A 43,980-nucleotide genomic window follows, 5' to 3' on the forward strand; every position below is an offset into this window, starting at 1 on the left:
CGGGTCCGCCAACCGGCTTCCCCGTCCCGTCTGGCGTCCCCGCCGTTCGGTGAAGCGGTATCTAGGGCCAGCGAACGGAGAGAGCAAGAAGAAAAATCGCGGCAGCGACATGAAATATGCAACCGACTGAAATAGCGACGCTTTCCGCCCCTCCTCAGTCCGCACACCGACGACACTGCGCCGGGGGACAGCCTTCCGCCTGCGAATCTGGCACGGATTCGCGACGTTCGGATGACGGAATCACCTCATCGGCGACTCGGAAACGACAAAGGGCGCGGCTGATGCCGCGCCCTTTGCCTGGTCCATCGTGAGAAGAATCAGCGCTTCGAGAACTGGAACGAGCGGCGGGCCTTGGCCTTGCCGTATTTCTTCCGCTCCACCACGCGCGAATCGCGGGTCAGGAATCCCGCCGCCTTCAGCGCGCCGCGCAGGGCGGGCTCGTGCAGCTGCAGCGCCTTCGAGATTCCGTGCTTCACGGCGCCTGCCTGGCCCGACAGCCCGCCCCCGGCGACGGTGGCGTTCACGTCATACTCACCGGCCACGCCGGCCACGTCGAAAGGCTGACGCAGAATCATCTGCAGCACCGGACGCGCGAAATACTCCGTCAGATCCTTGCCGTTCACGACGATCTTGCCTGAGCCGGGCTTCACCCAGACGCGGGCGACGGCGTCCTTGCGCTTGCCGGTCGCATAGGCGCGGCCGAACTCGTCGCGCTGCGGCTCGCGCGGGGCGGCGGCAGGCTGGAGGCCGAGCGATTCGCCCGCGGCCGTGCCCTGAACGGCCCCGGCGTTGGCGGTGACGGCATCCCGCAGCTGGTCGAGGGATTTGATGTCTTCGGCCATGATCAGGCGCTCCGCGTATTCTTGGGGTTCATCGCTTTGACGTCCAGCACCTGGGGCTGTTGCGCCTCGTGCGGGTGCTGCTCGCCGGCATAGACGCGCAGGTTGGACATCTGCTGCTTGCCCAGCTTGTTGCGGGAAATCATCCGCTCGACGGCCTTGATGACGACACGCTCCGGGTGGGCGCCTTCCAGCACCTGGCGGGCGGTGCGGTGCTTGATCCCGCCCGGATGGCCGGTGTGCCAGTAGTATTTCTTGTCGTCGCGCTTGTCGCCGGTCATCTGCACCTTGTCGGCGTTGATGATGATGACATTGTCGCCCATGTCCATGTGCGGGGTGAAGGTCGCCTTGTGCTTGCCGCGCAGGCGAGAGGCGACGATCGTTGCAAGACGGCCCAGCACGACGCCCTCGGCGTCGATCAGGATCCACTTCTTGTCGATATCCGCCGGTTTCGCGGTATAGGTCTTCATGGTTCGCCCTTTCGGGGGATGTGGAATTCGGATCGGGCGTATATCGGGGATCGCGGCGCTCAGGTCAAGCGCGGCAGGCGACGTAAACATCCGCAAATACAACGGGTTGCGAAACGGGTATTACAATACCCTACCGTAAACCGCCGTTTTCCGCCCGCTCCGGCGGAATCGAGTAGGTCATCGACGCCCGCGCAACCACGTCCGCGCCCCCGTCCGAGCGGATCATCACGTCGCCCACCGCCAGCACCCGGCCCAGCTTCAGCAGCCGCGCCTCGGCCAGCAGGTCGCGCGCGGCCTCGGGCTTGCGCATGAAGTCGATGCCGGCATTCGTCGTCACCGCCAGCGCCACCTTGCCGATCCGCGACAGGATCGCCGCATACATGCTGAAATCGGCCAGTTCGAACATCGTCGGACCCGAGATGGTGCCGCCGGGGCGCAGATGCCGATCTTCCACCTGCAGGCGGACGCGGACGGACTCGGCGCCGATTTCCTCGACCACATAGCCCTTCGCCTGCGGAAAGACCTCTGCCAGATAGTCGTTCAGATCGCCCACGCCGAAGTCCGCCATGCTTTCCCCCTGCTCCATGCGCCGCTAAGCTGTCGCAAACAGGGGAAGGGATGCAAGATGAGCGATCTGCTGCGGCGCGAGGATGACGGCCACATCGCCCGGCTGGTGATGACCAGCTCCGGCAACTACAACGCGCTGTCGCGGCAGATGATCGCGGCGCTTGCGGACGCCTTCACCGGGATCGCCGCCGACGACGACATCCGCGTCGTGATCCTCGCGGCCGAGGGCAAGGCGTTCTGCGCCGGCCACGACATCCGTCAGATGCAGGGCGCGCGCGGCGACAATGACGGCGGCCGGGCCGAGTTCGAGGCGCTGTTCACCGCCTGCTCGCAGATGATGCAGTTGATCCCCGCCCTGCCCCAGCCGGTCATCGCCGAGGTGCAGGGGATCGCCACCGCGGCGGGGTGCCAACTCGTCGCCTCGTGCGACATGGCCGTGGCGGCCGAGGGCACCCGCTTCGGCGTCAACGGGGTCAATATCGGGCTGTTCTGCTCGACCCCGATGGTCGCGCTGACCCGCGCCATCCCGCCCCGCGCGGCGTTCGAATATCTGGTCACGGGCGAGTTCATGGACGCTGGCCGCGCGCGGGAACTCGGCCTCGTCAACCGCGTCGTGCCTGCCGGGAAGCTGACCGAGGAAACGACGGCGCTGGCCCGCACGGTCGCCTCGCGCCTGCCGGCGGCGGTGCGGCTGGGCAAGCGCGCGTTCCACGAACAGGCGGCGATGGGCCGGGCCGAGGCCTACGACCGGATGGGCGCCGCGATCTGCGAGAACATGATGCTGCCGGACACCGACGAGGGGCTGAACGCGTTCCTCGAAAAACGGGCGCCGCGTTGGGCCGACGCCTGAGCGTCAGCCGATCCGCCCCAGCGCCGGGACGTTCTCGAGCAGCCAGTAGCTGATGATCGACAGCCAGCCGGTCAGCATCATCACCCCCACGACGATCAGCAGGATGCCCGACACCCGTTCGATCGTCGCCATGTGCCGCTTGATGCGGTTCATCAGCGACATGGACCGTTCGATGAAGATCGCCGACAGCAGGAACGGCACGCCCAGCCCCAGCGCATAGATCCCCAGCAGGCCCGTTCCGCGGGCGGGGTCCGTCACTGCCATCGTCAGGATCATGGAAAGCTGCGGCCCGATGCAGGGCGTCCAGCCGAAGGCGAAGGCCAGCCCCAGCAGATAGGCGCCGAGCGTCGAGCCGCCCTGATCGCCCGTCTCCATCCGCGCCTCGCGGTCCAGGACCGGGATGCGGATCACCCGCAGGAAATGCAGGCCGAGGAAGATGATGAAGACGCCCGAGACCTTCATCAGCAGCGGCTGCCACGCGAGGAACGCCCGGCCGAAGGTGGACGCGGCGTAACCCATGATGAGGAACACCGTGCTGAGCCCCAGCACGAAGAACAGCGCCGGCAGGACGGCGCTGCGCTCGCGCGTCTGAAGGGCGCTGACCTTCACGCCGGTCATGTAGGCAAGATAGGGCGGCACGATGGGCAGCACGCAGGGCGACAGGAACGACAGGATTCCCGCGACCATCGCCACCAGCGCGGCGGCGACGAAGGATGCGTCGACAAGCTCGATTCCAAACATGGCCGCACCTTGGCCTAAAGAAATGGGCCGGGGAAGCCCCGGCCCATGCGCCATGCTGTCACGGCTGCGTCAGATCACGCCCCGAAGGACCACCAGCCGCGCCGACGCGGCCGCTCCGGCTCGTCGGATTGCTGTTCGGTCGCGGATGCCGGGGCTTCGGTCCGCTGAGGCTCGGGCTCCGGCGCGGCTTCGGCTTCGGCTTCGGCTTCGGCTTCGGCTTCGGTTTCGGTTTCGGTTTCGGTTTCGGTTTCGGTTTCGGTTTCGGTTTCGGTTGAAGCATCCGTGGCCGCTGCTTCTGGAGCAAGCGCCTCGGCCGCGGCCTCGTCGGCGGCTGCGCCGCGGGCGGTCTCCGGCGCGGTTTCCTCGGCAGCCTCCGCCGGCGCCTCGGTCCGCGAATCGTCACCGACCACCGGCGCTTCCGCAGGCTCCGTTTCGGCTACGGCGTCTTCGACCGGTTCCGAAGGCGCGGCCGTTTCGTCCCCTGCGGTCGTCACGCCCTCTGCCGTTTCAGCCGCAGCCTCCTGCGCCTGCGACCCCTCGGCATCGCCATTCCGGCGCGAGCGGCTGCGCGAGCGCGAGCGGCTGCGCGAACGCGAGCGCCGCCCGTTTTCCTCACCGGCTGCCTCGCCGGAAGCCTCGGCTTCGGCAGGTTCCGCCCCGGCTTCGTCACCGACCTCGTCCGAGCCTTCGTCACCCGCATCCGAGTCGTGCGCGCCATTCTCGCCGTTTTCGCCGCGACCGCCGCGCCGACGGCGACGCCGACGCCGCTTCGAGCGGCCGCCCTCGTCGCCGTCCTCGCTCTCGGTCCGCGCCTCGCCCGACTCGTGAGCCGCGTCCTGCGTCTCGACCCGGTCGGTCTCGACCTCGCCCGTGTCGTCCTCGTCCTCGTCGCCCAGATCCTCGTCGTCGATCTGCGCCATCAGGCTCGCCGTGGCCGAGACCACGTTCGACACCGGCTCCGGCACGTTCCGGGTCGCGGTCTTGAACTTGTCCATCGCGAAATCGGGCGAGATCAGCGTCGGGTCAGCCTCGACCCGCACGGCCATGCCGTAGCGCGTCTCGATCATGCCGATATGCTCGCGCTTCTGGTTCATCAGGAAGTTGGCGACGGCCACGGGCGCGCGAACCAGCACCTCGCGCGAGCGTTTCCGCGTCCCCTCTTCCTCGATCGCGCGCAGGATCGTCAGCGCCATCGAATCGTCCGACCGGATCAGCCCGGTGCCGTGGCAGTGCGCGCAGGGCTGGGTGGTCGATTCCAGCATCCCCGGACGCAGCCGCTGGCGGCTCATCTCCAGCAGGCCGAAGCCCGAGATGCGGCCGACCTGAATCCGGGCGCGGTCGGTCTTCAGCCGGTCCTTGAAGCGTTTCTCGACGGCGGCGTTGTTCTTGCGCTCGTCCATGTCGATGAAGTCGATCACGATCAGCCCGGCCAGGTCGCGCAGCCGCAACTGCCGCGCGATCTCGTCCGCCGCCTCGAGGTTGGTCTTGGTCGCCGTGTCCTCGATCGAGCCTTCCTTCGTCGCCCGGCCGGAGTTCACGTCGATGGCGACCAGCGCCTCGGTCACGCCGATGACGATGTAGCCGCCCGACTTCAGCTGCACGACCGGGTTGAACATCCCGCCCAGATAGCCCTCGACCTGATAGCGCGCGAACAGCGGCACCGGATCGGTGTAGAGCTTCACGTTCCTGGCGTGGGACGGCATGATCATCGTCATGAAATCCTTGGCGGTGCGATAGCCGCGCTCGCCCTCGACCAGAACCTCGTCGATGTCCTTGCTGTAAAGATCCCGGATCTGACGCTTGATGAGGTCGCCTTCCTCATAGATCGGCGCGGGCGCGACCGACTTGAAGGTCAGCTCGCGGATCTGCTCCCACAGCCGCATCAGATATTCGTAGTCGCGCCGGATTTCCGTCTTGGTGCGCTGGCTGCCGGCGGTGCGGATGATGAGGCCCGCGCCCTTCGGCACCTCGAGTTCCGAGGCGATTTCCTTCAGCTTCTTGCGGTCGGCGGCGTTGGTGATCTTGCGCGAGATGCCGCCGCCACGCGCGGTGTTGGGCATCAGCACGCAGTAGCGCCCGGCAAGGCTCAGATAGGTCGTCAGCGCCGCGCCCTTGTTGCCGCGCTCTTCCTTGACGACCTGGACCAGCATGATCTGCCGGACCTTGATGACTTCCTGGATCTTGTAGCGGCGGGCGCGCGGCTTCTTGGCCGGGCGGATTTCCTCGGTCACGTACTCTTCGGCGACGGACTCGATGGTGTCGTCGCGCTCCGATGCGGCCCCGATCTGCCGGTCGGCGTGATCGTGCTCGTCGTCGTCGCCGTTGTCCTCGGCGTCCGAATCCGCAGGATCGCTTGTCTCCTGGGCGGCAGTCTCCGCGTGCGGCTCGTCGGCGGAGCCTCCCGTCGCCGCATCATCGGACTGCTCGGCCGTCTCATCGGAAACGGCGACCGCATCCTCGTTCGACGCCCCTTCCGCCTGCGCCCGGCGCGCGCGCGAGCGGCGGTGCCGCGCCTCTTCCTCGGCCTCGGCCGCTTCGGCGGCGGCCCGGTCTTCCTCGATCAGCGCCTGCCGGTCGGCGGCGGGAATCTGGTAGTAGTCGGGGTGGATTTCCGCGAAGGCGAGAAAGCCGTGCCGGTTCCCGCCATAATCGACGAAGGCGGCCTGCAGCGAGGGTTCGACCCGCGTCACCTTGGCCAGATAGATATTCCCCGCAAGCTGGCGCTTGTTCAGGGTCTCAAAGTCAAATTCTTCGACCTTGGTTCCGTCCACGACGACAACGCGCGTTTCCTCCGCGTGCGTCGCGTCGATCAGCATCTTGTTTGCCATTTGAAATACTTTCGCGCAGCCGGTCCAGCCCGCGCGTCGGCGGGGAAAGGGACAGGGTGCGACTTGATGCGGACGCGGCGGGCGCAGGCCGGCAGCTCGGGGCGGGAGCGAAAGCGGAATCGGTGCGGGCGGCCCAAGGGATCATGCCCCGCCGCCTCCCTGCCTGTCCGCTCGCGTTCCTGCCCTGGTCACTTCCGGCGGCGCGCTCCATCGCGTCTGTTAACTCATGCCCTGCGGTCCCGGAACGGGGACAGGGCGGCGATCATTCTGGCCGGCATCCGTCCCCAGGGACATCGCCGACCGGCTTTTCCGGCATGGTCCGCGCCCTGCCCAACCGGACAGGTCCGCACGCCCATGCTGCGAAACTGGTTTGTGTGGTGCCGCGCACTGGGGTGTCGGCAACCGCAACTGATTGAACATAGGGGCACGGGGCGCGGAATTACAATGCGAAACTGTCGGGCCGCATATCCGTGCCCGCCCGATTTCCCGCCGCCGCGGCCTCTGCCGGGTGATAGCTGGCCTCGTGCGCCACCGGAAAATTCACCGACCGGGCGATGAAGCAATAGCCGCCGACCTCATGGTGAAGGGCGTCGGCCCGCGCTGCGTCGGCCATCCGGGCGAGCCCAATCCGCGGCCGCAGCACCGCCCGGACGAACTGCCCCGAGCCGTCCGGCGCCGAGCGGCCGATCCCCAGCGGGGTATCCGCGTAGCTGTGCACCACGATTCCGGTGCTGCTCGCCAGATGCAGGAACCACAGCATGTGGCAGGCGGAAAGCGCCGACAGCAGCAGATCCTCGGGGTTCATGCGGGCGGGATCGCCCCCCAGCAGCGGGTCGTTCGAGCAATGGACGACCACCTTGCCAGGCACCGCGATGTCCCAGGTCCGGTCATAGCCGCGATAGCTGGCCGTGCCCTGCCCACGATTGCCGGTCCATTCGATCCGGCTTTTGCAGCCGTGCTCGCCCTGCTCCATCGCGCCCCTCCCGGTCACTGGCCGCTGAGGTAATCCCCCCGGCTGAGGCCGTATTTCGCCATCTTCTCGTTCAACGTCCGGCGCGGCAGGCAAAGCTCGTCCATCACGGCGCTGATGCTTCCCTTGTGCCGGCGCATGGTATTGTCGATCAGCATCTTCTCAAAGGATTCGACATATTCCTTGAGCGGCTTGCCCTCTGTCGTAGTCGCCTCGCGGGTGTCGTCGCCGTCGGCCATCAGCAGCGAGGTGATGGACCCCGTGCCGCGCCGGTTCTGAAGCACCGCGCGTTCGGCCACGTTGATGAGCTGGCGCACGTTGCCCGGCCACGGCGCCTGCAGAAGCTGCGCCGCCTCCTGCGCCGTGACCTGCGGCGGCTCGCAGCCATATTCCTCGGCGAACTGCTCGGTCATGCGGGTGAACAGCGACAGGATGTCCTCGCCCCGCTGGCGCAGCGGCGGCAGGGTGATCTGCAGGGCCGACAGGCGGTAGAACAGGTCGGGCCGCAGGCTGTCCTCGGCCCGCCGCCCCTCGCCGCGGGCGTTCGAGATGGCGATGATCCGCGTCTCGGCGGGCGTTCCCTGCTCGGCGATGAAGGCCAGCAGCCGCGCCTGCAGCGGTTCCGACAGCGCCTCGATATCCTCGAGGCAGAGCGTGCCGCCCCGCGCCTCTTCGACCGCCGGCAGGCCGTCCTCGAACGGGCCGAACAGCCGCGCGGCCAGCGCCTCGTCGTTATAGGCGGCGCAGCTCACCGGCACGAACTTCTTGGTGGCGCGCGGCCCCACGGCGTGCAGCGCGTGGGCGACCAGCGTCTTGCCGGTGCCCGTCTCGCCGTCGATCAGCACATGCCCGTCGGCCTGCCCGAGATCGAGGATATCCTCGCGCAGCCGCTCCATCGCCGGGCTGGCGCCGACCAGCTTCGACATCACCTGCTGGCCTTCGCTCAGATCCCGGCGCAGGGCGCGGTTGTCCAGCGTCATCCGCCGGGCCTGCGAGGCCTTCTTGACCAGTTCGGTCATCCGGTCCGGGTTGAAGGGCTTCTCCATGAAGTCCATCGCGCCCAGCCGCATCGCCTCGACCGCCATCGGCACGTCGCCGTGGCCGGTGATGAGGATCACCGGCAAGCCGCTGTCGAGCCCCATCAGCCGCTTGAGGAACGCCATCCCGTCCATTCCCGGCATGCGGATGTCGGACACCACCACCCCCGGCCAGTCGGGGCCGATGGCCTTCAGCGCCTCCTCGGCGCTGGCGAACACCTCGGTGCGATAGCCCGACAGCCCCAGCCACTGGCTGATGGAGTCCCGCATGTCCGGCTCGTCATCGACGATCGCCACGGTCAGAACCTGGGTCATCGCTTCATCCTTTCCTTTCATCACTCCGCCGCCGTGCGCCGGCTGTCCAGCCGGGGCTCATACAGCGGCAGGACAAGATCGAACACCGCCCCGCCCCCTTCGGCGTTGTGGGCCGTCAGCCGCCCGCCGAAGTCCGACACGATCCCGGAGGATATCGCCATTCCCAGCCCGGTGCCTTCGCCCGGCGCCTTCGTGGTCCAGAACGGTTCGAACAGTTTTTCCAGATCGGCAACCCCCGGCCCGTTGTCGCTCACGGACAGATGAGCGTGCGAGCCGCTTTCCATCGTGATCGCGATCGAGGGGTCGCGCTGGTCACGGGTCGCGTCCATGGCGTTGCGGATCAGGTTGATGATGACCTGCTCCAGCCGTATGCGGTCGCAATAGACCATCACCGGATCGCGCGGCTGGCGACGCTGCAACCGCACCCGGCGGTTGCGAAGCTGCGATTCCATCATCGTCAGCGCCCCCGACAGCGCCATTCGCAGGTCCACCGGCTCGAACGCCTCGCCGCCCTTGCGGGCATAGGATTTCAGCTGCCGGGTGATCGCCCCCATCCGGTCGAGCAGGTCATCGACCCGCTGGAAGCTGGACAGCGCCTCGTCGGGCCGCCCCCGCTCCAGCAGCAGCCGCGAGCCGGCCAGATAGGTCTTCATCGCCGCAAGCGGCTGGTTCAGCTCGTGGCTGATGCCGGCGGACATCTCGCCAAGCGCGGCCAGCTTGCTCGATTGCTGCACCGTCTGCTCGGCCACCCGCAACTCGCGCTGCACCCGCTCGCGCTCGGCGATCTCTCGCGTGAGGCGGGCGTTCAGCGCCCGCAGGTCGGCCGATTCGCGCATGTAGCGATGGGTCATCGACCGGGCGCGGCGGGACAGGATGTAGAAACCGATGGCCAGCGCCATGGCGAGGCCCATGATCTCCAGCGCCAGATAGGCGTTCACCCGGTCCCGCGTGGAATCGTAGGTGGTGAAGGAAATCATCCGCCAGCCGCGGAACGGGATCTTGGCCTCGGTCCGCATCACCGCCTTGCCGCGCAGATAGGCGTCGGCGGGCCGGCTCCAGTCCGCCGTCACCTGGAACGCGCGCTCGATCGCGCTGGGGGCCGAGCGGACGGCCAGCGCCTCTTCCAGCGGCAGCCCCCGCCAGCGCGGCTCGGTCGTCAGGATGATCTGCCCGCCGCTGTCGGTCACGGCCACGGCGTCCGAGATGCCCGCCCAGCTTCTTTCCAGCCGCCCCAGATCCGCGCCGACGACGATCACCCCCAGCGACCGCCCTTCGGAGACGATGGCGCGCGAAAAGTTGAACTCGTGCCCGCCCGATGGCGAGGGCGTCACGGTGAACACCGTGTCGTTCGTCCGCAGCGCCTCGACATAGAACGGCGCCAGCACATAGCTCGTCCCCAGAAGCTGCCGGTCGGTGGCGCCCATGGTGCGGCCCGATCCGTCCAGCAGCCGGATCGACGCCGCGCCGATATCCTTCTGCGCGCTGATGAGCCGGGCCGAGATGGTCGAGAAATCCTGCCCCGACAGCGACGAGATCAGCGCCGGATCGCGCGCCAGCAGCAGCGGCACGACCGAGGTGCGCTGCAATTCCGACATCAGGTTGCCGGTATAGAGCGCCGAGCGCAGTTCCGCCCGAACCCGCGTGTTTTCCGAGAACCGTTCGGTCAGCCAGTGGTTGGTGTAGAAGATCGCGCCCACGGCGGCGGCCAGCAGCACGGCGATGACGACGCGCGGCATCCACCGCGCGCGCAAGGTCGCGCGGCGATCGGACTCGCCGTCGAAGATCTCCCGCTCAGCCATCAGCCCTGTCCGCAGATGCGCGTCGCACCGTGATAGACGCTGCGCGCTTCCCGCTCAATATGACCGAATGGGCATGATGTGGGTCGCGGGGTCAGGGTCAGGCCGTTTCCCGGACCAGACTGCCGACCAGCCCGCTGAACATCCGCGCCCCGTCGGTGCCGCCGTGGACCGGATCGGCCGCGCGCTCGGGATGCGGCATCATCCCCAGAACCCTGCGGTTTTCGGACAGGACGCCCGCGATATCCGCGATGGAGCCGTTGATCGCCGGGGCATAGCGCAGGGCGATCCGCCCCTCGGCTTCCAGCCGGGCAAGGCCGTCCGCGTCGATCTGATAGTTGCCGTCGTGATGGGCGACCGGCAGGCTGATCCGCTCGCCCGCCGCGTATTGCGACAGGAAATCGCTGCCGTTGTCCTCGACCGTCAGTTCGGCGTCGCGGCACAGGAAGCTGAGCCCCGCGTTCCGCATCAGGGCGCCCGGCAGCAGGCCCAGTTCCGTCAGCACCTGAAAGCCGTTGCAGACGCCCAGAACATAACCGCCGCGTTCGGCATGGCGCGTGATCGCCGCGGCGACCGGCGACTGCGCGGCAATCGCGCCGCAGCGCAGGTAGTCGCCAAAGGAGAAGCCGCCCGGCACGGCGACGAGGTCGGTGCCCGCGGGAAGCTCGGCGTCCTTGTGCCAGACGCGGGCGACATCGGCGCCGGCGCGTTCCAGCGCGACGGCGAGGTCGCGGTCGCAGTTCGATCCGGGGAAAGTGACGACGGCAGCTTTCATGGCGGGAATCCTCGGCAGCGGTGACGCCCAGATAATCGCTACGGACCGCCGATTAAAGGGGGAACCCTGCCGCCCTTCGCCCGGTTCCCCCGTCAATCACAGGAGGAAGACGAGATGACCCCCAGCAGACGCCAGACCCTGATCCTCGGCGCGGCGGCGATGGCCGCCCCGCTCATCCTGCCGCGCCGCGTCTGCGCGCAGGCCGCCAGCCCCGCCGCGCCTGATGCCGCGCCGTCCTTCGTGACGCCGATCGAACACGCCTCGCTGATGCTGACGCTGGGCGGACAGGCGATCCTGATCGATCCGGTGGGCGGGGCCGAGCCCTATGCGAACCTGCCCCGCGCCGCCGCGATCCTGGTCACGCACGAGCATGGCGACCATTTCGACCTGCCCACGATCGAGGCGCTGCTGGACGAGAACGCCGCGCTGATCGTGAACCCCGCCGTGGCCGAGATGCTGCCCGAGGCGCTGAAATCCCGCGCCACCGCGATGGCCAACGGCGATGCCGGCGAGGTCGCGGGAATGGCGATCGAGGCGGTGCCCGCCTACAACATCACCCCTGACCGGCTGCAATATCACCCGCAGGGGCGCGACAACGGCTATGTGCTGACCTCGCCCGAACACGGCCGCATCTATATCGCGGGCGACACTGAGGCGACATCCGAGTTCCGGGCGCAGACCGACATCGCGCTCGCCTTCGTGCCGATGAACCTGCCCAATACCATGTCGGTCGATCAGGCCGTCGAAGGCGTGGCGGAAATGGCCCCGCGCATGGTGATCCCCTATCATCACCGCGGTCAGGACCCGGCGGAGTTCGCGGAAAAGCTGACCGCGACCGGCGCCGCGACGGAGACCGTCATCCTCGACTGGTATCCCGGCACCGACGACCCCAAGGGGCCCGCGGACTGAAATGCAAACGGCCGGGCAATCGCCCGGCCGCTTCCTTTCGGCGCTTCGGCGGTCAGCCCGCCAGGGCCTTGTTCAGATACTCGTCCACCTTTTCCAGATAGCCCATCGTGGTCAGCCATTTCTGTTCCGGCCCGACCAGCAGGGCGAGGTCCTTGGTCATGAACCCGTCCTCGACCGTCTGGACCGTCACCCGCTCCAGCGTCTCGGCGAAGCGCTGCAGCTGCTCGTTGCCGTCCAGTTTCGCGCGGTGCTTCAGCCCGCCCGTCCAGGCATAGATCGAGGCGATGGAGTTGGTGGAGGTCTCCTTGCCCTTCTGGTGCTCGCGGTAGTGACGCGTGACGGTGCCGTGCGCCGCCTCGGCCTCGACCGTCTTCCCGTCGGGCGTCATCAGCACCGAGGTCATCAGCCCGAGGCTGCCGAAGCCCTGCGCCACGATGTCGGACTGCACGTCGCCATCGTAGTTCTTGCAGGCCCAGACATAGCCGCCCGACCATTTCAGCGCGGATGCCACCATGTCGTCGATCAGCCGGTGCTCGTAGGTGATGCCCTTGGCCTTGAACTGGTCGGCGAACTCGGCGTCGAAGACTTCCTGGAAGATGTCCTTGAAGCGGCCGTCATAGGCTTTCAGGATCGTGTTCTTGGTGGACAGATAGACCGGATAGCCGCGCTGCAACCCGTAGTTCATCGACGCGCGGGCGAAGTCGCGGATCGAATCGTCGAGGTTGTACATCGCCATCGCCACGCCCGAGGACGGGGCCTGGAAGACCTCGTGTTCGATCGTCTCGCCATCCTCGCCGACGAACTTGATGGTCAGCTTGCCCTTGCCGGGGAACAGGAAGTCGGTGGCCTTGTACTGGTCGCCGAAGGCGTGGCGGCCGACGATGATCGGCTGGGTCCAGTGCGGGACCAGCCGCGGCACGTTCTTGCAGATGATCGGCTCGCGGAAGATCACGCCGCCGAGGATGTTGCGGATCGTGCCGTTGGGCGACTTCCACATCTTCTTCAGGCCGAATTCCTCGACCCGGCCTTCATCCGGGGTGATCGTCGCGCATTTCACGCCGACGCCGTATTGCTTGATGGCGTGGGCCGCGTCGATGGTGATCTGGTCGTCGGTGCGGTCACGCTCCTCGATGCCGAGATCGTAGTATTTCAGGTCGATGTCGAGATAGGGCAGGATCAGCTTCTGCTTGATGAAATCCCAGATGATCCGGGTCATCTCATCGCCGTCGAGCTCGACGACCGGGTTGTCTACCTTGATCTTGGTCATGGGCGCACCTTGGATTGGGAAAGGGGTCACGCGGGGCTATAGCTGCAAAACGGCCCGATGGAAAGGGGCGGTATGCGATGGTATGCCGTCGGATCAGGCTTGCCGCGCGACATGCGGCCGAAGCCCTGCCGGGCTCCGGCCCTCGATGCGGGGCTCAGTGGTGATGGGCGTGCTCGCCGGCGCGGATCGTCAGCCCCGGCGCGGGCATGGCCGGACGTTCGCCGCCCTCGACCGGGATCTCGGACCACGACTCGACGCCGCTCGCGCAGCTCTGCTCCACCGGGAAATACAGCACCGTTCCCGGCGCGAGATCGCCCGACAGCGTGCCGCGGAAGACGAACTCGTCGAAATGGGCGTCCGGCAGCTCGCCCGTCCAGACGATCCGCCGCACGCCGGAGGTCTCCGGCTCGCCATGATTGTCGTAGCTGCGGGCGTAGTCCCCGGAATCGGTTTCCAGCGTCCAGCCCGGCTTGGGCATCGGCTTCACGTCGAAGATGCCTTCCGGCAGGGTGACGGCGACGGCTTGCGTGGCCTCGCCGTCGCAGCCATGCGGGATCGTCAGCACGGCCTTGTAGCTGCGGCCGGCCTCGGCCTCGCGCGTCTCGAACGAGACATGGGCGACGGCGGGCATGGCGACCAAGGCGGCAAGGGCCGCGAGGAAGGTGGTTTTCATCGGTTTCTCCTGTGTTCATGCGGCAAGACGGCAGTCTGCCGGCACAGGAGGACCGCAGGCCCGCGGACAGGGGTGAGGCCGCGACACCCCGGCAAGCCGCCGCATCCGCGCGCGGCGGAGCGGCCTTGCGCGCGCGGCGCGGCACGCAAGCGCAGGGCCATGCGGAACCGGCGCCGGGCCGCCGAGGACGCAGGCGAGGCAGTGCTGATGACCCTGGCCGCCCGGTTCGGCGGGGCCGCCATGCCCGCAGATCTCGCCGCCGGTCAGCGCCATGACCAGCGCCAGCGGGCGGGCCGAGGCCGCCGCAAGCTCCATGCGCGCCGCCATGCCGGCGGAAAGCGCCAGCACCAGCGACAGGACAAGGCTTGCGATCATGCGCGGCACAGGGCGGTCACCTCCGACTCCGGGGAAGTGGTAGCGCGTCGCGGGGCACTACGGCAACGCGGGATTGCGCAGGTCGCGCGATGTCACCGGCAAGAGCGACGGAAGATGCCCCTGCCCCCCTTGCGCGCCCAGGAGCGTTACCCGCCGCCGCTCACCGCGTGCTTTCCGTCAGCCGCCGCCGGACATAGGTCTGCACCGTGTCGATCATCGGTTTCATGTGCAGATCGTCGTCGCGGAAGAAGTGGTCGGCCCCCTCGATCTCCTCGTGGGTGATGGTGATGCCCTTCTGCTCACGCAATTTTCCGACCAGTGCGTTGATGTCCTTGGCCGGGGCGACGCGGTCGGCGGTGCCGTTGATGATCAGCCCGGACGCCGGGCACGGCGCGAGGAAGCTGAAGTCATACATGTTGGCGGGCGGCGAGACGCTGACGAATCCGGTTATTTCCGGGCGGCGCATCAGAAGCTGCATCCCGATCCACGCGCCGAAGCTGAAGCCGGCCACCCAGCAATGCTTGCTGTTGGGGTTCAGCGCCTGCAGATAGTCGAGCGCCGCTGCGGCATCCGACAGCTCCCCCACGCCCTCGTCGAACTCGCCCTGGCTGCGGCCGACGCCGCGGAAGTTGAAGCGCATCACCGTGAAGCCCATGCGGTGGAACGCATAATGCAGGTTGTAGACGACCCGGTTGTTCATCGTGCCGCCGAATTGTGGATGCGGGTGCAGGACGATGGCGAGCGGCGCGTCGGGCTTGGGCTGCGGATGATAGCGGCCTTCCAGACGGCCATCGGGTCCGGGGAAAATCAACTCGGGCATGGGATTCCTTTGCGCACGGGGCGATTCTTGACGCGGCCCCGTCCGGGCCTTACCACCGGGACGGAACGCGTGCAGGACAATCGCATGAACGGGCGCCGGGGATCAACGGCCCCGCGGACCGGCCATGCGGCTGCCGCATGTTGGAAGGGGGGCCTCGGATGAAGCTTTCGACCAAGGGGCGCTACGCCATGGTCGCGCTGGTCGATCTGGCCACGGCGGGCGAGGGGCAGCTGACGACGCTCGCCGACATCTCCAGACGGCAGGACATCTCGCTGCCCTATCTGGAGCAGCTCTTCGTGCGGCTGCGCCGCGCGGGGCTGGTGAAGTCGGTGCGCGGCCCCGGCGGCGGTTACCGGCTGGCGCGGACGCCCGAGACGATCCGCGTCTCCGAAGTGTTGGGCGCGGTGGACGAAACCGTCAGCGCGCTGCATGTCGGCGCGGGCGTGACCGGCGGCGTTTCGGGATCGCGGGCGCAGACGCTGTCGAACCGGCTGTGGGAAAGCCTGTCGGCGCATGTCTATGTGTTCCTGCACAACGCGACACTGGCGGATGTTTCCAGGAACGCGCTGCTGCCCTGCCCCGCCGTGCCGGGAATCCTGTCGGTGGTGGACGACACGGCCGAGGGCGGGCGGGCCTAGCGCCCGTCCATCCGCACGAAGTCGCGCACGTCGCCCTGCCCCCGCTGCACATCGGCCCAGCTATCGGCGGTGAAATCCACCACCAGCGTCGCCGCCGTCGGATAGCGGCGGAAATCGGGATCGAGCGGCAGGCGCGCGGGCAGCATCTCGGCAAAGCCGGCGATGGCGGGATTGTGGCCGATCATCATCACCGTGTGCATGGTCGCGCTGCGCAGCACGTCCAGCATCCGGTCGGGATCGGCCTGATACAGTGCCGGCTCCATCCGCAGGACGGGGCGGGTCTCGAACACGGCGCTGGCGACCCGCTCCCATGTTTCCTGCGTGCGCCGCGCGGGGGAGCACAGGACCTCTTCGGGGTCATAGCCGCGGCTGGCCAGCCAGTCGCCCAGCAGCCGCGCCGATCGCCTCCCCCGGTCGTTCAGGGGGCGGTCGTGATCGTCCAGCGCCGGATCGTCCCAGGCGGACTTGGCGTGGCGGGTGAGGATCAGCCGACGGATTCCGGTCGCGGTCATTCAGAGCCCTTCCTTCACGCGGATCGCCGGGAAGCCTGCCACCGAGCCCGCCCGCCCGCAAGTGGCCCATCTTAGTCCGAAATGAGGAGGGGCGCCGACCCGCGCAGCACGTCCTGCGGCCCTTCCGGCGCGGACCGGCGCATCGCCCGCATCCTCGGGCGGCAACCGTTCCGACAGTTTTCCTTGGAATACCGGCCTCTGGCGCCGGACCGGCAGGGCCGCCTAAAGCCCGCTGCCCCCCTGCCGCAGCCCGTGCGGCTTCAGCCGCGGCTCGGACGAGCGGATCAGGCTGCCTGCGCCCTGCTCGGTAAAAAGCTCCAGCAGCGCGGCGTGCGGCACCCGGCCGTCCAGAATCACGACGGCGCGGACGCCCTCATCCAGCGCCGTGAGCGCGGTTTCGGTCTTGGGAATCATGCCGCCCGCGATGGTGCCGTCGGCGATCATCTGCCGCATCTGCTCGGGGTTCATCTGCGTGACCACCTCGCCCGAGGCGTCCTTGACCCCCGCCACGTCCGTCAGCAGCAGCAGCCGGTCGGCCTTCAGCGCCCCGGCGATCGCGCCCGCCGCCGTGTCGCCATTGACGTTGAACGTCTCGTTGTCGGCCATGCCGGTCGCCACGGGCGCGATCACCGGGATCAGCCCGGCCTGATAGAGATCGCGGATGATCTGGATGTTCATCTCGATCGGCCGCCCGACAAAGCCCAGCTCGGGGTCGTCCGCCTCGCACACCATCATGTCGTCGTCCTTGCCGGAGATCCCGACCGCGCGCCCGCCCGCGTCGTTGATCGCCTGCACGATCCGCTTGTTGACGAGGCCTGACAGGACCATCTCCACGACCTGCACGGCTTCCTTGGTCGTCACCCGCTTGCCGCGCACGAAGCGACTCTCGATGCCGAGCCGGCCCAGCAGGTCGTTGATCATCGGCCCGCCGCCGTGGACGACCACCGGATGGATGCCGACCTGCTTCATCAGCACGATGTCGCGGGCGAAATCGGCCATCGCCTCGTCGTCGCCCATCGCGTTGCCGCCGAACTTAACGACCACCACGGCCCCGGCGTAACGCTGCATGTAGGGCAGCGCCTCGGAAAGCGTGTTGGCGGTGGTGGCGAAGTCACGGTCCATGTTCTGCTGTCTCATCCGGCGGTCCCCAGGTTGCCGGGCAAGCTAGGGCGCGAGGGGGCCGAGGTCCAGCCTTACAGCAGCCCGTCGATGATCGCGCGCAGCGTGGCGATGCCCTGCCCTTTTTCGGACGAGGTCACGACCAGCTGCGGGAACGCCGCCGGGTGCTTCTGCAACTCGGCCTCGATCTGCGCCAGCGTGGCGGCCAGCGCCTGCGGGCCGACCTTGTCGGCCTTGGTCACGACCACCTGGAACGGCACGGCGGAACGGTCGAGCAGGGTCAGGATCTCGTGATCCACGGGCTTGACCCCGTGCCGCGCGTCGATCAGCGCGAAGGCGCGGCGCAGCGTCGGCCGCCCGGCGAGATAGGCCTTCAGCAGATCCTGCCATTTCTTCACCACCGGCAGCGGCGCCTTGGCAAATCCGTAGCCCGGCAGATCGACCAGATAGCCGCGCTCGCCCACGGCGAAATAGTTGATCTCCTGCGTGCGCCCCGGCGTGTTCGAGGCCCGCGCGATTCCCTTGCGCCCGGTCAGCGCGTTGATGAGGCTGGACTTGCCGACGTTCGAGCGGCCGGCGAAGCACACCTCGGGCCGGTCAGCGGGCGGCAGGCCGTTCATGGCGACGACGCCCTTCACGAAGTCCACCGGCCCCGCGAACAGCAGGCGGGCCGCCTCGGCGGCCTCGGCGTCGGGCTCGGGGGCTTGGGGGAAGGCGACCTTCACAGGACCTCGACCTCGTCTCCGGGACGGATGATGCCGCCGGCTTCGACCTCGGCATAGATGCCGAAATCCTGGTGCCAGAACTGGTCCTGCAGGGCCTTCGGCATGTCCACGTCGATCTGTCCGGTGTCGGTGTCCACGCTGGTCGCGGCGCAGCGGCCGATGCGCTGGGTCAGTTTCAGGACCACATTCTCACCGATACGGATGCGGTGAAGCTGCATGTCGCGCTCGGCGTAAGGCTCCCACCCGTCGATCCACAGGTTGGCGCGCCAGCGGTGAACCCCCAGCGGCTGGTTCAGCCGCCCTTCAAGGTCGCGCAGCGAGGACAGCGAGAGGATCGACAGCCAGGGGTGGTTCTTGTCAGTCAGGGCCTGCGGCCCCTCGACCAGCCGCACGGCGGGCGCCTTGTCCGAGGTGGACCAGAGCGGCTCCAGCCACGCGATCAGCGCGGCGCCCCCCTGCGCCGGGTCAAAGCGCAGTTCGGGGCGCTCGGGGTGGGTCAGCACCAGATCGCCGCCGTCCCAGCCGCCCCGGACCGCCTGCAATGGCGCCGCCGCGACGCCGCGCACGAAGGCGGCCTTGGGCAGCCAGCGGGCCAGCGCGCCATCCTCAAGATGCCGCAGGCCGTCCGCATGGATCACGGCGAAGCGCCGGTCGCCCGGCAGCGGCTGCGCGGGAGTCAGCGCGACCTGATCCAGCGCCTCGCCCCCGATCGACTTGACCGGATAGCGATGGATCTGCGCCAGCCGCCCTGCCTGGCTCACTTCGGCCGCCGTTTCGGCAGACTGGCGCGGATGTTGCCGAACAGCTGCGGCGGGTGCCCGTGCATCGACATGATCGTGTATTGCTGCGCGATCGTGATGAGGTTGTTGGAAATCCAGTAGAGCACCAGCCCCGAGGCGAAGCCGCCCAGCATGAACATGAAGATCCACGGCATCCAGGCGAAGATCATCTTCTGCGCCGGATCGGTCGGGGCGGGGTTCAGCTTCTGCTGCACCCACATGGTGATCCCCAGCGCGATGGCCAGCGCCGGCAGCGACAGCGAATGCAGCATCGTCCCCTGCGCCGGCGCCGCATACGGCAGCAGCCCGAACAGGTTCAGAAGGCTCGACGGGTCGGGCGCGGCGAGGTCGCGGATCCAGCCGATCCACGGGGCATGGCGCAGTTCGATGGTGACGAAGATCACCTTGTAGAGCGCGAAGAAGATCGGGATCTGCAGCAGCATCGGCAGGCAGCCGGCAGCCGGGTTCACCTTCTCCTTCTTGTAGAGCGCCATGACCTCCTGCTGGTATTTCACCCGGTCGTCGCCGGTGCGCTCCTTGATCTCCTCCATCTGCGGCTGCATCTCGCGCATCCGCGCCATCGAGATGTAGGACTTCCGCGCCAGCGGGAAGACCAGCATCTTCAGCACGAAGGTCAGCGCGATGATCGCCCAGCCCATGTTGCCGATCAGCCCGTGCAGCCAGTGCAGCAGGTGGAAGATCGGCTTGGTCAGGAAGTAGAACCAGCCCCAGTCGATGGAATCGACGAAGCGGTCGATGCCGGGGGATTCCTGGTAGGCATCGAGCAGCTCGTAGGTCTTGGCGCCCGCGAACAGGTAGGACGCGGTGCTGACCTGCGTGCCGGGCTGGACGGTCTGCATCGGCAGCCGCGCCTCGGTCTGGTAGATGTCGGCGCCGGGGGCGTATTTCACCACCGCCGTGAACGGCTGGCCGGGCGCAGGCGCGAGGGTCGTCATCCAGTATTTGTCGGTGAAACCGATCCAGCCGTTCTCGGCCACCTCGATCAGCTCCGCAGGGCCTTCGGCGGCCACCGGGCTCAGATCGGCGATGTCGCCATAATCCTGCTCCAGCAGTTCGCCATCGGTCACGCCGACAGCGCCCTCGTGCAGGACGAAGTAGTTCTGGGTATCCGGCCGCCCATGGCGGGCGATGATGCCGTAAGGCGCGGCGAGGAACGGGGCCGCGGCGGTGTTTTCAAGGTTCTGGGTGACGGTGAACAGGTAGCGGTCGTCAAGCTCGAATGTGCGGCGGAAGATCTGGCCCGCGCCGTTGTCCCAACGCAGCGTGACGGGCTGACCGGGGGCGAGCGTCTCGCCCGATTCCACCTGCCAGACCGTCGCCGGATTCGGCACCAGCGCCGGATCGGTGCCGGGGCCGGGCATCCAGCCATAGACGGCGTAATAGGGCTTTTGCAGCGTCAGGTCCGGGCCGGCCGCAGGCGCCACGGGGGTGCCTTCCTCCGTCACCCGCAGCTGCGCGGTGGGCGAGAGCAGCCGCACGAAGGGCGAGTTCGGGTCCAGCGTCTCGCGGTAGCCGGTCAGCAGCAGATCGTCGATCCGCCCCCCGGCGAGCGAGATCGAGCCCTGAAGCGACGGCGAATCGATCGCCAGACGCGGCGCATCGCGGGTCGGATCGCCGGTCCCGAGATCGGCCGGGGCGGCGGGCGCCGTGGTCGTGCCCGCCGGGGCCGTGGCCGAAGGCGCGGTGGTGATCGCGCCCGACGGCGCCGGCATGTCGGCCGGATCGACGGCAGGCGGCTCTGGCGCGAAGAAGGCATACCACCCGATCATGACCAGCGCGGACAGCACCATTGCCAGGATCAGGTTGCGGTTGTTGTCGTCCATCAGCTCGTCACCAGGCTTGCGTCACACCGCGCCGCTTGAACCGAAGCGCGCCCCAGAGGTCAAGGGGAAAGCCGGGATACGCCGCGTTCGGAGACGCCTTAACCGATTGTTAGGGTCTGCCTGCTATCGCGGCTTCCATCCGGCCACATCACAAGGAGCGCCTCATGGCTTACGCGACGATCGACTTCCATCACCCGCAGACGGGCCGCTTGAAGCAGGCGCCGGTCGGGTTCTCGTGGACGACCCTGCTGTTCGGATTCTTCCCGGCGCTGATCCGCGGCCATTACGTGGGCGCGATCATCATGGTCGTGATCGCCTTCTTCACCATGGGCCTGTCGTCGCTGGTGTTCGCGTTCATTTATAACAAGATGTATGTGAAACACCTGCTGGGCGAGGGGTTCAAGGTCTCCGGCGCAACGGCGGACGTTTCCCATCTGTCGCAACAGCTGCGGATGACCTTGCCGCTGGATTCGGCGCGGCCCTCGGCGATGGCGGCCTGAGAACGGCGGCCCCGCGCTATTGCTCGCGCAGCACCGGCACCGCCGGATCGCGCGGGGATGCGGGCGCGAGGTCCGCGAAATCGAAAAGCTGCGGGTCGAGCAGATGTGACGGGCGCACGTTCATCAGCGCCCGGAACATCACCTGCCGCCGGCCGGGACTGCGCGATTCCCATTCGTCGAGCAGTTTCTTGACCTGCATCCGCTGAAGCCCCTCCTGGCTGCCGCAGAGATCGCAGGGGATGATGGGATAATCCATCGCGCGGGCGAACCGCTCGCAATCCGCCTCGGCCACAAAGGCGAGCGGGCGCAGCACGTTCAGATCGCCATCCTCGTTCAGCAGCTTGGGCGGCATCGTCGCCAGCCGGCCGCCGTGGAACAGGTTCATGAAGAAGGTTTCCAGCATGTCGTCACGATGATGACCCAGCACGACAGCCGAGCACCCCTCCTCGCGCGCGATGCGGTAAAGATTGCCGCGCCGCAGGCGGGAGCACAGCGAACACATCGTCCCGCCGGGCGCGATCTTGTCCACGACGACGGAATAGGTGTCCCGATACTCGATCCGGTGCGCGACTTGCCGATGCGTCAGGAACTCGGGCAGGACCGTCGCCGGAAAGCCGGGCTGGCCCTGGTCCAGGTTGCAGGCCAGCAGGTCCACCGGCAGCAGCCCGCGCCATTTCAGTTCGTGCAGGACGGCGAGCAGGGTGTAGCTGTCCTTGCCGCCCGACAGGCAGACCAGCCAGCGCTCGCCCGGCTGTGCCATGGAATAGCTGTCGATGGCCGCGCGGACCTCGCGCACCAGCCGCTTGCGCAGCTTGCGGAACTCGGTCGAGGACGGGGCGCCGCGGAACAGCGGATGGATGTCGTCCCCGGCATCGAGGTCCGGGTCAACGGCAAGGTCTTGCATCGGCGCCTCTTCGGGTCTTGCGCGGTCACGCGGTCAGGCGGGTCACGAGATAGCTGGTCAGCCACAGCACCACCAGCGCCACCACGATGACGAGCGACAGCCCCAGCAACATCCGGCGCGGCGAGGCCGGCGGCCGCTCGCGGCGTTTGCGCCGTTCGGGCAGGCGGGGCTTCATGGCGCATCCTCGCGCGCCGGAACCGGGTCGTAACCGTCGCCGCCCCATGGATGGCAGCGGCCGATCCGGCGCGCGGCGAGCCAGCTGCCGCGCAGCGCGCCATGCCGCTCCAGCGCCTCCAGCGCATAGGCCGAACAGGTCGGCTGAAAGCGGCAGGCATGGCCGATCCACGGGCTCAGCAGCAGCCGGTAGGCCCGGACCGGCAGCGCGACGATTCGCGCAAGCGGGCTCATCGGCCCCGCCCCTTGCGGCCATGCTGCGCGGGGCCGGCCTGCTGGGCAGAGGAGGAATGCACCCGGTCCAGCGCCATGTTCAGATCGCCGCGCAGATCCGCGAAGTCGCGCCCGATCGTGGCTTCGGGGCGGCCGACGAGCACGTAATCCCAGCCGGGGCGCCCCTTGGCGGGTATGACCTCGGCCGCGATCGCCCGCAGCCGCCGCTTGGCGCGGTTCCGCGCCACGGCGTTGCCGATCTTCCTGGAGCAGGTGAAGCCGACGCGGATGGGGCCGTCGCCCGCATCCTCGCGCGGGCGGGCCTGCAGCAGAAAGCCCGCCGTTCCTTGACGGCGGGCGGACGCGGCCCTCAGGAAATCGGCACGCTGGCGCAGCCGCTCGATCCGGGAACGGCCAGACTGCGCGGCCTCGGTCTCGCCCGCGTCAGGCGGGCGCGACTCGACGGTGCCCGCATCACGCGGGCGGGCCGGATCGGGCGGAAGCTGAGCCACCGCCGCGCACATGATCAGGCGGACAGAACCTTGCGGCCCTTGGCGCGGCGGGCGTTCAGCACGCGGCGGCCACCCTTGGTCGCCATGCGGGCGCGGAACCCGTGACGGCGGGCGCGAACCAGGTTCGACGGCTGGAAAGTGCGTTTCATGACTGATACTCCGGCGTTCGGGTGCGCGGGGAAAGCGAACGCAAAAAAGCCCACCGGCCGCGCGCAGGTGATGCGAAGCCCGCCTCATACGGGGGCCTCGCGTCCAAGTCAACCGCGATGTCGCCGGGACTTCCCCAGCGGAACCCCCGGCCGATCACGGTTGTTTGATCGGAGCGGCTTGCCCCTACGCGCGGGGTCATGCAAGCCGGGTGCTTGGCGGCGCGGCTTCGGAAGCAGATGAACTTCAATACCTTATCAGGACGGTTCGCGGCGCTGACGATTCTGTTCGTGGTGCTGGCCGAGGCTGCGATCCTGATTCCCTCACTCAGCAACTTCCGCCACGACTATCTCGAAAGCCGGCTGGAGCGGGCGCAGATCGCCAGCCTCGCCCTGCTGGCGACGGACGACTCGCTCGCCGCCGACCTGGAATCGGAGCTGCTGGAGAATGCGGGCGTCTATAACGTCGTGCTGCGGCGCGACGATATCCGCCGGCTGGTGCTGTCCTCGCCCCTGCCCGCGCCGATCGCGGCCACCTACGACATGCGCGACCCCGGCTTCTGGACCCTGACCCGCGACGCGCTGGAACTGCTCGCGCAGCCGCAGAACCGGATCATCCGCGTGATCGGCGCGCCGGTGCGGCAGGCCGGGCAGCTGATCGAGATCACCATGGACAGCGCCCCCATGCGCGCCGACATGATCGAATCGGGCATCCGGCTGCTGGTCGTGTCGGCGGCCTTCTCGGTCCTGACGGCGCTGCTGCTGAACCTCGCGGCGCAGCGCCTGATCGTGCGGCCGATCCGGCGCGTGATCGGCCACATGATAACCTATGCGAACGACCCCGAGGACGCGCGCCGCATCATCGAGCCCGCCGCCAGCATGGCCGAGGTGCGCGCCGCCGAATCGGCGATGGCGGCGATGCAGCGCACCGTCACCTCGTCGCTGAAGCAGCGCGAGCGGCTGGCCCAGCTTGGACAGGCGGTCGCCAAGATCAGCCACGACCTGCGCAACGTCCTGTCCACCAGCCAGATCCTCGCCGACCGGCTGGAGGGCAGCGACGACCCCGGCGTGCGCCGCACCGCGCCGAAGCTGGTCGGCTCGATCTCGCGCGCGGTCAACCTGTGCGAGACGACCCTCGCCTTCGGCCGCGCCGAGGAAGCGCCGCCGCAGCTGTCGCTGTTCAACCTGTCCGCGCTGGTGGCCGAGGTGATCGAGGCCGAAACCCTCGCCGCGGAAAGCACCGGGCAGGAGACGCTGGTCGAGTTCCTTTCGGACGTGCCGCCGGGCCTGACGATCCGCGCCGACCGCGAGCAGCTTTACCGCGTGCTGACCAACCTCGCCCGCAACGCCCGCCAGGCGATCGAGGCGACGCGCCGCCCCGGCACGATCGAGATCGGCGCCGGCGAGGACGAAAGCGGCTGGTGGCTGCGGGTGGGCGACACCGGACCGGGCCTGCCCGAAAAGGCGCAGGCGAACCTGTTCCAGCCCTTCACCGGCGGCATCCGCAAGGGCGGCACGGGCCTCGGCCTCGCCATCGCCGCCGACCTGATGCGCGGCCATGGCGGCCGGCTGGAGCTGCTCAAGACCGGCAGCGAGGGAACCGAGTTCATGCTCCACCTGCCCCGCAACCCAGGCGCCGTGGCGACGGGCTGACGCGGGCGGGCGTTGGTTCGCGAAACTGCACGAGGGGCGAAAATTTCCTCTTGCATCCCCCGCCGCACCGGCCTACCTAGCGCCCCTACAAAGGACCCGTAGCTCAGCTGGATAGAGCACCAGACTACGAATCTGGGGGTCGGGCGTTCGAATCGCTCCGGGTCCGCCATTTCCTCAGAAATTCTTCTTCTGCTTGGGCTTCGGCCCGTCGCCGGCACGTTGTGGAGCGCCACATCTGGGTGCCTCGGCGGCGTTGCGGGTCGGTTCCGTTGAGCTACGGCCCGCCGGAATGGCAAACCCGTCGGAAGCGGGTTATCCCCACCCCGACCGGAACACCGTTCCTCGCCCCAACCGGAAGGAGAGCCGCCATGTCCCCGCGCCTGTTCACCCCGTTCGAGGTCGGCAAGCTCAGGCTTGCCAACCGCATCGTCATCGCGCCGATGTGCCAGTATTCGGCGCAGGATGGCTGCACGACCGACTGGCACCTGATCCATCTGGGGCATCTGGCGCTGTCGGGCGCCGCCCTGCTGACGATCGAGGCGACCGCCGTGGTGCCCGAGGGTCGGATCAGCTACGCCGATGTCGGCCTCTGGTCCGACGAGACCGAGGCGGCGCTGGCCCGCACGCTGGAAGGCGTCCGCCGCTGGTCCGACATGCCGATCGCGATCCAGCTTGCCCATGCCGGGCGCAAGGCCTCCACCGACCTGCCGTGGAAGGGCGGCGCGCAGATCGCGCCCGGCCACGAGAATGGCTGGCAGACCGTCGCGCCCAGCGCGGACCCCTTCGCGAAAGGCGAGAACCCGCCGCTCGCGCTGGACAAGGCCGGCATCGAGCGGGTCCGCACGGGCTTTGCCGATGCGGCGCGGCGGGCCGGGCGGCTCGGGATCGAGGCGGTGCAGATCCATGCGGCGCACGGCTATCTGCTGCACGAATTCCTCTCGCCGCTCTCGAACCGGCGCGATGACGACTATGGCGGCAGTCTGGAGAACCGGATGCGCCTCACGCTGGAGGTTTACGACGCCGTGCGCGAGGCGTTCCCGGCGGATCGCCCGGTGACGGTCCGCGTCTCGGGGACCGACTGGGTGGAAGGCGGCTGGGACATCGACCAGACCATCGCGCTCGCCAAGGCGCTCGAGGCGCGGGGCTGCGACGGCATCCATGTTTCCAGCGGCGGGCTGGACCCGCGCCAGCAGATCCCGGTCGGGCCGAGCTATCAGGTGCCGCTGGCCCGCGCGGTAAAGCAGGCGGTGGGCATGCCGGTGGTCGCGGTCGGGCTGATAACCGATTACGAGCAGGCCGAGGCGATCATCGGCACCGGCGACGCGGATTTCGTCGGGCTGGCCCGGACGATCCTCTATGACCCGCGCTGGCCGTGGCATGCGGCCGCGCATCTGGGCAGCAGCGTCCAGGCGCCTGACCAGTATCTGCGCTCGCAGCCGCGTCAGTACCGTTCGCTCTTCGACATCGAGGGCAGCGCGGAGAGTTGAGATCCGGCGGCGCGGGTCTGCCTGCGCCGCCGACCGATGGAGACGGCGATCCCGCCTCCATCGCCCGAGCACCGGAACCGGGCGCTCACGAATGGCTCCCCCTCGCGGGCAGCCATTTCGCCCGCACTGGCGCCAGTTCGCCACCCGGAAAGCCCCGCCCGGCGCTCACATTCCCAACACGAAACAGGCAACCGAACGCGGCACCGCTGCGTTCCGGCTGAAGCCCGTCTCCCGACCATGGCGCCGCGGACGCATGGTCGGGCGACGCGCCCTCACGCCGGCCCGCCTTTCGATCACGAACGCATTGGAGCCCTTACCCGACACCGACCGAGCCCTGGGCCACGCATCCGGTCATCCCTTTGCAGGAGAACCCGCATGACCGACCTTCCCGGACACCCGAGCCGCCGCGGCTTCCTGAAGGGCACGGCCGCCGGCATGGCGTTCGCCTCGCTTCCGCTGCACGCCGGCGCGCAGCAGGCGGCGGAGCCGGTGCCGCTCGACCAGTATCAGCCGACCTTCTTCACCCCCGAGGAATGGGCCTTCGTCATGGCGGCGGCGGCGCGGCTGATCCCCTCGGCGGGCGACGGGCCCGGCGCGATCGAGACGCGGGTGCCGGTCTTCATCGACCTGCAGCTTGCGGGCGAATACGGGCAGGCGGGCGACTGGTATATGGTCGGCCCGCACATGCCGGACGCCGACCCCTTCCTCGGCTGGCAGTCGCCGCTGACCCCGGCGCAGGTCTATCGGCAGGCGATCCCCGCTTTCGACGCATGGTGCGTGGACCGCTATGGCGGGAGCTTCACCGCCCTGACCGAGGAACAGCAGGACGAGGCGCTGGCCCTGCTTCAGGAGGGCGAGGTCGAGCTTGCCCCCGAGATCCGCGATTTCTTCACCATCCTGCTTCAGAACACCAAGGAAGGTTACTTCTCGGACCCGAAATACGGCGGCAATCACGGGATGCAGTCCTGGGTCTATATCGGCTTTCCGGGGGCGCGGGCGGCCTATCTCGACTGGGCGGAGCGGCACAACGTCCGCTACCCGCTCGGCCCGGTTTCCATCAGCGGCGAGAGGGCCTGAACCATGGCGCGGCAGGAAGCGAAGAAGGACGTCGTCATCGTCGGGCTGGGCTGGACCGGCGCGGTCATGGGCATGGAGCTCGCACAGGAGGGGCTGGAGGTCGTGGCGCTGGAACGCGGCCACGATCAGGACACCGTGCCGGACTGGAAATATCCCGACATGATCGACGAGCTGAAATACGGCGTCCGGCTGGAGCTGATCCAGCGCCCGGCGTTGCAGACGCTCACCATCCGCCGCAACGCCGCCGACACCGCCCTGCCCTTCCGCAGCTTCGGATCGTTCCTGCCCGGCAACGGCGTCGGCGGCGCGGGCACCCACTGGAACGCCCTGAACTGGCGCCCCCAGCCCGAGGAGATGCGCCTGCGCTCCCATGTGCTGGAGAACTGGGGCGAGGACATCATCCCCGACGACATGCTGCTGGGCGACTACCCCGTCACCTATGACGAGATGGAGCCCTATTTCGACAAGTTCGAATATGTGGCGGGAATCTCGGGACAGGCGGGGAACATCCGGGGCCAGATCATCGAAGGGGGCAACCCGTTCGAGGGCTGGCGCTCGCGCGATTACCCGATGCCGCCGATGCCGATCACCTGGGACGCGAAGAAATTCGCCGATGCCGCCAGTGCGATGGGCTATCACCCGTTCAAGTCGCCGGGCGGGATCGCCTCGACCTCCTACATCAATCCCTACGGGATGCAGATGGGGCCCTGCACGCTCTGCGGCTTCTGCGAGCGTTACGGCTGCTTCCAGTATTCCAAATCCTCACCGCAGACGATGATCCTGGACGCGCTGAAGCGGATGCCGAATTTCAGCTATCGCGTGAACTCCGAGGTGCTGCGGGTCGAGAAGGCGCCGGACGGGCAGACCGCGACGGGCGTCACCTATTGGGACGACGCCGCGCAGGAAGAGGTGTTCCAGCCCGCCGACATCGTGATCCTCGCGGCCTATTCGCTCAACAACGTGCATCTGATGCTGCTGTCGGGGATCGGCCAGCCCTATGACCCGGTGACGGGCGAGGGCGTGACCGGCAAGAGCTACGGCTACCAGATGAACGGCAGCGTGACGCTGTTCTTCCAGAACGAGGAGTTCAACCCCTTCATCGGCACCGGCGCCAACGGCATGTCGATCGATGATTTCGGCATGAACCAGATCGACTACGGGCGCGAGGGCTTCATCGGCGGCGCCTATTGGCGGGCGGGGCAGACGAACGGCCAGCCGACCCGCTCGATGCCGCTGCCGCGCGGCACGGCAAGCTGGGGCGGCGAGTGGAAGCAGGCGATCGGGCAATGGTACGGCCATGCGATGACGATCGGCACGCACGGGTCCAACATGTCGTATCGGACGAACCATCTGGATCTGGACCCGACCTATACCGACCGGCACGGCCGCCCGCTGATGCGGATGACCTTCAACTGGAACCCGAACGACATCCGCATGACCCGCTTCCAGCTTGCGCGGGCCGAGGAGGTCGCCGCCAGCATGAACCCCGACGCGATGCAGTCCTCGTTCAAGGACGAGGGGGCGCAATACGATATCCGCCCCTATCAGACGACCCACAACACCGGTGGCCACATCATGTCGGAAAACCCGCAGGAAGGCGTGGTCAATCGTTATTCGCAGGTCTGGGGGATGCACAACGTCTTCGCCACGGGCGCGGGCAACTTCGTCCAGAACACGCAATACAACCCGACCGGTTTCCTGGGCGGGCTGGCCTACTGGACGGCTGACGCCATCCGCACGCAGTATCTCTCCAACCCCCGCCCGCTGGTGTGAGGAGCGCGAAGATGAACAAGACACTCCGCGTCATCCTGATCCTCGCCGCCATCGCGCTGGTCGGCCTGCTGCTGTTCATCTTCGTGCCGGTGCGGCTGACCCCCGCCGTCGCGGCGCTGCCCGCCGACTGGGAGCCGCCCGAGGGTTACGGCGAATACGTGATGCATACCGGCGACTGCAAGGCGTGCCACACCGCCGAAGGGGGACGACCCTTCGCAGGCGGGCGGCCGATCGCATCGCCGATGGGCACGATATACAGCACCAACATCACCCCCGACCCGGAAGCGGGGATCGGGGCCTATTCGCTCGATGAGTTCCGGGGCGCGCTCTACGACGGCATCCGCAACGACGGCGTGCATCTTTACCCGGCGATGCCCTACGAGAATTACCGGATGCTCACCGAGGAGGATGTGCGTTCGCTCTATCACTACTTCATGAACGAGGTGGAGCCGGTGAGCTACACGCCGGACGAAACCGCGCTGAACTTCCCGTTCAACCTGCGCTGGGGCATCCGCGCATGGAACTGGCTTGCGTTGCAGCATCCGGCGGGGTTCACGCCGTCCTATGACGACGAGGTGCTGGCCCGCGGCCAGTATCTGGTCGAGGCGCCCGGCCACTGCGCCGCCTGCCATTCGCCGCGCAACCGGCTTGTGGTGCAGGACGGGATCGTCGCGGGGCAGGAGAATTTCCTGACCGGCGGCGTCATCGGCGGCTGGAACGCCGCGCCGCTGAACGGGCCGAATTCGGCCCCGCAGCGGTGGACGGTCGCGGAACTGGCGGGCTTCCTTGCCACCGGGCGCAACCACCACTCGACCGCCAATGGCGAGATGGGCCTCGTGATCGAGGAATCGACGCAATACCTGACCGACGAGGACAACATCGCCATCGCCGCATTCCTCAGGGGCCTCGCGGGCGGCACGGTCGAACTGCCGCAGCCCGTCGAGGGGGTGCACAGCATCGCAATTCCACCCGACCCCGCCGACGAGGCGGGCGAGGCGACGACGCAGATGCTGCACGACGCGCAGCCGGGCATGCCGATCGGCGCGCGGCTCTACATGGACAACTGCGTCGCCTGCCACTTCGTGACCGGCAAGGGCGCGCCCCAGATCTTCCCGAAGCTCGCCGGCAACACGCTGGTCACGGGGTCCGAGACGATGCCGCTGATCTCGATCATCCTCGACGGGGCCGCTGTCGTCTCGACCGAAAAGCGGCCCATGCGGCTGGTGATGCAGGGCTACCGCGAGCGGCTGAACGATCAGGAGGTAGCCGAACTTGCCTCCTTCGTCCGTTCCGCCTGGGGCAACGATGCGTCGGCCGTGACCGCCGCCGAGGTGGCCGAGGTGCGCGCCGACACCGCCGAGGATGTGCCGGAACGCGCCGTCATGCGGTGACATTACGCGCGGCAGGAGCGCCCGCGGAAACGCGGGCGCTGCCTTCGCGGGGTTGATTTCCGGCGCCTCCCGACCGATGCCTTTCCCGCCAAAAGGGGGGATCGCGTGGACAGGGTTGAGTGCATCGTCATCGGCGCGGGGGTGATCGGCCTTGCCGTCGCCCGCAGGCTGGCGGAATCCGGCGTCGAGGTGCTGGTGCTGGAACGCGCCGAGGCCATCGGGACGGAGACGAGTTCCCGCAACTCCGAGGTGATCCACGCGGGGCTCTATTATCCGCCGGGCAGTCTCAAGGCGCGGCTGTGCCTGCGCGGGCGCGAGATGCTGTATCAGTTCGCGGCCGAGAACGGCGTCCCGCATCGCCGCTGCGGCAAGTTGATCGTGGCGACCTCGCCGGAACAGGCGGCGGCGCTGGAAGGGATCGCGGTTCGCGCGGCGGAATGCGGCGCGGACGACCTGCGACCGCTGACAGCGGCACAGGCGCAGGCGATGGAGCCTGCGCTGGCCTGCACCGGGGCGCTGCTGTCACCGTCCACGGGAATCATCGACAGCCACGCGCTGATGCTGGCCTTGCTGGGCCATGCCGAGGATCGCGGGGCGGCGCTGGCGCTGAACACCGCGTTCACCGGTGCCCGAGTCGTGCCGGACGGGTTCGAGGTGGACACGACCGGCGCGGACGGCGCCTACACGCTCGGCTGCCGCCTGCTGGTGAACGCCGCCGGGCTGCGGGCGTCGGACGTGGCCCGCGCCATCGACGGGCTGGACCCGGCGCAGGTGCCGCAGACCCATTTCGCGCGCGGCAGCTACTTCGCCCTGCCGGGACGGCCGGCGTTTTCGCGGCTCATCTACCCGGTGCCCGAGCCGGGTGGCCTCGGCGTCCACCTGACGCTGGATCTCGGCGGCAACATGCGCTTCGGCCCCGATGTGGAGTGGATCGAGTCCATCGACTACCGCGTGAACGCCGCCCGCGCCGGACATTTCGAGGCCGAGGTCCGCCGCTACTGGCCAGCTTTGCCGACAGGCGCGCTGGTGCCGACCTATTGCGGCATCCGCCCCAAGCTGTCCGGTCCCGGCGAGCCTGCCGCCGATTTCCGCATCGACGGCCCGGCGGTGCATGGGGTGCCGGGGCTGGTCAACCTGCTGGGCATCGAAAGCCCCGGCCTGACCTCCAGCCTCGCCATCGCCGACGAAGTCGCGGCGCGGCTGATCTAGCCGTTCCGCGCCAGCCAGTCGGTGACGGCGGGGCGCAGGGTCGGCACGCCTTCGTCGATTCCCTGCTGCAGGACCTTCGCCAGTTCGGACAGGTCGATCCGCCGCAGCAGATGCTTGACCGGCCCGATGGAGGCGGGGCGCATCGACAGCCGCCGCATCCCCAGCGCGGCGAAGGTCGCCGCCTCGATCGGGCGGCCGGCATCCTCGCCGCAGAAGCTGATCGGGGTGCCCGCCGCATCCGCGCGTTCGATGATCTGCCGCAGCAGCAGCAGGAACGACGGGGACAGCGTGTCATAGCGGCGGCGCACGGCCTCGTTCTCGCGGTCGGCGGCGAAGAAGAACTGCTTGAGGTCGTTCCCGCCGATGGACAGGAAATCGCAGGAGGAGAAGAACGCGGGCGGCGCGAAGGCCATCGACGGCGTCTCCAGCATCGCGCCGACGCGGATCAGACTGGGCAGGTCGTGCCCCATCGCGCGTTCCCGCTCGATCTGCTCGTCGAGGATGCGGCGGGCGGCGTAAAGCTCGGCCGGTTCCGCGATGAAGGGGAACATGACGTGCAGCGCCCGCCCGGCGGCGGCCCGCAGCAGCGCCTGAAGCTGCATCCGCAGGACGCCGCGCTTGTCCAGCCCCAGACGGATCGCCCGCCAGCCCATCGCCGGGTTCGGCTCGTCCTGCGGCTTCATGTAGGGCAGCACCTTGTCGGACCCGATGTCCAGCGTGCGGAACACCACCGGCAGGTCGCCCGCATTGTCCATCACCCGGCGGTAAAGCCCCGCCAGATCGCCGCGCTTGGGCACGCGCGTGCGGGTCAGGAACTGCAACTCGGTGCGGAACAGCCCCACCCCTTCGGCGCCCGACCCGTGAAGCGATGGCAGGTCCGCCATCAGCCCCGCATTCATGTAAAGCTCGATCCGGGTGCCATCGGTCGAGACGGCGGGCAGATTGCGCAGCCCGGCGTAACGCTTCTGCGCCTCGGCCTGCATGGCGATCTTGTCGCGGAAGGCGACCGCCACGCTGTCCTCGGGGCGCAGATGGACGAGCCCCACATCGCCATCGACGAGGATCGCATCGCCGTTCAGCGCCTCGGACCCGATCCGGCCCGCGTTGACCACCAGCGGAATCGACAGCGCCCGCGCGACGATCGCCGCGTGGCTGCCGACAGAGCCTTCCTCCAGCACCACGCCGCGCAGCTTGCGGCCGTATTCCAGAAGCTCCGCCGGGCCGATGTTGCGGGCGATGAGGATCGGGTTCTCCGGCAGCGCGGCCCCGGTATCCCGCCCCTGCCCCGTCAGGATCCGCAGCAGGCGGTTGGCGAGGTCGTCCAGATCATGCAGCCGCTCGCGCAGATATGGATCGGCCGAGCCTTCCAGCCGCACCCGCGCGTGGCTCTGCTCCTTTTCAACCGCCGCCTCGGCCGACAGGCCAAGATCGATGTCCTCCTCCATCCGCCGCAGCCAACTGCGGGAATGGGCGAGCATCCGGTAGGTCTCCATGATGTCTTTATGATCGCCCGCGCCGATGCCCTCGTCGGACAGCATGGTGTCGAGCGTCGTGCGCAGCATCGCGACCGCCTCGTTCAGCCGGGCGCGTTCGCGCTGGGGATCGTCGTTGACCGGGTTCGTGATGACGACGCGCGGCTCGTGCAGCCAGACCTGCCCCTCCGCCGCGCCGTCCTGCGCGCCGGTGCCGCGGAACATGGTTGGGAAGCGGTGGCGGCGGGGCATCCCGTTGGACTCGCCGCCGGAGAAGCTGCCAAGCTCGGCCATCTCGGCCAGCACCATCGCCACGACTTCCAGCCCGTAGATCTCGTCGTCGGAAAACAGCCGCGCATTCCGCGACTGGACGACCAGCACGCCCAGCTTTTCGCCGACCCGCTGGATCGGCACGCCGAGGAAGGCCGGATACACCTCTTCGCCGGTCTCGGGCATGAAGCGGAAGCCGGGCTCAGACGGCGCATTGGGCGTGTTCAGGGGCCGCCCGGTGCGGGCCACGCGGCCCACCAGCCCCTCTCCCAGACGCAGGCGGGTGCGGTGGACGGCTTCGGCGCGCAGCCCTTCGGTGGCGCACAGTTCGAGCGTGTCGGGATCGCGGAACAGATAGATCGAGCAGACCTCGCTGCCGATCGAATCCGCGATGTGATGGGTGATGTTGTCCAGCCGGTCCTGGCTGCGGCCGGGAGCGGCCAGCGTATCGCGCAGCCGCTGCAGCAGCTTGCGCGATTCGCTTTCAGCCAGATCGCCGCTCAAAACCGTCACCCCCTGCCCCGCGGCAACATGCCGCCGGGATTGCCCGATCCCGCGGGATCAGGCCTCTTCAAGCTGGAAGGCATCATGCAGCGCCTGCACGGCCAGTTCCAGATACCTGCGGTCGATCAGCACCGAGATCTTGATCTCGCTCGTCGAGATGACCTTGATGTTGATGTTTTCATCGGCAAGCGCCCGGAACATGCGCGCGGCGACGCCCGCATGGGACCGCATTCCGATTCCGACGACCGAGACCTTGGCCACGTCGTCATCCACCGCCAGATCGTCATAGGCGATCACGCCTTCGGCGCGCGCATCCTCCACCGCCTTCCGGGCCCGCTCGACCTGGTTGACGGGGCAGGAGAAGGTCATGTCGGTGACCGCGCCGGGATGGTCCTCGTAGTCGCGCTCCGAGATGTTCTGGACGATCATGTCCACGTTCACGCCGGCCGCCGCCAGCGGCTCGAAGATCGCGGCCGAGATGCCGGGCCGGTCCTCGACCGTGACCAGCGTGACCTTGGCTTCGTCGCGGCTGAAGGCGACGCCGGAAACGACCCTGGATTCCATGATTTCATCCTCAGCACAGACCAGCGTGCCGCTGGTTTCATCGGTATCGTCGAAGGACGACAGCACCCGCAGGCGCACATTATAGCGCATCGCCAGCTCGACCGAACGGGTCTGCAACACCTTGGCGCCCAGCGAGGACAGCTCCAGCATCTCCTCGAAGGCGATCTTCTCCAGCTTGCGGGCCTTGCGCGAGATGCGGGGATCGGTCGTGTAGATGCCGTCCACGTCGGTGTAGATGTCGCAACGCTCTGCCCCGAAGGCGGCGGCGAAGGCGACGGCGGTTGTGTCGGACCCGCCCCGGCCCAGCGTGGTGATCCGCCCGTCGGGGCCGATTCCCTGGAAGCCGGCGACGACCGCGACCCGCATGCCTTCGGCGTATTTCTGGTCGATGTTCTCGCGCGGGATCGACACGAACCGCGCCGCGCCGTGCTGCCCGGTGGTGTTGATCGGCACCTGCCAGCCCTGCCAGCTGCGGGCGGGCACGCCCATCTGCTGAAGCCGCAGCGCCATCAGCCCGGCGGTGACGTTCTCGCCCGAGGCGACCACCGCGTCGTATTCGCGCGCGTCGTAAAGCCGCGAGGTGCCCTCGACCCAGCCCACCAGCTCGTTGGTCCTGCCCGACATGGCGCTGACGATGACGATGACGTCATAGCCCCGCTCGACCTCGCGCTGCACCTTTCGGGCGGCGTTCGCGATGCAGTCGAGGTCGGCCACCGAGGTGCCGCCGAATTTCATCACCAGAAGCGGCATTCAGGCCCCCAGTCCCACGGTTGGATCGGAGCGCTGCTTATGGCCCCGGCCAGCCAAGGGCAAGTGCGGCTTGGCTGTCACAGGAAAAGACATGTCGAAAAAGACAGATAGAAGCATGTCATAAACAGATGTTAGTCAGGCCCCACTCGACCGGGTGCGCAGCCCGACGATTCGGCAGCCTTGCTGCTTGCAGTCTGTAGAGTGTGCCGCAGTCCGCCCCAGAAGGGGGCGGGTGGCCCCTCCCCCGACAGCACGTATCGTCGTCAGCACAAGCCTTGTCCCGCAGGGCAGAGGCCCGAGGCGCGTCCTATACCCGCGCGCCCGCAGACGACCGGCCAAGCCATGTGCAAGGCCGAAACTGGATAAACGCGGGGCGCTGAGCCTTGCAGGAGGGCGGTTGCAATGACTCCGCCGGACAGTGAACAGGAAGGAATGAACAATGGCGACGACGTGGAACGCGATTTACCTCGGCCCGCAAGCCCTGATCGATGTGACCGAAAACACGACCAATGCGGAACGCGCCAACGTGCTGCTCAACCAGACGTTCGGCGGCAGCGGATCGCCCCTGCACCAGCAGATATTCTCGGTCACGGCGGCTCCGCGGGGCGCCACCGACGTGCTGGATCAGCGTCAAACCGGCAACGTCAACACGCAGGACCAGTTCACGGTGGACCTGGACCGGAACGGCACGGCCGAGTCCTACACCTTCGATGCGGTCGCGCGCTATAACGGCACGGTGTCGTTCCACGACGGAAGCACCGCCACGCTCGAACTACGGGTGTTCCAAGACATTACGGGCCAAACGTTTCTGGCCGCGCCGCGCCTCGACAACCCGGATCTTCAGGCGGCCCTGCAAGCGGATGCGATCGTCTCGCTGCGACTCAACTCGGTTATCTCAAGCGACAGCACTGGCCTGGCGACCGACCGCTCCGCCAAGGCCTTCGTCGATGGCCTCGTCGAAGGCACCCAAAACGCGGACACGATCAACGCCGCCTACACCGGCGACCCGGAAGCCGACCGCATCGACAACAACGACGCGACCGCCGGTCATGGCCTCAACAACTCGAACGATGATGTCGTGCAGGGCTTCGCTGGCAACGACATCATCTCGTCCGGTGCAGGCAACGACACGGTTTACGCGGGCACCGGGGCGGACAGGGTCGATGGCGGCGCGGGCAACGACGTGCTTTACGGCTACGGCGACACGCTGGGCGGCAACGCGGCCGAGGCAGGCAACGACACCCTGATCGGCGGCGATGGCTCGGACAGCCTGTATGGCGGCGCGGGAGACGACCGGCTTTATGGCGACGACACGCTCGGCACCGGCACGACCGGCGGCGCGGACCTGCTGGAAGGCGGCGCGGGCAACGACTCGCTGGTCGGCGGGTTCGGCGACGACACGCTTCGCGGCGGCGCCGACAACGACACGCTGGAAGGCGGCGTCGGCAATGACCTGCTGGAAGGCGGCGAAGGAGCCGACACGCTGCGCGGCGGAGAGGGCAACGACAGCCTGTATGGCGGAGCCGGCGATGACCTGCTCGAGGGCGGCGGTGGAGCCGACACGCTGGAAGGTGGCGAGGGCCATGACAGCCTGTATGGCGGCGACGGCGACGATTCGCTGGACGGCGACGTCGGAAACGACCTGCTGGAAGGCGGTGCGGGCAACGATCTGCTGGAAGGCTGGGCCGGGAACGACACGCTGCGCGGCGGCGAGGGCAACGATTCCTTGCTCGGGGGCGAAGGCGATGACCTGCTCGAGGGCGGGGCCGGCAGCGACACGCTCGAAGGCGGCGCCGGGGCCGACACGCTGATCGGCGGCACCGGAGCTGACACGTTCCTCGTCACCGGTGGAGATGTCGTCCAAGATTTCTACGCCGGCGATGACGCCGCCGAAAGGGACGTGATCGATCTGTCGCAGATCTACACCGCGGATCGCCTCGCAGATTGGAACGCGGCCAACCCCACGCAGCAGTATGCAACGGTCCTTCAATGGGTGCGTGCGGACCAGGATGACGACGGCCAGCTGAACATGGTGGACGGGGTGTCCATCCGGGTCGAGAACAATGGAACCGCGGTCACGGGCGCTGACCTGGTGCTTGGGAACACCAATGTCGTCTGCTTCGCCGCCGACACCCTGATCGAGACGGACCGCGGTCCCGTGGCCGCCGCCGATCTGGCGGTGGGTGATCTGGTCCGCACGCGGGACTCCGGGCTCCAGCCCCTCCGCTGGGTCGGCAGCCGCCGTCTGACCGGGGCCGAGCTGGAGGCCGCGCCGAACCTGCGCGCGATCCGCATCGCCGCCGGCGCGCTGGGGGCGAACACGCCGTCGTCCGATCTGGTCGTCTCGCCGCAGCACCGGGTGCTGGTCCGCTCGAAGATCGCGCAGAAGATGTTCGGAACGGACGAAGTGCTGGTCGCCGCCAAGCAACTGCTGCTGGTGGACGGCGTGGACATCGCCGAGGATCTGGACGGCCTCACCTATGTCCACTTCCTCTTCGACGATCATCAGGTCGTCTGGTCGAACGGGGCGGAAACGGAATCGCTGCACCCCGGCAAGCAGGCGCTGAACGCCGTGGGCGAGGCGGGACGCGAGGAAATCTTCGCGCTTTTCCCCGAGCTGCGCGACGAAGCCGCCGCCCGCGCGCCGGTGCGGACGCTCGCCTCGGGCCGGATGGGCCGCAAGCTGGCGATGCGCCACGCCCAGAACGGCAAGCCGCTGGTGTCCTGACCACGCGTCTTCCCTGAACAGCAAAAAGACCGGCACCGCCGGTCTTTTTCATCTCTGCTTCATCGTGACGGTGGTCAACTGACCTTGCTGCGCGGCCGGAACGGCAGCGGGGCGACGGGAATGCCGTCCTCCAGCAGCCTGCGCGCCTCTTCGGGCCGGGCCTCGCCGTGGATGGCCCGCTCGGGCTTGGTCCCTTCGTGCATCGCGCGGGCCTCGGCGGCGAAGCTCATGCCGACATAGTCGGAATTCGCCTCGACATGCCGGCGCAGTTGCTCCAGCGGCGACATCGCCTCGGGCTCGCTGCGAAGCGCCGGGCCTTCGGCCTTCCGCGCGGGCACCCCCGGCGTCATCAGGGCCTTCTGCACATCCGTTTCCTCGCAAACGGTGCAGGCGACCTGACCTGCGGCCTGCATCCGCTCGAAATCATCGGCCGAGCGGAACCAGCCTTCGAAGTCATGCCCCTTGGCGCAGCGGAGTGCATAGCGGATCATTCGGGAACTCTCTCTCCTTTACAGGATCATATCGGGGCGAAGGGGCGCGCGATCAAGCGCGACTGCGCGCAGCGGCGAGCGCGAGGATGCGCCCGACCAGCGGCGCCGGATCGCCCGCCTTGTCGTGCAGCAGATCGCGGGCACGGCGGCCCATCGCACGGGCGGCGGCGGGATCGGCCGCCAGCCGGGCGACGGTGACTGCCAGATCGCCTGCCTCGGTCCGCAGCGCGGCGCCCGCGGCGTCCAGCGCGGCATAATCCGCGGCAGCGTTCCCGACATGCGGCCCGTGCAGGATCGCGCAGCCATGGCCCGCCGGTTCCCACGGGGTATGGCCGCCGTGATCGACCAGCGAGCCGCCGGTCAGGCAGATGCCCGCGGCGTCATACCAGCGGCCCATCTCGCCCAGCACATCGACCAGCAGCACCGGCGCCGCCAGATCGTCCCCGGCCGAGCGCCGCGCCACCGCCAACCCCCGCGCCGCGATCAGCGCCGCCACCGCATCCCCCCGCTGCGGATGGCGCGGGGCGAGGATCAGCCGCAGTCCCGGCACCTCGGCGCGGGCGCTGAGGAAGGCGTCCAGCACCAGCTCGTCCTCGCCCGCATGGGTCGAGGCGGCGAGCCATGTCGCATCCCGGGCGGCGCTGTCCGGCGGCGCGGGCGTCGCGGCGGGATCGAGCAGCTTCAGTTGCAGGCGCGGCATCAGCGCCGCGGGCGGCAGGCCAAGGGCGACCAGCCGCGCCTCGCTGCCCTCGTCCTGCGCCGACAGCGCATCCAGCCCCGCCAGCACCGGCCCGATCAGCGCCCGCGCCTTTGCCCATCGCGCCGCCGAGCGTTCCGACAGACGCGCCCCCACGACCACCTGCCCGACACCTCGCGCCCGCGCGGCGGCGGCGCGGCTCGGCCAGATCTCGTTCTCCACCGTGACCATCACCGCCGGGCGGTAGCGATCCATGAACCGCCCGACCGCCCCCGGCACATCCAGCGGCGCGAGCCGCGCGGGCAGGCCCCAATCGCGCACCACGGCGCGCCCCGTGATGGTATTCGCCGTGACGATCACCGGCCGCTCCCGCGCCAGCGCCGCCACGATCCGCCGGGCCGAGGTCAGCTCGCCCACCGAGGCGCCGTGAATCCAGATCCCGCCCGCCGGGTGCGGCAACGTGGCGCCCAGCACCATGCGCTCGCGCCACACGGGCCCGGCGAGCGGCCCCGCCGCCCGCATCACCCCCCCCGCAAGGGCCGTCGCGGCGCGATAGAGCATGCTGGGCCTTTCGTCAGGGGAACCGGTGCCGGACTGGATAGCCAGCATTCCGCGCAGGCACCAGCCGCCGGCTGACGGCGCGTGCGCTCGGTTGCAATGGATCACTGATGAGGAGATGGAGGCGGGTACCGGAATCGAACCGGTCTTCACGGATTTGCAATCCGCTGCGTAACCTCTCCGCCAACCCGCCGGAGCCTCGCGTTTGCTAGGGTTTTCGGCGAGACGGGTCAAGGGGGTTATCACTCCGGTTATCAGTTTCATGTTCTGGCCATGTTCCGTTCTCATGATCAGGACCGTTTCGCGCGGGCTTGCTTGGCCCGCATGATCTGCCGGGCTTCTCCGGCATACTTCCGCACCATCTCTTTCGTGCTGTGGCCGCTGTAGGACATGATCTCGTCGTCGTCGCAGCCCGCCCAAGCCAGCTCCATCACACCGCGATAGCGCAGTGCGTGTAGGTCATAGGCTTCCAGCTCCAGCCTCTTGCGCTCTGCCAGCATGATCTCGGCCAACCGCCGGTAACTCATCCGCTGCCCGCCCTTAAGCGTCAGAATGGGCCGGCTCGGCATGGGGGCGAACGGCAGCGCGGCCTTTGCCGCGTCCAGTGCCGCCTTGAGCCGCGTGGTGCAGGGTAGCACCAACGGCACATCGCTTTTGTTCTGACGCAAGCTCAGAGTGCCGGTGCCTTCGGGCTGGTAGTCTCCCCAGGTGAAGTCCACCCAGTCTCCCGGACGTTGGACGCTGCCCACGCCGATCTCGAAGATCAGGCGCTCTTGCTCCCCGGCTTCAGCCCGCCACTTCTGAACGGCCGCGTCAGGCCATGGGCGATGTGGCTGCTGCCTATTTTTCGGCACAACGAGCCGCTCGATATCCTTAGCAGGATTGCTGGGCATCCAGTGGCGGCGCCTCACCACCTTGAAGATCATGCTGATTGCGACAGGGATGTAATTGGCGAAGCGCACGCGATGCTTGTTCTTGTCCATCGCCTCACAAATGTCCGCCTGGGTTAGCCGCGACACGTCCCTATCGCCGATCTTCTCGATCAGGTAGGCTAGGACAGGCTCAAGGTCTTGCCGGTAGCGAACCGACTTCGCTGCCCACCGGTCCGACTCGCGCAGGAGCTGGATGGCTGCCGACCACGATTGCTTTGCGTCCATCTTCTTCCCGGTCCTGACCTCCCAATACTGGCGGTCGAATTCGGCGGTGCCCTCGGGCGCGGTAAAGCGGTGCAGATACTTCCCTTTCTTGCGGAAGTAGACGTAACCCGGCTTAGCTTCGAAAACGTAGGGCTTGCGGCCTTCTTTCCTCACCAGACAATTCCTCCTTCTACGGCATCGCCGTTAGCAATCTTCTCGAGCATCTCCGTTTTCCACCGCAGCTTGCCCGGTGCGATCTCGTAAGGCCGCGGCAGGTGCCCGGCTTCGACGAGAGAACGGAATTCGCCCGGCTTCATGTCGAGAAGCCCCGCCGCAGTCACTTCGCTGGACCAGATAGGACGCTTCATGCTGCGATTCCGAGTTCCACGGTCCGGCGTGCGGCAGGGATCAGCGCGATCATCTGGACAATCTGGTGGTGGAGGTCGGTCATCATCTAGATCCGAATTTCTGTATACATGCTCATGGTTCGCTGTCCCTGGATCAGTATAGGGTATCGAACCTCGGGATAGGCGGCAGAGCGGGCGCGAAACGGCCCAGATTCGTGGGTGATGTATGGTTTGATGTGGACAACTCACCGATCGTAAGGCTGTCCGGTGTCTGCCGGCCGAGTTCGCGAGCGGGCGGTTGTTGAAAGTGCCTCCAGCAGCCCTGCAAACCCAGAACATGGTCTGTGAAAAAGAAAATGGGTTCAGTTGGAAGGCCGCCGCCGATCACCCATTCTCACTCCGGTTCTTCATTATGGATGTCCTCGCCCCTGCCGCGCGACGAGCAGGTGGTGTTGGCTCCAGTCGAGCTGGCCCTGTCCGACGGCGTGGCGAGTAGCCGCAAGGTGCTGGTCTAGCGTCTGCCCTGATCGTCTCGATCGCCGCGGGCCTGATCGTGACCAAGGGCGCCGCCGAGGGCACAGCCGGCAATGCAGTCTCTGGACAGCTCATCGCGACGCCGCGGGCGCTCTATGCCTCCGCGGCCCTGATCGCTGGGATGGGGGTCCTCCCCGGTTTTCCGCTGGGGATCTTCCTGCCGCTGGCCGCGCTGCTTGTCACCATCGCCCTGAACCGTTCGAGGCGTCCCTCCGCATGACATCGAGAGCGCGGCGGCGCAGGACGGCGATGTTGCCCGGGCCGTTATCCTTGCGGTTGCGCGCTGCGTCTTCGCGAAAGGACACGTCGAGCTGCCAGTGCAGGGCGTTCTCGATGGCCCAGTGGGTCCGCACGGTGGCGAGCAGCACGTCGGGCGTCGGCATCCAAGACAGCGCGAAGTAGCGCGTCTCCAAGGTCGTGGCGCCGGCCGTCTCCCGGCTTGCCTCGACCCGACCAAAGACCTTGGGCCCGGGGAATTCATGATGCTCCGCCAGACCCTTGGCCGACACGACCACCGCCTTGCGGATCTCCCTCCGACCGTGACCGGCGTCTTCGGTGACGGCGGTGGGGTGACCTTCCTTCAGCGTGCCGAAACAGGCCCTGGCGTCAGACAAGAGCGAGTCCTGGTTGGCCTTGAGCGCCAGGCACCAGTCGCCCCCGCCGGTGTTGATCGCCGCAACCGTGCGGCAATTGCAGTGCAGCGCATCGGCGGTCACCACCTTGCCCTTGAGCGCGATCAGGCCGAGCGCCTCGATCGCGGCCTCCAGCTCCGCGCCACGATCGGCCGGCACGCTGGCCAGCGTCAGGCGCAGCCGCGCGGCGTAGGCCGAGACCATCATCCGCGTCCGCGCACTCTCGCCCGCGTCGCGGGCGCCGCGCAGGGCCTTGCCGTCGATGGCGATCACATCGCCGTCGCGCAAGAGGGCCGCGACATCGGCCAGCACCCGGCCGAAGGCCGCATCGAGCGCCTTCGGATCGATCATCCGGAACACGGCGGAGAACGTGTCATGCGACGGAACCGCATGCCCGAGCTTCAGGAAGCCTCTGAAAACACTCTCCTTCGCCCGACCGAAGGCTGCCATCTCGGCACAGGACGTCGCGCCGCAGAGCACGGACACGAACGCGATGACGAGCAGTTCGCCAAGGTTGTGCCGGGTATTCCCGGCGCGGGGATCGGGGACATCTTCGAAGGCGGAGAGGAACAGGTGCATGGCGGCGATGAACTCCGAGGGACGGGTCCACCCCCCAGAATCCATCCCGCCCTCTGCCGCAACGGGCGCTGCTCAGGCCGACAGGGTCATATGCGATTCCCCTGCCACGGATTAGTGGCACCGAGGTCCTGTCCATCCAGCGCGTCATCACTCCCCCGGGCGACTGGTTCTTTTGTGAGACCGCGCAGGCCGTGTTGTGTGCAGATAAAGTCTCAATCCGTGGCAGACTGCATATTATCGGACAGCATGAACAATCTCGTCCGTCGATCTATCCTAGGCCCGGTGCGAGCCGAGCTTCTCGATTGTGGCCGGGGCAGGTGCTTCGGTAGCTCGCGCGAGCTGGCCCATCTCGACTGACCTTCCACGCGCCTTCGTGCAAGCTGGGTAGGTGAGCGCGCTACGTTGCCTCGTGCGGCGAGGCGCGAGCCGTCGCGATCGTCCATATTGTCGGTATGATGCGGGTAGGCGAATGAACCGGGTATATTCTCGGTTGGGCTTGTAACCTTTTCGATCGGGTTCAATCCCGGTGGAAAGCAGGTTAGCCGAACAACCGGATTCTCGCAGGCGAGACCGAGAAGGGCGGTTTCCTTACGACCTCCTATGCGACCCATCATCGCCATTCCTGCATCGGCGCGCGGGCCGACTTTGGCGACCTGCTGATCGGCGCGAGCGCGCTGATGGTCGAGCTATCCGGCGTCGGAACAGCGCCGGCACCGCTCCACGGGTTCGATCACTCGGCGGGCGCGATCAGATACTTCTGGCCCGTCGCCTTCTTCTGGTAGGCTCGCGCGATATCGGGATCGAGCGATTCTGCCAGGCTGATGCTGTCG

Annotated in this window: 42 protein-coding genes and 2 tRNA genes; 13 read left to right on the plus strand and 31 right to left on the minus strand. The window is 67.9% G+C overall.

Annotated features, from left to right (window positions below):
- Positions 1-317: 317 nt before the first annotated feature.
- The 3 genes from rpsI to KTN05_RS13720 all read right to left on the minus strand — a co-directional run bounded on the left by rpsI (position 318) and on the right by KTN05_RS13720 (position 1,877).
- Positions 318-842: a 30S ribosomal protein S9 gene (gene rpsI, locus KTN05_RS13710; RefSeq protein ID WP_217329978.1), complete on the minus strand. Its 525-nt coding sequence runs from the start codon at positions 840-842 to the stop codon at positions 318-320.
- A 2-nt stretch (positions 843-844) separates the two neighbouring features.
- Positions 845-1,309, minus strand: a complete 465-nt coding sequence (gene rplM, locus KTN05_RS13715; protein ID WP_217329979.1) for a 50S ribosomal protein L13 — start codon at positions 1,307-1,309, stop codon at positions 845-847.
- A 130-nt stretch (positions 1,310-1,439) separates the two neighbouring features.
- Positions 1,440-1,877 (minus strand): PaaI family thioesterase, encoded by a 438-nt coding sequence (locus tag KTN05_RS13720; protein WP_217329980.1) that lies wholly within the window; start codon positions 1,875-1,877, stop codon positions 1,440-1,442.
- A 57-nt stretch (positions 1,878-1,934) separates the two neighbouring features.
- Between KTN05_RS13720 and KTN05_RS13725 the strand changes: the two genes are divergently transcribed.
- A complete protein-coding gene (locus KTN05_RS13725; protein WP_217329981.1) occupies positions 1,935-2,726 on the plus strand; it encodes an enoyl-CoA hydratase in 792 nt (263 codons plus the stop codon).
- 3 nt (positions 2,727-2,729) lie between these two features.
- Here the strand turns inward: KTN05_RS13725 and KTN05_RS13730 are convergent, their stop codons facing one another.
- The 6 genes from KTN05_RS13730 to purQ form a co-directional block, all read right to left on the minus strand.
- Positions 2,730-3,467: a cytochrome c biogenesis CcdA family protein gene (locus KTN05_RS13730; RefSeq protein WP_217329982.1), complete on the minus strand. Its 738-nt coding sequence runs from the start codon at positions 3,465-3,467 to the stop codon at positions 2,730-2,732.
- Between the two features lie 74 nt (positions 3,468-3,541).
- Positions 3,542-6,295, minus strand: a complete 2,754-nt coding sequence (locus tag KTN05_RS13735) for a ribonuclease E/G (protein WP_217329983.1) — start codon at positions 6,293-6,295, stop codon at positions 3,542-3,544.
- Between the two features lie 439 nt (positions 6,296-6,734).
- Positions 6,735-7,286: an OsmC family protein gene (locus tag KTN05_RS13740; protein WP_371823366.1), complete on the minus strand. Its 552-nt coding sequence runs from the start codon at positions 7,284-7,286 to the stop codon at positions 6,735-6,737.
- Positions 7,283-8,617 carry a sigma-54 dependent transcriptional regulator gene (locus tag KTN05_RS13745; RefSeq protein WP_217329984.1) on the minus strand — a complete coding sequence of 445 codons (1,335 nt, stop codon included), beginning with the start codon at positions 8,615-8,617 and terminating at the stop codon, positions 7,283-7,285. Before KTN05_RS13745 ends, KTN05_RS13740 begins: the two co-directional genes overlap by 4 nt.
- A gap of 20 nt (positions 8,618-8,637) precedes the next feature.
- The gene (locus KTN05_RS13750; protein ID WP_217329985.1) at positions 8,638-10,416 is read right to left on the minus strand and encodes an ATP-binding protein; all 1,779 of its coding nucleotides are present in this window, start codon (positions 10,414-10,416) and stop codon (positions 8,638-8,640) included.
- Positions 10,417-10,513: 97 nt separating this feature from the next.
- Positions 10,514-11,188: a phosphoribosylformylglycinamidine synthase subunit PurQ gene (gene purQ, locus KTN05_RS13755; protein ID WP_217329986.1), complete on the minus strand. Its 675-nt coding sequence runs from the start codon at positions 11,186-11,188 to the stop codon at positions 10,514-10,516.
- Between the two features lie 114 nt (positions 11,189-11,302).
- On the opposite strand from purQ, the gene KTN05_RS13760 reads away from it, so the two are divergent.
- Positions 11,303-12,097 carry an MBL fold metallo-hydrolase gene (locus KTN05_RS13760; RefSeq protein ID WP_217329987.1) on the plus strand — a complete coding sequence of 265 codons (795 nt, stop codon included), beginning with the start codon at positions 11,303-11,305 and terminating at the stop codon, positions 12,095-12,097.
- Between the two features lie 52 nt (positions 12,098-12,149).
- Here the strand turns inward: KTN05_RS13760 and KTN05_RS13765 are convergent, their stop codons facing one another.
- The 4 genes from KTN05_RS13765 to KTN05_RS13780 form a co-directional block, all read right to left on the minus strand.
- On the minus strand, positions 12,150-13,364 hold the full coding sequence (locus tag KTN05_RS13765) for an NADP-dependent isocitrate dehydrogenase (RefSeq protein ID WP_217329988.1): 1,215 nt from the start codon (positions 13,362-13,364) through the stop codon (positions 12,150-12,152).
- Between the two features lie 154 nt (positions 13,365-13,518).
- On the minus strand, positions 13,519-14,037 hold the full coding sequence (locus KTN05_RS13770) for a YcnI family protein (RefSeq protein WP_217329989.1): 519 nt from the start codon (positions 14,035-14,037) through the stop codon (positions 13,519-13,521).
- 15 nt (positions 14,038-14,052) lie between these two features.
- Complete coding sequence (locus tag KTN05_RS13775; protein WP_217329990.1) at positions 14,053-14,412, minus strand: hypothetical protein; 360 nt, start codon at positions 14,410-14,412, stop codon at positions 14,053-14,055.
- 160 nt (positions 14,413-14,572) lie between these two features.
- The gene (locus KTN05_RS13780) at positions 14,573-15,232 is read right to left on the minus strand and encodes an alpha/beta hydrolase (RefSeq protein ID WP_217329991.1); all 660 of its coding nucleotides are present in this window, start codon (positions 15,230-15,232) and stop codon (positions 14,573-14,575) included.
- 158 nt (positions 15,233-15,390) lie between these two features.
- On the opposite strand from KTN05_RS13780, the gene KTN05_RS13785 reads away from it, so the two are divergent.
- Positions 15,391-15,870, plus strand: a complete 480-nt coding sequence (locus tag KTN05_RS13785) for an Rrf2 family transcriptional regulator (protein WP_217329992.1) — start codon at positions 15,391-15,393, stop codon at positions 15,868-15,870.
- On the opposite strand, the gene KTN05_RS13790 is transcribed toward KTN05_RS13785, so the two are convergent.
- The 5 genes from KTN05_RS13790 to yidC all read right to left on the minus strand — a co-directional run bounded on the left by KTN05_RS13790 (position 15,867) and on the right by yidC (position 20,849).
- On the minus strand, positions 15,867-16,382 hold the full coding sequence (locus KTN05_RS13790) for a histidine phosphatase family protein (protein ID WP_217329993.1): 516 nt from the start codon (positions 16,380-16,382) through the stop codon (positions 15,867-15,869). The two genes, KTN05_RS13785 and KTN05_RS13790, sit on opposite strands and share 4 nt — an antisense overlap.
- A gap of 222 nt (positions 16,383-16,604) precedes the next feature.
- Positions 16,605-17,504, minus strand: coding sequence for an acetylglutamate kinase (argB, locus tag KTN05_RS13795; protein ID WP_217330014.1), 900 nt, complete (start codon positions 17,502-17,504; stop codon positions 16,605-16,607).
- 71 nt (positions 17,505-17,575) lie between these two features.
- Positions 17,576-18,226 carry a ribosome biogenesis GTP-binding protein YihA/YsxC gene (yihA, locus tag KTN05_RS13800; protein ID WP_217329994.1) on the minus strand — a complete coding sequence of 217 codons (651 nt, stop codon included), beginning with the start codon at positions 18,224-18,226 and terminating at the stop codon, positions 17,576-17,578.
- Entirely contained in the window at positions 18,223-18,987 is a 765-nt protein-coding gene (locus KTN05_RS13805) for an MOSC domain-containing protein (RefSeq protein WP_217329995.1), read from the minus strand. The genes yihA and KTN05_RS13805 overlap by 4 nt, the downstream gene beginning before the upstream one ends.
- Positions 18,984-20,849, minus strand: a complete 1,866-nt coding sequence (gene yidC / locus KTN05_RS13810; RefSeq protein ID WP_217329996.1) for a membrane protein insertase YidC — start codon at positions 20,847-20,849, stop codon at positions 18,984-18,986. The genes KTN05_RS13805 and yidC overlap by 4 nt, the downstream gene beginning before the upstream one ends.
- Positions 20,850-21,013: 164 nt before the next feature.
- Between yidC and KTN05_RS13815 the strand changes: the two genes are divergently transcribed.
- On the plus strand, positions 21,014-21,349 hold the full coding sequence (locus tag KTN05_RS13815; RefSeq protein WP_217329997.1) for a hypothetical protein: 336 nt from the start codon (positions 21,014-21,016) through the stop codon (positions 21,347-21,349).
- A 16-nt stretch (positions 21,350-21,365) separates the two neighbouring features.
- Here the strand turns inward: KTN05_RS13815 and ttcA are convergent, their stop codons facing one another.
- Genes ttcA through rpmH form a run of 5 tightly spaced genes read right to left on the minus strand, consistent with a single transcriptional unit; the run spans position 21,366 to position 23,301 of the window.
- Complete coding sequence (gene ttcA / locus KTN05_RS13820) at positions 21,366-22,253, minus strand: tRNA 2-thiocytidine(32) synthetase TtcA (protein ID WP_217329998.1); 888 nt, start codon at positions 22,251-22,253, stop codon at positions 21,366-21,368.
- A 25-nt stretch (positions 22,254-22,278) separates the two neighbouring features.
- Positions 22,279-22,428, minus strand: coding sequence for a hypothetical protein (locus KTN05_RS13825; protein ID WP_217329999.1), 150 nt, complete (start codon positions 22,426-22,428; stop codon positions 22,279-22,281).
- Positions 22,425-22,661 carry a membrane protein insertion efficiency factor YidD gene (gene yidD, locus KTN05_RS13830; protein ID WP_217330000.1) on the minus strand — a complete coding sequence of 79 codons (237 nt, stop codon included), beginning with the start codon at positions 22,659-22,661 and terminating at the stop codon, positions 22,425-22,427. The genes KTN05_RS13825 and yidD overlap by 4 nt, the downstream gene beginning before the upstream one ends.
- Entirely contained in the window at positions 22,658-23,152 is a 495-nt protein-coding gene (locus KTN05_RS13835) for a ribonuclease P protein component (protein ID WP_371823367.1), read from the minus strand. Before KTN05_RS13835 ends, yidD begins: the two co-directional genes overlap by 4 nt.
- Positions 23,153-23,166: 14 nt before the next feature.
- The gene (gene rpmH / locus KTN05_RS13840) at positions 23,167-23,301 is read right to left on the minus strand and encodes a 50S ribosomal protein L34 (protein WP_073061402.1); all 135 of its coding nucleotides are present in this window, start codon (positions 23,299-23,301) and stop codon (positions 23,167-23,169) included.
- Between the two features lie 237 nt (positions 23,302-23,538).
- Between rpmH and KTN05_RS13845 the strand changes: the two genes are divergently transcribed.
- The 7 genes from KTN05_RS13845 (at position 23,539) to KTN05_RS13875 (ending at position 31,888) form a co-directional block, all read left to right on the plus strand.
- Positions 23,539-24,951 (plus strand): HAMP domain-containing sensor histidine kinase, encoded by a 1,413-nt coding sequence (locus KTN05_RS13845; protein WP_217330002.1) that lies wholly within the window; start codon positions 23,539-23,541, stop codon positions 24,949-24,951.
- Between the two features lie 92 nt (positions 24,952-25,043).
- A tRNA-Arg gene (locus KTN05_RS13850) sits at positions 25,044-25,120 on the plus strand.
- 199 nt (positions 25,121-25,319) lie between these two features.
- Entirely contained in the window at positions 25,320-26,438 is a 1,119-nt protein-coding gene (locus KTN05_RS13855) for an NADH:flavin oxidoreductase/NADH oxidase (RefSeq protein ID WP_217330003.1), read from the plus strand.
- A 375-nt stretch (positions 26,439-26,813) separates the two neighbouring features.
- Positions 26,814-27,515 carry a gluconate 2-dehydrogenase subunit 3 family protein gene (locus KTN05_RS13860; RefSeq protein WP_217330004.1) on the plus strand — a complete coding sequence of 234 codons (702 nt, stop codon included), beginning with the start codon at positions 26,814-26,816 and terminating at the stop codon, positions 27,513-27,515.
- A 3-nt stretch (positions 27,516-27,518) separates the two neighbouring features.
- A complete protein-coding gene (locus tag KTN05_RS13865; RefSeq protein ID WP_217330005.1) occupies positions 27,519-29,288 on the plus strand; it encodes a GMC family oxidoreductase in 1,770 nt (589 codons plus the stop codon).
- An 11-nt stretch (positions 29,289-29,299) separates the two neighbouring features.
- Complete coding sequence (locus KTN05_RS13870) at positions 29,300-30,679, plus strand: cytochrome c (protein WP_217330006.1); 1,380 nt, start codon at positions 29,300-29,302, stop codon at positions 30,677-30,679.
- Positions 30,680-30,784: 105 nt separating this feature from the next.
- Entirely contained in the window at positions 30,785-31,888 is a 1,104-nt protein-coding gene (locus tag KTN05_RS13875; protein WP_217330007.1) for an NAD(P)/FAD-dependent oxidoreductase, read from the plus strand.
- Here KTN05_RS13875 and ptsP read toward each other — a convergent pair.
- On the minus strand, positions 31,885-34,143 hold the full coding sequence (gene ptsP, locus KTN05_RS13880) for a phosphoenolpyruvate--protein phosphotransferase (RefSeq protein ID WP_371823368.1): 2,259 nt from the start codon (positions 34,141-34,143) through the stop codon (positions 31,885-31,887). The genes KTN05_RS13875 and ptsP overlap by 4 nt on opposite strands.
- 48 nt (positions 34,144-34,191) lie before the next feature.
- Positions 34,192-35,448 (minus strand): aspartate kinase, encoded by a 1,257-nt coding sequence (locus tag KTN05_RS13885; RefSeq protein ID WP_217330008.1) that lies wholly within the window; start codon positions 35,446-35,448, stop codon positions 34,192-34,194.
- Positions 35,449-35,887: 439 nt separating this feature from the next.
- Here KTN05_RS13885 and KTN05_RS18575 point away from each other — a divergent pair, with 439 nt between their 5' ends.
- Positions 35,888-38,176 (plus strand): Hint domain-containing protein, encoded by a 2,289-nt coding sequence (locus KTN05_RS18575; protein ID WP_305799907.1) that lies wholly within the window; start codon positions 35,888-35,890, stop codon positions 38,174-38,176.
- A 74-nt stretch (positions 38,177-38,250) separates the two neighbouring features.
- On the opposite strand, the gene KTN05_RS13915 is transcribed toward KTN05_RS18575, so the two are convergent.
- The 5 genes from KTN05_RS13915 to KTN05_RS13935 all read right to left on the minus strand — a co-directional run bounded on the left by KTN05_RS13915 (position 38,251) and on the right by KTN05_RS13935 (position 41,426).
- Entirely contained in the window at positions 38,251-38,667 is a 417-nt protein-coding gene (locus KTN05_RS13915) for a DUF1178 family protein (protein WP_217330009.1), read from the minus strand.
- 52 nt (positions 38,668-38,719) lie between these two features.
- Positions 38,720-39,925, minus strand: coding sequence for a 3-deoxy-D-manno-octulosonic acid transferase (locus KTN05_RS18580; protein ID WP_217330010.1), 1,206 nt, complete (start codon positions 39,923-39,925; stop codon positions 38,720-38,722).
- Between the two features lie 116 nt (positions 39,926-40,041).
- Positions 40,042-40,115, minus strand: a tRNA-Cys gene (locus tag KTN05_RS13925).
- A gap of 97 nt (positions 40,116-40,212) precedes the next feature.
- Complete coding sequence (locus KTN05_RS13930; protein ID WP_217330011.1) at positions 40,213-41,232, minus strand: tyrosine-type recombinase/integrase; 1,020 nt, start codon at positions 41,230-41,232, stop codon at positions 40,213-40,215.
- Positions 41,229-41,426, minus strand: a complete 198-nt coding sequence (locus KTN05_RS13935; RefSeq protein WP_217330012.1) for a hypothetical protein — start codon at positions 41,424-41,426, stop codon at positions 41,229-41,231. The genes KTN05_RS13930 and KTN05_RS13935 overlap by 4 nt, the downstream gene beginning before the upstream one ends.
- 532 nt (positions 41,427-41,958) lie before the next feature.
- On the opposite strand from KTN05_RS13935, the gene KTN05_RS13940 reads away from it, so the two are divergent.
- Positions 41,959-42,159 carry an FHIPEP family type III secretion protein gene (locus tag KTN05_RS13940; RefSeq protein WP_371823369.1) on the plus strand — a complete coding sequence of 67 codons (201 nt, stop codon included), beginning with the start codon at positions 41,959-41,961 and terminating at the stop codon, positions 42,157-42,159.
- Here the strand turns inward: KTN05_RS13940 and KTN05_RS13945 are convergent.
- On the minus strand, positions 42,119-43,150 hold the full coding sequence (locus KTN05_RS13945; protein WP_254368215.1) for an ISAs1 family transposase: 1,032 nt from the start codon (positions 43,148-43,150) through the stop codon (positions 42,119-42,121). The genes KTN05_RS13940 and KTN05_RS13945 overlap by 41 nt on opposite strands.
- Positions 43,151-43,980: the final 830 nt, after the last annotated feature.

Source organism: Paracoccus sp. Z118, assembly GCF_019061185.1.
In the GTDB taxonomy this organism is placed as follows: domain Bacteria; phylum Pseudomonadota; class Alphaproteobacteria; order Rhodobacterales; family Rhodobacteraceae; genus Paracoccus.

What these genes read in the sequence shown, in the direction of transcription:
- KTN05_RS13765 (WP_217329988.1), bottom strand. Translation starts at nt 13,364, where the DNA reads ATGACCAAGATCAAGGTAGACAACCCGGTCGTCGAGCTCGACGGCGAT.
- purQ (WP_217329986.1), bottom strand. Translation starts at nt 11,188, where the DNA reads ATGAAAGCTGCCGTCGTCACTTTCCCCGGATCGAACTGCGACCGCGAC.
- KTN05_RS13845 (WP_217330002.1), top strand. Translation starts at nt 23,539, where the DNA reads ATGAACTTCAATACCTTATCAGGACGGTTCGCGGCGCTGACGATTCTG.
- yidD (WP_217330000.1), bottom strand. Translation starts at nt 22,661, where the DNA reads ATGAGCCCGCTTGCGCGAATCGTCGCGCTGCCGGTCCGGGCCTACCGG.
- KTN05_RS13865 (WP_217330005.1), top strand. Translation starts at nt 27,519, where the DNA reads ATGGCGCGGCAGGAAGCGAAGAAGGACGTCGTCATCGTCGGGCTGGGC.
- KTN05_RS13885 (WP_217330008.1), bottom strand. Translation starts at nt 35,448, where the DNA reads ATGCCGCTTCTGGTGATGAAATTCGGCGGCACCTCGGTGGCCGACCTC.
- KTN05_RS13825 (WP_217329999.1), bottom strand. Translation starts at nt 22,428, where the DNA reads ATGAAGCCCCGCCTGCCCGAACGGCGCAAACGCCGCGAGCGGCCGCCG.
- KTN05_RS13770 (WP_217329989.1), bottom strand. Translation starts at nt 14,037, where the DNA reads ATGAAAACCACCTTCCTCGCGGCCCTTGCCGCCTTGGTCGCCATGCCC.
- KTN05_RS13725 (WP_217329981.1), top strand. Translation starts at nt 1,935, where the DNA reads ATGAGCGATCTGCTGCGGCGCGAGGATGACGGCCACATCGCCCGGCTG.
- KTN05_RS13870 (WP_217330006.1), top strand. Translation starts at nt 29,300, where the DNA reads ATGAACAAGACACTCCGCGTCATCCTGATCCTCGCCGCCATCGCGCTG.
- KTN05_RS13735 (WP_217329983.1), bottom strand. Translation starts at nt 6,295, where the DNA reads ATGGCAAACAAGATGCTGATCGACGCGACGCACGCGGAGGAAACGCGC.
- KTN05_RS13720 (WP_217329980.1), bottom strand. Translation starts at nt 1,877, where the DNA reads ATGGCGGACTTCGGCGTGGGCGATCTGAACGACTATCTGGCAGAGGTC.
- KTN05_RS13790 (WP_217329993.1), bottom strand. Translation starts at nt 16,382, where the DNA reads ATGACCGCGACCGGAATCCGTCGGCTGATCCTCACCCGCCACGCCAAG.
- KTN05_RS18580 (WP_217330010.1), bottom strand. Translation starts at nt 39,925, where the DNA reads ATGCTCTATCGCGCCGCGACGGCCCTTGCGGGGGGGGTGATGCGGGCG.
- ttcA (WP_217329998.1), bottom strand. Translation starts at nt 22,253, where the DNA reads ATGCAAGACCTTGCCGTTGACCCGGACCTCGATGCCGGGGACGACATC.
- KTN05_RS13745 (WP_217329984.1), bottom strand. Translation starts at nt 8,617, where the DNA reads ATGACCCAGGTTCTGACCGTGGCGATCGTCGATGACGAGCCGGACATG.
- KTN05_RS13860 (WP_217330004.1), top strand. Translation starts at nt 26,814, where the DNA reads ATGACCGACCTTCCCGGACACCCGAGCCGCCGCGGCTTCCTGAAGGGC.
- KTN05_RS13945 (WP_254368215.1), bottom strand. Translation starts at nt 43,150, where the DNA reads ATGCACCTGTTCCTCTCCGCCTTCGAAGATGTCCCCGATCCCCGCGCC.
- KTN05_RS13915 (WP_217330009.1), bottom strand. Translation starts at nt 38,667, where the DNA reads ATGATCCGCTATGCACTCCGCTGCGCCAAGGGGCATGACTTCGAAGGC.
- rplM (WP_217329979.1), bottom strand. Translation starts at nt 1,309, where the DNA reads ATGAAGACCTATACCGCGAAACCGGCGGATATCGACAAGAAGTGGATC.
- KTN05_RS13815 (WP_217329997.1), top strand. Translation starts at nt 21,014, where the DNA reads ATGGCTTACGCGACGATCGACTTCCATCACCCGCAGACGGGCCGCTTG.
- KTN05_RS13775 (WP_217329990.1), bottom strand. Translation starts at nt 14,412, where the DNA reads ATGATCGCAAGCCTTGTCCTGTCGCTGGTGCTGGCGCTTTCCGCCGGC.
- KTN05_RS13730 (WP_217329982.1), bottom strand. Translation starts at nt 3,467, where the DNA reads ATGTTTGGAATCGAGCTTGTCGACGCATCCTTCGTCGCCGCCGCGCTG.
- rpsI (WP_217329978.1), bottom strand. Translation starts at nt 842, where the DNA reads ATGGCCGAAGACATCAAATCCCTCGACCAGCTGCGGGATGCCGTCACC.
- KTN05_RS13750 (WP_217329985.1), bottom strand. Translation starts at nt 10,416, where the DNA reads ATGGCTGAGCGGGAGATCTTCGACGGCGAGTCCGATCGCCGCGCGACC.
- yidC (WP_217329996.1), bottom strand. Translation starts at nt 20,849, where the DNA reads ATGGACGACAACAACCGCAACCTGATCCTGGCAATGGTGCTGTCCGCG.
- KTN05_RS13855 (WP_217330003.1), top strand. Translation starts at nt 25,320, where the DNA reads ATGTCCCCGCGCCTGTTCACCCCGTTCGAGGTCGGCAAGCTCAGGCTT.
- KTN05_RS13760 (WP_217329987.1), top strand. Translation starts at nt 11,303, where the DNA reads ATGACCCCCAGCAGACGCCAGACCCTGATCCTCGGCGCGGCGGCGATG.
- KTN05_RS13780 (WP_217329991.1), bottom strand. Translation starts at nt 15,232, where the DNA reads ATGCCCGAGTTGATTTTCCCCGGACCCGATGGCCGTCTGGAAGGCCGC.
- KTN05_RS13785 (WP_217329992.1), top strand. Translation starts at nt 15,391, where the DNA reads ATGAAGCTTTCGACCAAGGGGCGCTACGCCATGGTCGCGCTGGTCGAT.
- rpmH (WP_073061402.1), bottom strand. Translation starts at nt 23,301, where the DNA reads ATGAAACGCACTTTCCAGCCGTCGAACCTGGTTCGCGCCCGCCGTCAC.
- KTN05_RS18575 (WP_305799907.1), top strand. Translation starts at nt 35,888, where the DNA reads ATGGCGACGACGTGGAACGCGATTTACCTCGGCCCGCAAGCCCTGATC.
- argB (WP_217330014.1), bottom strand. Translation starts at nt 17,504, where the DNA reads ATGGACCGTGACTTCGCCACCACCGCCAACACGCTTTCCGAGGCGCTG.
- KTN05_RS13935 (WP_217330012.1), bottom strand. Translation starts at nt 41,426, where the DNA reads ATGAAGCGTCCTATCTGGTCCAGCGAAGTGACTGCGGCGGGGCTTCTC.